General features: G+C 72.1%; 55 protein-coding genes (2 of these 55 running past the window's edge). 24 read left to right on the top strand and 31 right to left on the bottom strand.

Translation table 11 applies throughout. From position 1 onward, the window contains the following. The 8 genes from N4G63_RS20425 to N4G63_RS20390 form a co-directional block, all read left to right on the top strand. Positions 1-11: the 3' end of an HAD family hydrolase gene (locus N4G63_RS20425; protein ID WP_314600128.1), read on the top strand. Its footprint begins 610 nt before the window's first position; the window shows 11 of its 621 coding nt (coding positions 611-621); its start codon lies off the left edge, out of view; its stop codon occupies positions 9-11. Positions 12-179: 168 nt separating this feature from the next. Then, positions 180-983, top strand: coding sequence for an ABC transporter ATP-binding protein (locus tag N4G63_RS20420; RefSeq protein ID WP_260787043.1), 804 nt, complete (start codon positions 180-182; stop codon positions 981-983). Then, complete coding sequence (locus N4G63_RS20415; protein WP_260787044.1) at positions 976-1,866, top strand: ABC transporter permease; 891 nt, start codon at positions 976-978, stop codon at positions 1,864-1,866. The genes N4G63_RS20420 and N4G63_RS20415 overlap by 8 nt, the downstream gene beginning before the upstream one ends. Before the next feature lie 58 nt (positions 1,867-1,924). Then, positions 1,925-2,890 (top strand): ABC transporter permease, encoded by a 966-nt coding sequence (locus N4G63_RS20410; protein ID WP_260787045.1) that lies wholly within the window; start codon positions 1,925-1,927, stop codon positions 2,888-2,890. Positions 2,891-2,940: 50 nt separating this feature from the next. Then, positions 2,941-3,942, top strand: a complete 1,002-nt coding sequence (locus tag N4G63_RS20405) for an ABC transporter substrate-binding protein (protein WP_314600127.1) — start codon at positions 2,941-2,943, stop codon at positions 3,940-3,942. Next, positions 3,939-4,595 (top strand): TetR/AcrR family transcriptional regulator, encoded by a 657-nt coding sequence (locus tag N4G63_RS20400; protein ID WP_260787650.1) that lies wholly within the window; start codon positions 3,939-3,941, stop codon positions 4,593-4,595. The genes N4G63_RS20405 and N4G63_RS20400 overlap by 4 nt, the downstream gene beginning before the upstream one ends. A 119-nt stretch (positions 4,596-4,714) precedes the next feature. After that, the gene (locus tag N4G63_RS20395) at positions 4,715-5,593 is read left to right on the top strand and encodes a crotonase/enoyl-CoA hydratase family protein (RefSeq protein WP_260787046.1); all 879 of its coding nucleotides are present in this window, start codon (positions 4,715-4,717) and stop codon (positions 5,591-5,593) included. 112 nt (positions 5,594-5,705) lie between these two features. Further along, positions 5,706-6,521: an SDR family NAD(P)-dependent oxidoreductase gene (locus N4G63_RS20390; RefSeq protein ID WP_260787047.1), complete on the top strand. Its 816-nt coding sequence runs from the start codon at positions 5,706-5,708 to the stop codon at positions 6,519-6,521. A gap of 97 nt (positions 6,522-6,618) precedes the next feature. Here N4G63_RS20390 and N4G63_RS20385 read toward each other — a convergent pair whose 3' ends face one another. Both N4G63_RS20385 and N4G63_RS20380 read right to left on the bottom strand, forming a co-directional pair. Then, a complete protein-coding gene (locus N4G63_RS20385; RefSeq protein ID WP_260787048.1) occupies positions 6,619-7,164 on the bottom strand; it encodes a flavodoxin family protein in 546 nt (181 codons plus the stop codon). A gap of 133 nt (positions 7,165-7,297) precedes the next feature. Further along, on the bottom strand, positions 7,298-7,858 hold the full coding sequence (locus N4G63_RS20380) for a Spy/CpxP family protein refolding chaperone (RefSeq protein WP_260787049.1): 561 nt from the start codon (positions 7,856-7,858) through the stop codon (positions 7,298-7,300). A 267-nt stretch (positions 7,859-8,125) separates the two neighbouring features. Between N4G63_RS20380 and N4G63_RS20375 the strand changes: the two genes are divergently transcribed. Both N4G63_RS20375 and N4G63_RS20370 read left to right on the top strand, forming a co-directional pair. After that, positions 8,126-8,863, top strand: a complete 738-nt coding sequence (locus N4G63_RS20375) for a response regulator (RefSeq protein ID WP_260787050.1) — start codon at positions 8,126-8,128, stop codon at positions 8,861-8,863. Continuing rightward, positions 8,860-10,380, top strand: a complete 1,521-nt coding sequence (locus N4G63_RS20370; RefSeq protein ID WP_260787051.1) for an ATP-binding protein — start codon at positions 8,860-8,862, stop codon at positions 10,378-10,380. Before N4G63_RS20375 ends, N4G63_RS20370 begins: the two co-directional genes overlap by 4 nt. A 45-nt stretch (positions 10,381-10,425) precedes the next feature. Here N4G63_RS20370 and N4G63_RS20365 read toward each other — a convergent pair whose 3' ends face one another. The 8 genes from N4G63_RS20365 to N4G63_RS20330 all read right to left on the bottom strand — a co-directional run bounded on the left by N4G63_RS20365 (position 10,426) and on the right by N4G63_RS20330 (position 20,581). Then, entirely contained in the window at positions 10,426-11,709 is a 1,284-nt protein-coding gene (locus tag N4G63_RS20365) for a Zn-dependent hydrolase (protein WP_260787651.1), read from the bottom strand. 34 nt (positions 11,710-11,743) lie between these two features. Further along, positions 11,744-13,189: a dihydropyrimidinase gene (hydA, locus tag N4G63_RS20360; RefSeq protein ID WP_314600126.1), complete on the bottom strand. Its 1,446-nt coding sequence runs from the start codon at positions 13,187-13,189 to the stop codon at positions 11,744-11,746. Positions 13,190-13,235: 46 nt separating this feature from the next. After that, positions 13,236-14,168, bottom strand: coding sequence for an ABC transporter permease (locus N4G63_RS20355; RefSeq protein WP_260787053.1), 933 nt, complete (start codon positions 14,166-14,168; stop codon positions 13,236-13,238). A gap of 5 nt (positions 14,169-14,173) precedes the next feature. Beyond that, positions 14,174-15,247, bottom strand: coding sequence for an ABC transporter permease (locus N4G63_RS20350; protein ID WP_260787054.1), 1,074 nt, complete (start codon positions 15,245-15,247; stop codon positions 14,174-14,176). Next, the gene (locus tag N4G63_RS20345; protein WP_260787055.1) at positions 15,237-16,796 is read right to left on the bottom strand and encodes an ABC transporter ATP-binding protein; all 1,560 of its coding nucleotides are present in this window, start codon (positions 16,794-16,796) and stop codon (positions 15,237-15,239) included. Before N4G63_RS20345 ends, N4G63_RS20350 begins: the two co-directional genes overlap by 11 nt. A gap of 9 nt (positions 16,797-16,805) precedes the next feature. After that, positions 16,806-17,804 (bottom strand): BMP family protein, encoded by a 999-nt coding sequence (locus tag N4G63_RS20340; RefSeq protein ID WP_260787056.1) that lies wholly within the window; start codon positions 17,802-17,804, stop codon positions 16,806-16,808. A 73-nt stretch (positions 17,805-17,877) separates the two neighbouring features. Next, positions 17,878-19,194 carry an NAD-dependent dihydropyrimidine dehydrogenase subunit PreA gene (gene preA / locus N4G63_RS20335; RefSeq protein WP_260787057.1) on the bottom strand — a complete coding sequence of 439 codons (1,317 nt, stop codon included), beginning with the start codon at positions 19,192-19,194 and terminating at the stop codon, positions 17,878-17,880. Between the two features lie 19 nt (positions 19,195-19,213). Next, positions 19,214-20,581 (bottom strand): NAD(P)-dependent oxidoreductase, encoded by a 1,368-nt coding sequence (locus tag N4G63_RS20330; RefSeq protein WP_443112073.1) that lies wholly within the window; start codon positions 20,579-20,581, stop codon positions 19,214-19,216. 302 nt (positions 20,582-20,883) lie between these two features. On the opposite strand from N4G63_RS20330, the gene N4G63_RS20325 reads away from it, so the two are divergent. After that, positions 20,884-21,237 (top strand): autorepressor SdpR family transcription factor, encoded by a 354-nt coding sequence (locus N4G63_RS20325; protein WP_260787058.1) that lies wholly within the window; start codon positions 20,884-20,886, stop codon positions 21,235-21,237. Continuing rightward, positions 21,230-21,901: an SdpI family protein gene (locus tag N4G63_RS20320; RefSeq protein ID WP_260787059.1), complete on the top strand. Its 672-nt coding sequence runs from the start codon at positions 21,230-21,232 to the stop codon at positions 21,899-21,901. The genes N4G63_RS20325 and N4G63_RS20320 overlap by 8 nt, the downstream gene beginning before the upstream one ends. Before the next feature lie 36 nt (positions 21,902-21,937). On the opposite strand, the gene N4G63_RS20315 is transcribed toward N4G63_RS20320, so the two are convergent. The 6 genes from N4G63_RS20315 to N4G63_RS20290 form a co-directional block, all read right to left on the bottom strand. Then, positions 21,938-22,993, bottom strand: a complete 1,056-nt coding sequence (locus N4G63_RS20315) for a GlxA family transcriptional regulator (protein ID WP_314600125.1) — start codon at positions 22,991-22,993, stop codon at positions 21,938-21,940. A 67-nt stretch (positions 22,994-23,060) separates the two neighbouring features. Further along, a complete protein-coding gene (locus N4G63_RS20310) occupies positions 23,061-23,711 on the bottom strand; it encodes a DJ-1/PfpI family protein (protein ID WP_260787063.1) in 651 nt (216 codons plus the stop codon). A 14-nt stretch (positions 23,712-23,725) separates the two neighbouring features. Further along, positions 23,726-24,283, bottom strand: a complete 558-nt coding sequence (locus N4G63_RS20305) for an isochorismatase family protein (protein WP_260787064.1) — start codon at positions 24,281-24,283, stop codon at positions 23,726-23,728. A gap of 153 nt (positions 24,284-24,436) precedes the next feature. Continuing rightward, on the bottom strand, positions 24,437-25,537 hold the full coding sequence (locus N4G63_RS20300; protein ID WP_260787065.1) for a M14 family metallopeptidase: 1,101 nt from the start codon (positions 25,535-25,537) through the stop codon (positions 24,437-24,439). A gap of 18 nt (positions 25,538-25,555) precedes the next feature. Further along, positions 25,556-26,749 carry a M20 aminoacylase family protein gene (locus N4G63_RS20295; protein ID WP_260787066.1) on the bottom strand — a complete coding sequence of 398 codons (1,194 nt, stop codon included), beginning with the start codon at positions 26,747-26,749 and terminating at the stop codon, positions 25,556-25,558. A gap of 115 nt (positions 26,750-26,864) precedes the next feature. Next, a complete protein-coding gene (locus N4G63_RS20290; RefSeq protein WP_260787067.1) occupies positions 26,865-28,043 on the bottom strand; it encodes an ABC transporter substrate-binding protein in 1,179 nt (392 codons plus the stop codon). Between the two features lie 118 nt (positions 28,044-28,161). Here N4G63_RS20290 and N4G63_RS20285 point away from each other — a divergent pair, with 118 nt between their 5' ends. From N4G63_RS20285 to N4G63_RS20275, 3 genes are read left to right on the top strand one after another with little or no spacing between them, the layout of a single operon-like run. After that, positions 28,162-30,363: a molybdopterin-containing oxidoreductase family protein gene (locus tag N4G63_RS20285; protein WP_260787068.1), complete on the top strand. Its 2,202-nt coding sequence runs from the start codon at positions 28,162-28,164 to the stop codon at positions 30,361-30,363. Further along, entirely contained in the window at positions 30,363-31,460 is a 1,098-nt protein-coding gene (locus tag N4G63_RS20280) for an aminopeptidase (protein ID WP_260787069.1), read from the top strand. Before N4G63_RS20285 ends, N4G63_RS20280 begins: the two co-directional genes overlap by 1 nt. Positions 31,461-31,490: 30 nt before the next feature. Continuing rightward, positions 31,491-31,814: a polyhydroxyalkanoic acid system family protein gene (locus tag N4G63_RS20275; RefSeq protein ID WP_314600124.1), complete on the top strand. Its 324-nt coding sequence runs from the start codon at positions 31,491-31,493 to the stop codon at positions 31,812-31,814. Between the two features lie 97 nt (positions 31,815-31,911). Here the strand turns inward: N4G63_RS20275 and N4G63_RS20270 are convergent, their stop codons facing one another. Further along, positions 31,912-32,166 carry an acyl-CoA-binding protein gene (locus N4G63_RS20270; protein WP_260787070.1) on the bottom strand — a complete coding sequence of 85 codons (255 nt, stop codon included), beginning with the start codon at positions 32,164-32,166 and terminating at the stop codon, positions 31,912-31,914. A gap of 147 nt (positions 32,167-32,313) precedes the next feature. Between N4G63_RS20270 and N4G63_RS20265 the strand changes: the two genes are divergently transcribed. After that, the gene (locus N4G63_RS20265) at positions 32,314-33,741 is read left to right on the top strand and encodes a wax ester/triacylglycerol synthase family O-acyltransferase (protein WP_260787071.1); all 1,428 of its coding nucleotides are present in this window, start codon (positions 32,314-32,316) and stop codon (positions 33,739-33,741) included. Between the two features lie 131 nt (positions 33,742-33,872). Here the strand turns inward: N4G63_RS20265 and N4G63_RS20260 are convergent, their stop codons facing one another. Then, positions 33,873-34,619, bottom strand: coding sequence for an RNA pyrophosphohydrolase (locus N4G63_RS20260; RefSeq protein WP_260787072.1), 747 nt, complete (start codon positions 34,617-34,619; stop codon positions 33,873-33,875). Positions 34,620-34,796: 177 nt separating this feature from the next. Between N4G63_RS20260 and N4G63_RS20255 the strand changes: the two genes are divergently transcribed. The 3 genes from N4G63_RS20255 (at position 34,797) to N4G63_RS20245 (ending at position 38,379) form a co-directional block, all read left to right on the top strand. Continuing rightward, complete coding sequence (locus N4G63_RS20255) at positions 34,797-36,542, top strand: proline--tRNA ligase (protein WP_314600123.1); 1,746 nt, start codon at positions 34,797-34,799, stop codon at positions 36,540-36,542. 62 nt (positions 36,543-36,604) lie between these two features. After that, entirely contained in the window at positions 36,605-37,705 is a 1,101-nt protein-coding gene (locus N4G63_RS20250; protein ID WP_260787074.1) for a DUF418 domain-containing protein, read from the top strand. An 83-nt stretch (positions 37,706-37,788) separates the two neighbouring features. Then, complete coding sequence (locus N4G63_RS20245) at positions 37,789-38,379, top strand: lytic transglycosylase domain-containing protein (RefSeq protein ID WP_260787653.1); 591 nt, start codon at positions 37,789-37,791, stop codon at positions 38,377-38,379. A gap of 80 nt (positions 38,380-38,459) precedes the next feature. Here N4G63_RS20245 and N4G63_RS20240 read toward each other — a convergent pair whose 3' ends face one another. From N4G63_RS20240 to N4G63_RS20200, 9 genes are all read right to left on the bottom strand, one after another. Beyond that, positions 38,460-39,026 carry a UbiX family flavin prenyltransferase gene (locus N4G63_RS20240; RefSeq protein ID WP_260787075.1) on the bottom strand — a complete coding sequence of 189 codons (567 nt, stop codon included), beginning with the start codon at positions 39,024-39,026 and terminating at the stop codon, positions 38,460-38,462. Between the two features lie 67 nt (positions 39,027-39,093). Next, entirely contained in the window at positions 39,094-39,402 is a 309-nt protein-coding gene (grxD, locus tag N4G63_RS20235) for a Grx4 family monothiol glutaredoxin (RefSeq protein ID WP_260787076.1), read from the bottom strand. A gap of 134 nt (positions 39,403-39,536) precedes the next feature. Then, positions 39,537-40,088 carry a hypothetical protein gene (locus N4G63_RS20230; protein ID WP_260787077.1) on the bottom strand — a complete coding sequence of 184 codons (552 nt, stop codon included), beginning with the start codon at positions 40,086-40,088 and terminating at the stop codon, positions 39,537-39,539. A 122-nt stretch (positions 40,089-40,210) separates the two neighbouring features. Continuing rightward, on the bottom strand, positions 40,211-41,083 hold the full coding sequence (gene prmC, locus N4G63_RS20225; protein ID WP_260787078.1) for a peptide chain release factor N(5)-glutamine methyltransferase: 873 nt from the start codon (positions 41,081-41,083) through the stop codon (positions 40,211-40,213). Beyond that, entirely contained in the window at positions 41,080-42,162 is a 1,083-nt protein-coding gene (prfA, locus tag N4G63_RS20220) for a peptide chain release factor 1 (protein WP_314600122.1), read from the bottom strand. The genes prmC and prfA overlap by 4 nt, the downstream gene beginning before the upstream one ends. Before the next feature lie 124 nt (positions 42,163-42,286). After that, positions 42,287-43,045, bottom strand: coding sequence for a sulfite exporter TauE/SafE family protein (locus N4G63_RS20215; RefSeq protein ID WP_260787079.1), 759 nt, complete (start codon positions 43,043-43,045; stop codon positions 42,287-42,289). 182 nt (positions 43,046-43,227) lie between these two features. Next, a complete protein-coding gene (locus N4G63_RS20210; protein ID WP_260787080.1) occupies positions 43,228-44,109 on the bottom strand; it encodes a sterol desaturase family protein in 882 nt (293 codons plus the stop codon). Between the two features lie 25 nt (positions 44,110-44,134). After that, positions 44,135-44,569 (bottom strand): hypothetical protein, encoded by a 435-nt coding sequence (locus N4G63_RS20205; protein ID WP_260787081.1) that lies wholly within the window; start codon positions 44,567-44,569, stop codon positions 44,135-44,137. A gap of 7 nt (positions 44,570-44,576) precedes the next feature. Then, positions 44,577-44,960, bottom strand: a complete 384-nt coding sequence (locus tag N4G63_RS20200; RefSeq protein WP_260787082.1) for a hypothetical protein — start codon at positions 44,958-44,960, stop codon at positions 44,577-44,579. Between the two features lie 265 nt (positions 44,961-45,225). On the opposite strand from N4G63_RS20200, the gene N4G63_RS20195 reads away from it, so the two are divergent. Together N4G63_RS20195 and N4G63_RS20190 are read left to right on the top strand one after the other, a co-directional pair. Further along, the gene (locus N4G63_RS20195) at positions 45,226-45,921 is read left to right on the top strand and encodes a response regulator transcription factor (protein ID WP_314600121.1); all 696 of its coding nucleotides are present in this window, start codon (positions 45,226-45,228) and stop codon (positions 45,919-45,921) included. A gap of 21 nt (positions 45,922-45,942) precedes the next feature. After that, positions 45,943-47,388 (top strand): sensor histidine kinase, encoded by a 1,446-nt coding sequence (locus N4G63_RS20190; RefSeq protein ID WP_260787083.1) that lies wholly within the window; start codon positions 45,943-45,945, stop codon positions 47,386-47,388. A 113-nt stretch (positions 47,389-47,501) separates the two neighbouring features. On the opposite strand, the gene hemA is transcribed toward N4G63_RS20190, so the two are convergent. Beyond that, positions 47,502-48,806 (bottom strand): glutamyl-tRNA reductase, encoded by a 1,305-nt coding sequence (gene hemA, locus N4G63_RS20185; protein WP_314600120.1) that lies wholly within the window; start codon positions 48,804-48,806, stop codon positions 47,502-47,504. A 143-nt stretch (positions 48,807-48,949) separates the two neighbouring features. On the opposite strand from hemA, the gene N4G63_RS20180 reads away from it, so the two are divergent. Then, complete coding sequence (locus N4G63_RS20180; protein WP_314600119.1) at positions 48,950-49,228, top strand: hypothetical protein; 279 nt, start codon at positions 48,950-48,952, stop codon at positions 49,226-49,228. Positions 49,229-49,284: 56 nt separating this feature from the next. Here N4G63_RS20180 and miaB read toward each other — a convergent pair whose 3' ends face one another. From miaB to N4G63_RS20165, 3 genes are all read right to left on the bottom strand, one after another. After that, positions 49,285-50,661, bottom strand: a complete 1,377-nt coding sequence (gene miaB / locus N4G63_RS20175) for a tRNA (N6-isopentenyl adenosine(37)-C2)-methylthiotransferase MiaB (protein ID WP_260787086.1) — start codon at positions 50,659-50,661, stop codon at positions 49,285-49,287. Beyond that, complete coding sequence (locus N4G63_RS20170; RefSeq protein ID WP_314600118.1) at positions 50,658-51,026, bottom strand: hypothetical protein; 369 nt, start codon at positions 51,024-51,026, stop codon at positions 50,658-50,660. Before N4G63_RS20170 ends, miaB begins: the two co-directional genes overlap by 4 nt. 204 nt (positions 51,027-51,230) lie before the next feature. After that, positions 51,231-52,190: an AraC family transcriptional regulator gene (locus N4G63_RS20165; protein ID WP_260787087.1), complete on the bottom strand. Its 960-nt coding sequence runs from the start codon at positions 52,188-52,190 to the stop codon at positions 51,231-51,233. Positions 52,191-52,370: 180 nt separating this feature from the next. On the opposite strand from N4G63_RS20165, the gene N4G63_RS20160 reads away from it, so the two are divergent. Both N4G63_RS20160 and N4G63_RS20155 read left to right on the top strand, forming a co-directional pair. Then, the gene (locus N4G63_RS20160) at positions 52,371-52,844 is read left to right on the top strand and encodes a (2Fe-2S)-binding protein (protein ID WP_260787088.1); all 474 of its coding nucleotides are present in this window, start codon (positions 52,371-52,373) and stop codon (positions 52,842-52,844) included. A gap of 14 nt (positions 52,845-52,858) precedes the next feature. Continuing rightward, positions 52,859-54,139 carry the 5' portion of a xanthine dehydrogenase family protein molybdopterin-binding subunit gene (locus N4G63_RS20155; protein WP_260787089.1) on the top strand. Its footprint extends 1,008 nt past the window's final position, so 1,281 of the gene's 2,289 nt are visible here — the first part of the coding sequence; it begins with the start codon at positions 52,859-52,861; its stop codon lies off the right edge, out of view.

The following is a 54,139-nucleotide window of genomic DNA, read 5'->3' as shown; positions in this document are numbered from 1 at the left end:
GGCTGGATTGAGCGCGGGCCGGGCTGCCGCCGGATGACCCAGGCCGGTGCGCCGGCGCGCACCACATCGGGTAGATCCCGAGCCGTTTGCCCCGGCGTTCGATGGCATGGAACTGGCTTCGTTGTCACAATAAGCTGACCGTTTGGTCAGGGTTTGCCAGAGTTTTTGTCAGGGCTGCGATGACTGTTTCCGACCCGCCGGCCGTCGAGGTGCGCCGTGCCAGCGTGACCTACCCTGCCGCCGATGCCCCGGTGCATGCGCTCAGCGAGGTGGATCTCAGCATCGCCCAGGGCGAGTTCGTGTCGCTGATCGGCCCCTCGGGCTGCGGCAAGACCACGCTGCTGCGCGTGATCGCCGATCTGGAGCCCATCACCTCGGGCCAGGTGCTGGTCAACGGCATGTCGCCGCGGCAGGCCCGCTTGGCCCGCGCCTACGGCTATGTGTTCCAGGCGCCGGCACTGTTTCCGTGGCGCACGGTGCTGGCCAACGTGATGCTGCCGCTGCAGATCCAGGGCCAGGCCAAGGCCGCGGCCGAGGCCGTGGCGCGCGAGCACCTGCTGCGCGTGGGCCTGGCCGGCTTTGAGGGCAAGTACCCCTGGCAGCTCTCGGGCGGCATGCAGCAGCGCGTGTCGATCGCCCGCGCGCTGGGCTTCGAGCCCAAGATCCTGATGATGGACGAGCCCTTTGGCGCGCTCGACGAGATCACGCGCGACCGGCTCAACGAGCAGTTGCAGCAGCTGTGGCAGCGCGAGCGGCGCACGGTGGTGTTCGTCACCCACTCGATCGCCGAGGCCGTGTACCTGTCGACCAAGATCGTGGTCATGAGCCCGCGGCCGGGGCGCATCCTGAAGGTCATCGATTCGCCGCTGCCGGCCGAGCGCACGCTGGACATGCGCGACACGCCCGAGTTCATGGCGCTGGCGCACGAGGTGCGCGAGGGCCTGGCGCATGGCCACGGGGCAGGGCACGCGGCCGATGACTAGGCGCACCGCCCCCACGCTGCGCGAGCAGGCGCTGCCGGTGGCGGTGGTGCTGGCCGCGGTGCTGCTGCTGTGGTACGGCGGCGCGGTGGGCCTCAACGCCCAGGGCGCCATCGAGCGCGTGCTCACGCCGCGCGGCACGGCCTATGGCTGGCAGGAGCTGGTGGCCACCACCTGGGCCATGGAGCGCCCGGTGCTGCCGGCGCCGCACCAGGTGCTGGCCGATCTGCGCGAAAGCCTGTTCGACTTTCCGCTCGACTCACCCCGCAACCTGCTCTATCACGCCGCCGTCACGGCGCAGTCCACGCTGCTGGGCTTTGTGCTGGGCACGCTGCTGGGCGTGGTGCTGGCCGCGGCCATCGTGCACAGCCGCACGCTCGACCGCGCGCTGCTGCCCTGGATCGTGGCCAGCCAGACCGTGCCGGTGCTGGCCATCGCGCCCATCGTGCTGGTGATCCTGGGCAGCCTGGGCTTCAGCGGACTGGCGCCCAAGGCGGCGATTGCCATGTACCTGTGCTTCTTTCCGGTCACCGTGGCCATGGTGCAGGGCCTGCGCGCGCCGCAGCGCATCGAGACCGAGCTGATGCACACCTATGCCGCCAGCCGCCTGCAGGCCTTCTGGCTGCTGCGCCTGCCCTCGGCGCTGCCCTACCTGTTTCCCAGCTTGCGCGTGGCCATTGCCGCCGGCGTGGTGGGCGCCATGGTGGCCGAGCTGCCCACCGGCGCGCAGGCTGGCCTGGGCGCCAGGCTGCTCACCGGCAGCTACTACGGCAACACCGTGGGCATCTGGAGCGCGCTGGTGATGAGCGCGCTGCTGGGCCTGGCGCTCACCGGCGCCGTGGCCGCGCTGGAGCGGCTGGTGCTGGCGCGAAGGAATCAGGCGTGAGCGCGCCGGGCCGTTCCCAAGCGCGAATCCCGCAGCGCACAGCGCGGAGGGCAGTCCCGTGAGCGGGCAGGCGACACGTGGTGCGCCCTGGTGGCTGGCGCTGGCCATCGCGCTGACCGCGGCCGCCGGCCTGTGCTTGCTGATGCCCGAGCCTGGCAGCTTCGACGATGGCACCGTGCCCTGGGCCTGGCGCCTGGCCCTGCTGGCGGTGCTGGGCCTGGCCGGCTGGAGCGTGCAGCGCGTGGCGGCGCTGGACGGCCGGCGCTGGCATGGCACGGCCACCGCGGCGCTGTTCGGCCTGTGGGTGCTGTACGTCTGGCAGGTGGGCGTCACGCTGTTCGATGTGCCGCGCGTGCTGCTGCCCGCGCCCAGCTGGATTGCCGGCATGCTGGTGGATCGCTGGGACACGCTGGCCGCTGACTTTGTGCAGACGGTGGGCAAGTCGGTGCTGATCGGCTGGGCCCTGGGCTCGGGCCTGGGCTTTGCGGTCGGCGTGGCGATCGATCGCGCGCCCTTCCTGCAGCGCGGCCTGCTGCCGCTGGCCAGCCTGACCAGCACCGTGCCGCTGGTGGCGGTGGCGCCCATCATGGTGATGTGGTTCGGCTTCGAGTGGCCCAGCAAGGCCGCCGTGGTGGTGCTGATGACCTTCTTTCCGATGCTCATCAGCACGCTGGCCGGGCTGCAGGCGGCCGGCAAGCTCGAGCTCGAGCTGATGCACAGCTATGCCGCCGGCTACGGCCGCACGCTGCGCGACCTGCGCCTGCCGATGGCCATGCCCTTCATCTTCAGCGCGCTGAAGGTCAATGCCACGCTGGCCCTCATCGGGGCCATCGTGGCCGAGTTCTTCGGCTCGCCCACGGTGGGCCTGGGCTTTCGCATCAGCACCGAGGCCGCGCGCATGAACGTGGGCCTGGTGTGGGCGGCCATCGTGGTGGCCGCCGTCACCGGCTCGCTGGCCTATGCCTTGCTGGTGCAGCTTGAGCGCAAGGTGGCGTTCTGGCATCCGTCGGTCAGATCGCGCTGAGTCCCCCGTTTTCCCCGTCCCACAGACAACCAACCCCAGGAGTGAGAGCGATGGCAGGTTCGATGATCAAGCAGGTGGCGCTGGCCGCCGCGCTGGCCGCAGCGGCTTTCGGTGCCCAGGCGCAAGAGAAGGTCACGGTGCAGCTGAAGTGGGTGCCGCAGGCGCAGTTTGCCGGCTACTACATGGCCGCCGCCAAGGGCTACTACAAGGCCGAGGGCCTGGACGTGACCATCAAGCCGGGCGGCCCCGACATCAGCCCGGTGCAGGTGATTGCCGGCAACCAGGCCGACGTGGTGGTGAACTGGATGCCCGACGCGCTGGCCGCGCGCGAGGCCGGCGTGCCGCTGGTCAACATCGCCCAGGTGTTCGACAAGTCGGGCCTGATGCTCACCTGCCGCAAGGACAGCGGCGTGGCCAGCGCCAAGGACTTCAAGGGCAAGACCCTGGGCGTCTGGTTCGGCGGCAACGAGTACCCGTTCCTGAACTGGATGGGCAAGCTGGGCCTCAAGCCCGACAGCGACGTCAAGGTGCTCAAGCAGGGCTTCAACGTCGACCCGCTGCTGCAGAAGCAGGCCGCCTGCATCAGCACCATGATCTACAACGAGTACTGGCAGGTGGTGGACGCCGGCATCAAGGAAAGCGACCTGATCACCTTCTTCTACGAGAAGGAAGGCGTGGCCTCGCTGGAAGACGGCCTGTACGTGCTGGAAAGCAAGCTCAAGGACAAGGCCTTCGTGGCCAAGATGGGCAAGTTTCTGAAGGCCACCTTCAAGGGCTGGAACGACGCGGTGAAGAACCCGGAAGAAGCCGCCAAGGTGGTGGTGGCCGCCGATCCGTCGGGCAGCGCCAAGCTGGCGGTGCAAAAGCGCCAGATGGAGAACGTGGCCAAGCTGATCAGCACCGCCGGCACGGCCAAGATCGGCTACCTCGAGCCCGCCGCCTACGAGCGCACGGTGAAGGTGCTGCTCACCGGCGGCAGCTCGCCGGTGATCAAGAAGGACCCGGGCAAGGCCGGCTACTCGCATGCGGTCTGGGAAGCCGCCAGCAAGTGATTCGCCCGCGCGCCACGCCGGCCATCGCGGAGGATGAGGCGGCCCGCAAGGGCGCCATCCGCCAGGCCAACGAGGCGTTGATCCTCGGTGCGGGCGAACGCGTGTTCGCCCGCACCGGCTTCAATGGCGCCACCATGGCCGCCATTGCCGACGAGGCCGGCCTGCCCAAGGCCAATCTGCACTACTACTTCGGCAGCAAGGCCGAGCTGTACCGCGCGGTGCTGGCGCGCACCCTGCACGACTGGCTGGTGCCGATGGACGGCCTGGTGGCCGAGGCCGACCCGCGCCAGGCGCTCGAGGCCTACATCCGCGCCAAGATGGCGATGGGCTTCGAGCGCCCCGATGCCAGCCGCGTGTTCGCCAACGAGCTTTTGCACGGCGCCGCCGAGCTGGGCGCGCTGCTGCGCACCGAGCTGCGCGCCATGGTGCTGGCCAAGGCCCGCGTGATCGAGGCCTGGGTGGCCGGCGGGCGCATGGCGCCGGTGGATGCCACGCACCTGTTCTTCACCATCTGGGCCGCCACCCAGACCTATGCCGATTTCGATCTGCAGGTGTGCGCCGTGCTGGGCCGCGACGCGCTCAGCGACCGCGACCGCAGCCGCGCCACCGAGCATGTGGTGGCGCTGATGCTGCGCGGCTGCGGCCTGGGCTGAGGGCCACCGCGGGCACCGCGCCGGCACCGTGCCGGCACCATGCCCGGGTCACGCAGGCGACGGCCACGGGGCGGCGCGCACGCCTATGCTGCGCCCACCCCGTCACCGCCGCAACCGCCATGGCCGCCTACTCCACGCTCGACTGGCAGATCACCGACCGTGTGCTCACGCTCACGCTGAACCGGCCCGAGCAGCTCAATGCCTTCACCACCGAGATGGCCGAGGAGCTGATCGCCGCCTACACCCGCGCCAGCGACGACGACGCCGTGGGCGCGGTGGTGGTCACCGGTGCCGGCCGGGCGTTTTGCGCCGGCATGGATTTGTCGGTGGGTGGCAATGTGTTCGGGCTGGACGAAACGCTGGACCCCGGCCTGGCCGAGCTCGAGGCGCGCTGGGACGATCCCGACATCCGGCAGCGTGTGCGCGACACCGGCGGCCGCGTCTCGCTGGCGGTGTTCGAGTGCAAGAAGCCGATCATCGCGGCCATCAACGGCGCGGCGGTGGGCATCGGCGCCACGATGACGCTGCCGATGGACATCCGCCTGGCCAGCGACAAGGCCCGCATCGGCTTCGTGTTCGGCCGCATCGGCATCGTGCCCGAGGCCTGCAGCAGCTGGTTTCTGCCACGCCTGGTGGGCCCGCAGCAGGCGCTGGAATGGGTGTACTCGGCCGACATCCTGACGCCCGAGCAGGCGCTGGCCGGCCGCCTGCTGAAGGCCGTGGTGCCGCACGAGCAGCTGCTGGACGAGGCCCACCGCCTGGCCCACCGCTTCATCGACGGGCGCAGCGCGGTGTCCATCGCCTTGATGCGCCAGATGATGCTGCGCAACGCCGCGCTGCCGCACCCGCGTGACGCGCACGCCATCGAGAGCCTGGCCATGCTGCACACCAGCCGCCATGACGGCCGGGAAGGCGTGGCCTCGTTCAACGAGAAGCGCGCACCGCAGTACCGCCAGCAGGCGTCCAGCGACATGCCCGGTTTCTATCCTTGGTGGTGAGCGCGCAGCCCCCCCGAAGCGCCCGCGGCGCCTGCCCCCAGGGGGCGCCGCCAGCGGCCCGGCGGCGCCGGACCCGCGGCGGCCGCTGGTTTGAATGCAAACGGAGACTTCGATGCCCGATCCGATGCCCGACTCGACGCCCGATTCGGTGGCGCAACGCAAGGTGTGTGTGGTGACCGGTTCGTCGTCGGGCATCGGCGCGGCCACCGCGCGCCTGTATGCCGAGCGCGGCTGGAACGTGGTGGTGAACTACGCGCACGATGCCGTGGCCGCCGAGGCCGTGGCCGAGGATTGCTGCGCGCTGGGCGCCGACGTGCTGGTGATGCAGGCCAACGTGGCCAACGATGCCGATTGCCGCGCGCTGGCCGCCGCGGTGCAGGCGCGCTGGGGCCGCTGCGACGTGCTGGTGAACAACGCCGGCACCACCAAGTTCATGCACGCGCGCAAGCTCGACGGGCTGGACGCCGAGGACTTCCAGCGCATCTACGCGGTCAACGTGGTGGGGGCGTTCCAGATGGTGCGCGCGCTCGAGCCGCTGCTGCGCGCCGCGGCACCGCATGCCGCGGTGGTGAACATGTCATCGATCGCCGGGCTCACCGGCATGGGCTCGAGCATCGCCTATGCGGCCAGCAAGGGCGCGCTGAACACGCTGACCATTGCGCTGGCGCGGGCGCTGGCGCCCGATGTGCGCGTCAACGCCATCGCGCCGGGTTTCGTCGAGACGCCCTGGCTGAAGCAGGGCCTGGGCGAAGGCCCCGAGGGCCGCTACGACGCCAGCGTCAAGGCCTACCAGGGCCGCGCCGCGCTGGCGGCAGTGATGAGCCCCGAGGACGTGGCACGCACCGCCTGGTACCTGGGCGTCGACGCGGTGAAGACCACCGGCGAGGTGATCAGCGTCGACGCGGGAGCCAAGCTGCTCCCTGTCTGAAGGGCAGAGGAAGGAACCCAGCGGCCGCCGCGGAACCGGCTCTGCCGGGCCGCTGGCGGCGCCCCCTAAGGGGGAGGCGGCGAAGCCGCTTCGGGGGTTAGCTGAGTTTCGCGATGCGCGCGCCGAAGGCCTTGGCGCTGGCGATGTCGCCCGACACCATCTCGGCGGTCGAGGCATCCGAGGGCGTGCTGGCCAGCAGGCCGCCCGAGCCGCCCAGGTTGTTGATGTCGGCGCGCGTGGCGGCCTTGCTGTTGGCCGGGGCCTGGCCCAGGCTGATCCACAGCATGCCGTGCTGGTTGGCCAGGGTCTGCAGATAGGCCAGGGTGCTGGCCTTGTCGCCGTTCAGCGAGGCCGAGTTGGTGAAGCCGGCGGCCTTCTTGTCCTGCCAGGCGCGGGTGAACCAGGCCTTGCTGGACGCATCGGCAAACTTCTTGAACTGCCAGCTCACCATGCCCATGTAGGTGGGCGAGCCGAAGACGATGGTCTTGGCGGCGTTCAGCGTGTCCCAGCCGCCCTCGGCCAGGTTGCCTTCGGCGTCGATGGCCACCAGCGTGGCGCCGGCGCCGGCGCCTTCGGCCAGCGCCTCGGCGATCTTCTGGGTGTGGCCGTAGCCGGAGTGGTAGACGATGGCGATGGTGGACATGGGGCGCTCCTTCAAGCGGTGGCGGGGGTCATCAATGGACTGGATTCTGGGCACGCCGGTGGCGGCGGTCGTCCAGCCTCTTCGATGCCCCCGTTCAAAGCGCTTGAATGGCGCGCCCCGTCCGCGGCCGCGCTCAGTTCGTGCCAGGGGCCTTGGGCGGCTGGCCGTCGCGCGGGCCGCGGGGGTCGTCGTGACGCCCGCCGTGGCCGCGCTCATGCCCGTCGCCGCGCCGGCCGTGGTGGCCGTGGTGGCCATGGCCGCGGCCGCCATCGCCGCGGCGCAGCTGGCGCTCGGCCACGGTCTTCTGCTCGGGCGTCAGCGCGGCCATCAGCGTGTCGCGGGCCTTGTCGCGGGCGCTGCGCTGGGCGTCGAACTGCTTGCGCAGGGCCTCGCGCTCGGTGGCATCGGGCGGCGTGCCGGCCTTGCGGCGCTCGGCCATCTCGGCGTGCTGCTTTTCGCGCGCCGCGGCCTGGCCGCGCACCATGTCCTCGTACTGCTTCCAGGCGCCTTCCTGGGCGGCGGTGATCTTCAGCGCGCCCTTGGCGCTGGCCAGGCGCTCGCTCACCTGGGCCGCGGTGGGCGGCGTCATGCGCCCGCGGCCGTCGCCGTCGCGGTGGGCAAAGGCCTGGCCGGCGCTGGCCAGGGCCAGGGTCAGGCAGGTCAGGGCGGCAAGGCGCATCGGGGTCTTCTTCATGGTCATGTCCTTCATCGGATCGTTCGGTGGCGGGTGGGCGGCCCGCGGGCTGTTGGCATGGCCGGCCGTTGCCGGCCGGCCGCCCGGGTCGGCCAACCGGGTGGCACAAGTCGCTGGGCCGACAGATGCCATTGAACGCCCGGCATGTGCGGGCTCTGTGTCGTGGCGGGCCGGCTTTTGTCGCGCCGCATGTCGGCGCGCCGGCTTGACATGCTGTGATACGTTTCTCTGCGCCGGGCCGGCTGGCGGCGCGGTGCAATCCATCCCATGCCCACCCCACCCGAACGCAGCGACCACATCCTGATCGTCGACGACGATGCCGAGATCCGCCTGCTGCTCGGCCGCTATCTCGAGAAGAACGGCCTGCGCAGCACCGCCGTGGCCGATGGCCGCGCGATGTGGCGTGCGCTCGACGAAGGCGCCTTCGACCTGCTGGTGCTCGACCTGATGCTGCCCGGCGACGACGGCCTCACGCTGTGCCGCAAGCTGCGCGCCAGCTCGGAGCTGCCGGTGTTGATGCTCACCGCCCTCGGCGACGAGACCGACCGCATCGTCGGCCTCGAGATGGGCGCCGACGACTACCTGGCCAAGCCCTTCAGCCCGCGCGAGCTGCTGGCGCGCATCAAGTCGATCCTGCGGCGCACGCGCAGCCTGCCGCCCAACATGCAGGCCGCGCCGGGCGAGCGCCTGTGTTTTGGCGGCTGGACGCTCGACACCGTGCAGCGCCAGCTGATCGCCCCCGACGGCCAGAGCACGCCGATCAGCGGCGTCGAATACAAGCTGCTGCACGTGTTGGCCACCCATCCGCAGCGCGTGCTGAGCCGTGACCAGCTGCTCGACCTGACCCAAGGCCGCGAGGCCGATCCGCTGGACCGCAGCATCGACGTGCAGGTCAGCCGCCTGCGCCAGCGCCTGAACGACGACCCGCGCAACCCGGCGCTGATCAAGACCGTGCGCGGCGAGGGCTATGTGCTCAGCGCCAGCGTCACGGCGGCCGCGCCATGATGGCCCCGGCCCCGCCGCCTGCAGCACCGCCTGCCGCGCCGCCGCCCGCAGCGCCGCCCGCCGCGGCGCGCCGCTGGCGCCTGTGGCCCGACTCGCTGTTCGGCCGCCTGCTGCTGGCGCTGACCGCCGGCCTGGTGCTGGCCCAGCTGCTGGGGGCGGCGATCAACGTGGCCGAGCGCGACCAACTGCTCAACCGCGGCTACGGCCTGGCCGCGGCACAGCGCATTGCCGATGTGGTGGACTTGCTCGACGGCCTGCCCGAGGCCGAGCGCGCGCGCGTGGTGCAGGTGTTTCGGCAGCCGCCGCTGGTGCTGTCGCTGCACGATGCGCCCTCGGTCGAGACCCCGGCGGTGCTCGACCGGCGCGGCCTGCAGTTCGTAGCCCGCCTGCACAGCGCGCTGGACGGCCAGCGGGCCCTGCGCGTGATGGCCCGCCCCGGCCCGGCCGCCGAGCGGCCCGACGGCCCGGGCGGCCGCGGCCCGCATGGCCGCCATGGCCGTGGCGGTGACGCCGGCGCCGAGGCCGAGGCCGAACACGACGAGCGCCGCGCCGCGCGCCGTGCGCCGGGCCTGGTGTGGCGCACCGAGGTGCAGTTGCGCGATGGCCGCTGGGCGCGCTTCGACGCCGCGCTGCCGGTGCCCAGCGAACGCCTGCCGTGGCGGCTGGCGGCCTCGCTGGGCGTGCTGCTGCTGGCCACGCTGGTGCTGGGCTGGGTGGCGGTGCGCTGGCTGGTGCGCCCGCTCAAGCAGTTGTCGGATGCCGCGCAGGGCCTGGGCGAAAGCCTCGACCGCCCGCCGCTGCCCGAGACCGGCCCGCGCGAGGTGCGCCAGGCCGCCCAGGCCTTCAACACCATGCAGCGGCGCCTGGCCGAGCATGTGCAGGAGCGCACCCGCCTGCTCACCGCGCTGTCGCACGATCTCAAGACCCCGCTGACCCGCATGCGCCTGCGCGCCGAGCTGCTCGACGACGACGAGGCGCGCAACCGCTTCGAGCACGATCTGCACGAGATGGAGGCCATGGTCGGCGAGACCCTGGCCTTTCTGCGCGGCCTGGGCGGCCACGAGCCGCGCGCGCCGGTGGATTTGCCGGCCCTGCTGGCCGCGCTGCAGCAAGACCAGCAGGCCATGGGCCGCGATGTCTCGGTGCAGCTGCCGGCGCAGGGGCGGCTGCCGCCGCTGCCGGCGGTGGCCTCGCTGCTGCGGCGCGCGCTGGGCAATCTGGTGGACAACGCCGTGCTCTACGGCGGCCGCGCCCGGCTGATGCTGGACGATGACGCCGGGCAGGTCGTGATCCGCGTGCTGGACGACGGCCCGGGCATTGCGCCGGCCGAGCTGGAGCGCGTGTTCGAGCCCTTCTACCGGCTCGAGGCCTCGCGCAGCCGCGCCACCGGCGGCACCGGCCTGGGCCTGGGCATCGCCCGCAACATCGCCCAGCTGCACGGCGGCACGCTGACGCTGCACAACCGGCCCGAGGGCGGGCTCGAGGCGCGCCTGACGCTGCCGCGGCGCGACGCCTGACGCCTGGCGCGCCGGGGCCGCACGCGAGTGGCGGCCCGGCGCCGCTCAGCCCTGGGCCACCCCGGCGCGCTCGAGCATGGCGTGCAGCAGCACGTTGCAGCCGGCCTCGATGTCGGACGGGGCGGCGTCCTCGATCTCGTTGTGGCTGATGCCGTCCTTGCAGGGGATGAAGATCATGCCGGCCGGGGCCAGGCGGGCCATGTACACCGCGTCGTGCCCGGCGCCGCTGACGGCCGGCATGTGGCTGTAGCCCAGCTTCTCGGCGGCGGCCTGCACGGCGCTCACGCACTCGGCGTGGAAGGGTTGCGCGGGGTACGACGACACCGGCGTGATCTCGATGGCCAGGCCCGAGTCGGCGCTGAGCTGGGCGGCCACGGCGCGGATGTCGGCATCCATCGCGTCGCACAGCGCGTCGCTGGAATTGCGCAGGTCGATGCTGAACTTCACCCGGCCGGGGATCACGTTGCGGCTGTTCGGGTGCACCTGCACCATGCCCACCGTGCCGCGGCCATGGTTGCTGCCATCGGCCTGCGGGTGGCGGTGGGCGCAGGCCACCACCTGCTGCATCAGCGTGGTGGCCACCTGCAGCGCATCCTTGCGCAGGGCCATCGGCGTGGGGCCGGCATGGGCTTCCATGCCGGTCACCACACAGTCGTACCAGCGGATGCCCAGCACGCCGGTGACCACGCCAATGGTCTTGGCGTTGTCCTCCAGCACCGGGCCCTGCTCGATGTGGGTCTCGAAGTAGCAGCCGATCGGGTGCTCGCCCGGCTCTTGCTCGCCGATGTAGCCGATGCGCGCCAGCTCGTCCTTCACGCTCTTGCCGTCCACGTCCTTCGCGGCATAGGCGGTCTCGAGCGTGAAGGCCTTGGCGAACACGCCCGAGCCCATCATCACCGGCACGAAGCGCGAGCCTTCCTCGTTGGTCCACCAGGCCACCTCGATCGGCGCCTCGGTCTCGATGCCGGCGTCGTTGAGGGTGCGCACCACCTCCAGGCCGGCCAGTACGCCGTAGTTGCCGTCGAACTTGCCGCCGGTGGGCTGGGTGTCGATGTGGCTGCCGGTCATCACCGGCGGCAGGGCGTTGTTGCGCCCCGGGCGGCGCAGAAAGCCGTTGCCGATCTTGTCGATGGTGATGGTCATGCCGGCCTCGGTGGCCCAGCGGCTGACCAGGTCGCGGCCCTGCTTGTCCAGGTCGGTCAGGGTGAGGCGGCAGACGCCGCCCTTCTCGGTGGCGCCGATCCGGGCCAGCTCCATCAGGCTGTCCCACAGGCGCGCGCCGTTCACGCGCAGGCCTTGCAGGGGGTCGGGCAGGGCTTGGGTCTTCATGTCCATGGCAGGCTCCAGGTGGATGTTGGCGGGCTCAGCGGGCCACCGGCACGGGTTGTTCGAGTGCGGCCTTGCGGGCCAGCGGCGCGAACTGCGGCGCAAAGGGCGCGCGCTTGAGGTACTGGCCGGCGCCGCGCACGGCGCGCAGGTCGCCGTCGGCCCAGGCGATGTGGCCGCGGCTGAGGGTGTGGGTGGGCCGGCCCTGCACGGCCATACCTTCGAAGATGTTGTAGTCGCCCAGCGAGTGCTGGGTCTTGATCGACAGGGTCTGCGTGGCGGCCGGGTCCCACAGCACCAGGTCGGCGTCGGCGCCCACGGCCACGCAGCCCTTGCGCGGGTAGAGGTTGAACAGCCGGGCGGCGTTGGCCGAGGTGATGGCCACAAACTCGCTGGGCGTGAGCTTGCCGCCGTTGACGCCCTCGTGCCACAGCACGGCCATGCGCTCTTCCACGCCGCCGGTGCCGTTGGGGATCTTGCTGAAGTCGTCCTTGCCGGCCGCCTTCTGCTCGGCGCAGAAGGTGCAATGGTCGGTGGCGGTGGTGTGCAGATGGCCGGCCTGCAGGCCGCGCCACAGCATCTGGCCATGGCCCTTGGCGCGAAACGGCGGGCTCATCACATGCGCCGCCGCCTTGGTGAAGTCGGGGTCGCGGTAAACGCTGTCGTCGATCACCAGGTGGCCGGCCAGCACCTCGCCGTACACGCGCTGGCCGCGGGCGCGGGCGCGGGCGATGGCCTCGGCGCTCTCGGCGCTGGACACGTGCACGATGTAGATCGGCACGTTCAGCACGTCGGCAATGGCGATGGCGCGTTGCGCGGCCTCGGCCTCCACGGCGGGCGGGCGGGAGAGCGGATGGCCCTCGGGGCCCAGGATGCCCTGGGCCTTCATCTCGGCCTGCAGCAGGAACACCAGCTCGCCGTTCTCGGCATGCACGGTGGGCATGGCGCCCAGCTCGAGGCTGCGGCGAAAGCTGTTCACCAGCGTCTCGTCGTCGCACATGATGGCGTTCTTGTAGGCCATGAAGTGCTTGAAGCTGTTCACGCCTTCTTCGTGCACCAGGGTGCCCATGTCGCGGTGCACGCTGTCGCCCCACCAGGTGATGGCCACGTGGAAGGCGTAGTCGCAGGCCGATTTTTCGGCCCAGCCGCGCCAGGTGCGGTAGGCGTCCATCAGCGGCTGCTGCGGATCGGGGATCACGAAGTCGATGATGCTGGTGGTGCCGCCGGCCAGGGCTGCTGCCGTGCCGCTGTAGAAGTCGTCGCGCGTCACCGTGCCCATGAAGGGCAGCTGCATGTGGGTGTGCGGGTCGATGCCGCCGGGCATCAGGTAGCGGCCGCTGCCGTCGAGCGTGTCAGCGCCGGCGGGCGCGTCGAGATCGGGGCCCACGGCGGCGATCTGGCCGTCCACGCACAGCACGTCGGCCTTGAACTCGCGGTCGGCATTGACCACGGTGGCGCCTTGGATCAGCAGGGGTTTGGTCATGCGTGTCTCTCCGTCGTGTGTGTGGGGTGGAGCGGGGCGAACCGGGTCAGCGCTCGCCGGGGATGTAGGGCTTCATCAAGGCCTGCGGCGCGCTGGCCTTGCGGCTGGCGATCACCAGCGCGGCAATCGCCAGCACATAGGGCAGCATCAGGTACAGCTGGTAGGGCAGGCCACCGGCGTCGGCCTGCTGCAGGCGCAGCTGCAGCGCGTCGAAAAAGCCGAACAGCAGCGCGCCCAGCAAGGCCTTGCCCGGCTGCCAGCCGGCAAACACCACCAGCGCCACGCACACCCAGCCGCGGCCGTTGACCATGTTGAAGAAAAACGCGTCAAAGGCCGACAGCGTGAGAAAGGCCCCGGCCACGCCCATCAGCGCCGAGCCGGCCACCACCGCCGCGGTGCGCACCCGCGCCACCGAGATGCCCTGCGCCTCCACCGCGGCCGGGCTTTCGCCGGCCATGCGCAGCGCCAGGCCGGCGGGCGTGCGGTACAGCGCCCAGCCCAGCAGCGGCACCAGGGCCAGGGCCAGCAGGGTGAGCGGCGTCTGCTGCTGCAGCACCGGCACCGGCAGCCAGTCCATGGCGGTGAAGGGCTGGATGGTGGGCGGCGTATTGACCTTCGGAAAGGCCACGCGGTAGGCAAAGTAGCTCAGCGCCGTGGCCAGCAGCGTGAGCCCCAGCCCGGCCACATGCTGCGACAAGGCCAGCAGCACCGTGAATCCGGCATGCAGCAGGCCGAAGGCCGCGCCCACCCCGGCCGCCACCGCCACGCCGCCCCACAGCGGCAGGCCCAGGTACACGGCCAGCCAGCCCGAGAAGGCGCCGGCCACCATCAGGCCCTCGATGCCCAGGTTCAGCACGCCGGCACGCTCGCACAGCAGCACGCCCAGCGTGCCCAGGATCAGTGGCGTGGCCACGCGCAGCACGGCCACCCAGAAGGGCAGGGTGCCCACCATGTCGAGGATGGTCGTGAGCGTGTCCATGGCGATCAGGCGGCGCTCGGCCGGTCGAGCCGGACGCGGTAGCGGGTCAGCATGCTGGCGGCCAGCACGGCCAGCAGCGTGGCGGCCACCACCACATCGGCCAGCACGCTGGGCACGCCCAGGGCCCGGCCCATGCTGTCGGCGCCCACGATGATGGCCGCCACGCCCACCGCGCTGGCCACCACGGCCAGCGGGTGCAGGCCGGCCAGCATGGCGATCACCACGCCCGAGTAGCCATAGCCGGGCGACATGTCGAGCGTGACGTAGCTGGTGCGCCCGGCCACCTCCACCGCGCCGGCCAGCCCGGCCAGGCCGCCCGACAGCAGGGCCACCAGCACCACGGTGCGCGTGACCGGCACACCCACAAAGGCCGCCGCGCGCGCATTGGCGCCCAGCGCACGCACCTGGAAGCCGGCGGTGGAAAAGCGCAGCAGCGCCCACAGCGCCAGCGCGCAGGCCAGCGCGATCAGCAGGCCGCTGTGCACGCGGGTCTGCGGCAGCAGCTTGCCCAGCTCGAGCTCGCCGGCCAGGGCCACGCTTTGCGGCCAGCCCATCGCGCCGGGGTCTTTCATCGGGCCGTCCAGCAAGGCGCCCACGCCCAGCAGCACGATGAAGTTCAGCAGCAGCGTGCACACCACCTCGTCCACGCCCCACCACTGGCGGGCCAGCGCCGGGCCCAGCAGCAGCAGGGCGCCGGCCAAGGCGGCGGCGGTGAACATGAGGGTCTGGCCGAGCAGCGGCGTGCCGGTGAACAGCTCGCCCCACACGCCGCCCACGGCCACCGCGGCCATCGCGCCGGCATACAGCTGGCCCTCGGCGCCGATGTTGAACAGCCGCGCGCGAAAGGCCGCGGTGGCGGCCAGGCCGGTGAGCATCAGCGGCACGGCGCGGGTGAAGGTTTCGCTCAGCGCAAACACCGAGCCGAAGGCGCCGCCCAGCAGCAGGGCCAGGCTGCGGCCCACCGGCGCGCCGGCCACGGCCAGCAGCGCGGCCACCAGCGCCAGCACGGCCAGCAGCGCGCCGGCCGCGGCGGCCAGCGCATGCCGCGGCTGCACGCTGGCGCGGGCCTCAAGCCGCATGGGGCAGCGCCTGATCGGGGTGGGGGCCGGCGGATGTGCCCGCCATCGCCAGGCCCAGCGCCTCACGCGTCCAGTCAGCGGCCGGCCGGGCCCGCGTGAGCCGGCCGTGGCAGATCACCGCGATGCGGTCGGCCAGCAGCTCGATCTCGTCGAGGTCGTCGCTGATCAGCAGCACGGCCGCACCCGCTTCGCAGGCCGCGCGCAGCTGGCGGTGCACGAAGGCCACCGCGCCGATGTCCAGGCCCCAGGTGGGCTGGTGGGCCACGATGAGCTGCGGCGCCTGGCCATCGGCGCGCTGCAGCACGCGTGCCAGGATCAGCTTTTGCATGTTGCCGCCCGACAGCGCACCGGTGCGCCGCTGCGGCGTGGCGCCGCGCACATCAAAGGCCTGCAGGCTGCGCTGTGCATAGGCCAGTGCGGCGGCGCGGCGAATCCAGCCCCAGCGGCTGAACACCGGCGTGGGCAGGGCCTCGGCGGCCAGGTTCTCCCACACCGGCAAATCGCCCACCACGCCCACGGCCTGGCGGTCTTCGGGCACGCGGGCCACGCGCTGGGCGACCACGCCGCGCGCATCGCGCGCCAGCGCTTGGCCATCGAGCGTGATGTGGCCGGCCATGGGCACCACCACGCCGCCCAGCACCCGCGCCAGCAGGCCCTGGCCGTTGCCCGACACGCCGGCAATGCCCAGCACCTCGCCGGCGCCGATGTCGAGGTTCACATCGGCCAGCGCCACGCGGTCGTGGGCATGGCGGGCGCGCAGGCCCTGCACCCGCAGCCGCGGGGCCTGGGCGGCATCGCGCGGGCGCGGCGGCTGGCGTTCCAGCCCCTGCACCGAGGTGCCCACCATGTGCCGCGCCAGCTCGGCGGCGCTGCTGCCGGCCACCGCCAGCTCGGCCACCTTGCGCCCGCCGCGCAGCACCACGGCGCGCCGGGCCACGGCCATCACCTCGTCGAGCTTGTGGCTGATGAAGATGACCGCCAGGCCGCCGGCCACCAGCTGGCGCAGCGTGGCAAACAGCGCCTGCGCCTCCTGCGGCGTGAGCACGGCCGTGGGCTCGTCGAGCACCAGCACGCGTGCGCCGCGCACCAGGGCCTTCAGGATCTCCACCCGCTGGCGCTCGCCCACCGACAGCGTGGCCACCCGCGCCTCGGGCTCGACCGCCAGGCCGCAGCGCTGCGCGGTGGCCAGCAGCTGCGCGCGGGCCGCGGCGCGCCGGGTGCGCAGCGCCGTGAGCGGCTCGGTGCCCAGCATCACGTTGTCGAGCACGCTCAGGTTCTCGGCCAGCGTGAAGTGCTGGTGCACCATGCCGATGCCGGCGGCCAGCGCGGCGCGCGTGTCGCCGGGCGGCAGCGGCCGGCCATCGAGCGTGATGTGTCCGGCATCGGCCACGTAATGGCCGAACAGGATGGACATCAGCGTCGACTTGCCGGCGCCGTTCTCGCCCAGCAGGGCCAGCACCTCGCCGGCCGCCAGTTCGAGCGACACGTTGTCGTTGGCCACCAGCGTGCCAAAGCGCTTGGTGATGCCCTCGAGCCGGAGCAAGGCCATCTCGGCGATTTACTTGAAGGCCGCCTTGGGCTGGCTGTCGTCGACCTTGACCGTGAAGCTGCCCGCCAGGATGGCCTTCTCCTTGGCCTGCACCTTGGCCACCACCTCGGCCGGCACCTTCTTCTCGAAGCTGCCCAGCGGCGCCAGCGACGAGCCCTTGTGCTTCATCATCGAGTAGGGGCCGTAGTCCTCGGCCGCGAACTTGCCGTCCTTCACCAGCTGGATGGCGCGGTTGATCGAGGGCTCCATGTGCCACAGCGCGCTGGCGGCCACGGTGTCGGGGTACTTGTCTTGCGTGTTGATCACGTTGCCGATGGCCAGCACCTTGCGCTCCTTGGCGGCATCGCTGACGCCAAAGCGCTCGGCATACATCACGTCGGCGCCCTTGTCGATCATCGCGAAGGCGGCTTCCTTGGCCTTGGGCGGATCGAACCAGCTGTTGATGAAGCTCACCGAGAACTCGACCTTGGGGTTCACCTCCTTGGCGCCGGCCATGAAGGCGTGCATCAGGCGGTTGACCTCGGGGATCGGAAAGCCGCCCACCATGCCGATCTTGTTGCTCTTGGTCAGGCCGCCGGCCACCATGCCGCTGAGGTAGGCGGGCTCCTGGATGTAGTTGTCGAAGACCGAGAAGTTGGGCGCCTGCGGCTTGCCCGAGCTGCCCATCAGGAAGCTGGTCTTGGGAAAGTCCTTGGCCACCTTGCGCGCGGCGGCTTCCACCGCGAAGGCCTCGCCGACGATCAGCTGGGCGCCGCCGGTGGCGTATTCGCGCATCACGCGCTCGTAGTCGGCGTTGGCGATGTTCTCGCTGGCCTTGTACTCGATCTCGCCACGGGCCTCGGCGGCCTTCAGTGCGATGTGGATGCGGCTGACCCACTGCTGCTCGAAGGGCACGGTGTACACCGCGGCCACCTTGGGCTTGGCCTGGGCGAAAGCGCCCGGGGCGAACGAGGCCAGGGCGGCCGCGGCGGCCACGGTGGAGAGCAGGAGGCTGCGGCGCAGGGTCATGGTGCGGTCCTTCGGTTGCGATGAGGGTGGGCAGGCGTCAGCAAGGCGGATGCCAGCGCCTGGCCGGCCAGTATCAGGCGGGCTCGGCGCTCTGGCACATGGGGTTGTTCGGGTGTGCCGTCCAGTTGCGCGCCTCGGCCGGCACTGGCGCGCCGGTGCGCTGGTCGAGCTCGCCGGGCACCAGGGTGCGCAGCGTGATGCATTCGGGCACCGGGCACACGGTGACGCACAGGTTGCAGCCCACGCACTCGTCTTCTTTCACCTCGAAATGGCGCACGCCGTCCTTCAGCGCGGTGATGGCCTGGTGCGAGGTGTCTTCGCAGGCGATGTGGCAGCGGCCGCACTCGATGCACTTGCTCTGGTCGATCACCGCCTTGCTGGTGGCGTTGAGGTTCAGGTACTGCCAGTCGGTCACGGTGGGCAGGGCGCGGCCGCGGAAATCCTCCGTGGTCTGGAAGCCCATCTCGTCCATGTAGTTGGCCAGGCCGTCGATCATCTCCTGCACGATCTTGAAGCCGTAGATCATGGCCGCGGTGCACACCTGCACATTGCCGGCGCCCAGCGCGATGTAGTCGAGCGCGTCGCGCCAGGTGCCCACGCCGCCGATGCCACTGATGGGCAGGCCGGCGGTCTCGGGGTTGCGGCCGATCTCGGCCACCATGTTCAGCGCGATGGGTTTCACGGCCGGGCCGCAGTAGCCGCCATGGCTGCCCATGCCGGCCGTGGCCGGGCTCATCTGCAGCGTGCGCGGATCGACGCCCATGATCGAGTTGATGGTGTTGATCAGGCTCACCGCATCGGCGCCGCCCCGCCTGGCGGCCAGCGCCGGCTTGCGGATGTCGGCGATGTTGGGCGTGAGCTTGACGATCACCGGCAGCCGGCTGTACTGCTTGCACCAGGCGGTGACCATCTGGATGTACTCGGGCACCTGGCCCACCGCGGCACCCATGCCGCGCTCGCTCATGCCGTGCGGGCAGCCGAAGTTCAGCTCGATGCCGTCGCAGCCGGTGTCTTCCACCATCGGCAAAATGGCCTTCCAGGCGCTCTCGGTGCAGGGCACCATGATGCTGGCCACCAGCGCGCGGTCGGGCCACAGGCGCTTGACCTCGCGGATCTCGGCCAGGTTCACGGCCAGCGGCCGGTCGGTGATCAGCTCGATGTTGTTGAAGCCCAGCATGCGGCGGTCGGGCGTGAGCAGCGCGCCGTAGCGCGGGCCGCTCACGTTCACCACTGGCGGGCCTTCCTCGCCCAGCGTCTTCCAGACCACGCCGCCCCAGCCGGCCTCGAAGGCGCGGTGCACGTTGTAGGCCTTGTCGGTGGGCGGCGCGCTGGCCAGCCAGAAGGGGTTGGGGCTCTTGATGCCGGCAAACAGGTTGGTCAGATCGGCCATGGTGTGCTCCCTCTGGCGTTCAGGCTTGGGTGAGTTGCGCATGGATGGCGGCGGCGGCGCGCTTGCCGTCCTGCACCGCCTCAACGGTGAGGTCGCGGCCGCCGGCGCGGCAGTCGCCGCCGGCATACAGGCCCGGCACGCCGGTGCGGCCATCGTCGTCGGCGGCAATGCGGCCGTGCTGGAGGGTCAGGCCGCAGGCCTGCCACAGCGCCACATCGAGTTTCTGGCCGATGGCCTTGAGCACCATGTCGGCCTCGAAGCTGCGGTACTCGCCGGTGGGCCGGAGATGGCCGCCCGCCAGCTGCTGCTGCGCAAAGCGCACGCCGCGCACATGGCCGGCTTCGCCCAGCAGGCTGTCGGGCGCCAGCCAGTGGTGGATGGCCACGCCATGCGTCTGCGCCCACTGCTGCTCGGCCTGCGAGGCGCCCATCTGCTCGGGCCCGCGCCGGTAGACCATGTGCACGCTCTCGGCGCCCAGCAGCTTGCTCTGCACCGCGGCGTCCACGGCCGTCATGCCGCCGCCGATCACCACCACGCGGCGGCCGATCGGCAGCGCGGCCTTGTCGGCGGCCTGGCGCAGCTCGGCGATGAAGTCGACCGCGTCGCGCACGCCGGCCAGGCCGTCGCCACCCAGGCCCAGCGCCTGGGTGTGGGCCAGGCCCACGCCCAGGAACACCGCCGCGTAGTTGCGCTGCAAGGCCTGCAGCTGGGCGGCTGTCTCGAGGCGCCAGCCGGGCTGCACCGTGATGCCGCCGATGCCCAGCAGCCACTGCAGCTCGCGCTGGGCAAAGTCGTCGGCCACCTTGTAGGCGGCCAGGCCGTATTCGTTCAGGCCGCCGGCCTTGGGGCGCGCGTCGTGGATCACCACCGCATGGCCGCGGCGTGCCAGCTCCACCGCGCAGGCCAGGCCGGCCGGGCCTGCGCCCACCACGGCCACCGTCTGGCCGGTGGCCGCGGCGCGCGGAAACAGCGCGTTGTAGGGCCGGGCCATCGCTGCGTCGGTGGCATAACGCTGCAGCTGGCCGATCAAGACCGGCTTGCCCTGCTGCACGGTGCGCACGCAGACCTGCTCGCACAGCTCTTCGGTGGGGCACACGCGGGCGCAGGTGCCGCCCAGCGGGTTGGCCGAGAGGATGGCGCGGGCGGCGCCACGCAGGTTGTCCTCGGCGATGCGGCGGATGAAGCTGGGCACGTCGATGCCGGTGGGGCAGGCCGTGGCGCAGGGCGCGTCATGGCAGTACAGGCAGCGCTCGGCCTCCACCAGCGCCTGGGTGCGGGTGAGCAGCGGCGCCGCGTCGGCAAAGTGCTGGGTGATCTGGTCGTGACCGAGCCGGTGCGGCCGGATGTCGGCGTCGGCCGAGGTGATCGAGGCGTGGGCGGATGACACGGCTGGGGGCTCCTCGCGCACCGGGCAGATGGGGTGGCCCGGCTTCACCTTGAAGCTGACCGTTTGGTCAAGAATTCGCAGAATCCTACGCAACCCGCGTGCCAGGTGGCGAGCCCGGACAAACCCCTGGCGTGCGCGGCCGTTGGGCGCGGCGGGCGCCCCGAGACGGGGCGGGCGCACGCTCGGGGTGCGACCCCGCCCGCCCAGGCCGGTGCCCAGGTCGGTGCCAAGGTCGGTGCCCGAGCGGGTGCCCGGATGGCGATGCGCTTGACAAGTGTTCGGTAATTGCCAAAATACCGAATATGGACAAGGTCTTCAAGGCACTGGGTGACCCGACGCGGCGGCAGATCCTGCAGCTGCTGCAGCAGCGCGAGATGACAGCCGGCGAGATCGCCGAGCACTTTGCGCTGGCCAAGCCCACGCTGTCGGGCCACTTCAACGTGCTGCGCGAGGCCGACCTGGTGATGTCGGACAAGCAGGGCACCACCATCACCTACCGGCTGAACCTCTCCACGCTGGAAGAGGCGCTGCTCGGGTTTGCCGATGCCTTCGGCCTGGGCAGCGGCACCAGCGGCACCAGCGGCACCACCAGCGCCACCACCAGCGCCACCACCGGCCGCTCCCTGGCCACCACCAAAGGCAAACGCCATGTCTGAACACCGCCTTGAACGCCTGCAGTGGGGGCTGATCGTGGCCATGGCGGCCGCGGCCGCCTATGCCCTGGTGCAGCTGCCGCCCGGGGCCCGCGTGGCCACGCACTTCAACGCCCAGATGCAGGCCGATGGCTGGTCGGATGCCGCCACTGCCCTGTGGCTGCTGCCGGGTCTGGCACTGGCGCTGCGCGGGCTGCAGGCGCTGCTGCCGCGCATCGACCCGCGCGCCGACAACCTGCGCCGCTCGGCCCGGGCCGTGGGCACGGTGTTCGCCGCGGGGGCGCAGGTGCTGGCGGCCTTTCAGGCGCTGATCGTCGGGGTGGCCCTTGGGTGGTGGTTGCCGCGGCCGGGCTTCGGCCTGGTGGTGCTGGGCCTGATGCTGGCGTTCGTCGGCAATGTGATGGGCAAGCTGCGGCCCAATGCCACGGTGGGCATCCGCACGCCCTGGACGCTGGCCGACGACCGCGTGTGGGAGCGCACCCACCGCGTGGGCGGGCGTTGGATGGTGGCGGCCGGCCTGCTGCTGGCGCTGCTGCCGGCCACGCCGCTGCCCACCCATTGGTACGGGCCCGCCGTGCTGCTGCTGGCGCTGCTGCCCGCGCTGGCGGCCACAGGCTGTTCGTGGTGGCTGTGGCGGGCGCTGCCGCGTGCCGGCGGCCACGGCTAGCCACCTGGCTGGCAAACGACGGGGTCTTGCGCCGGATCAGGGCCGGTCGGGTGCCGGCACGGCGGTGCGCCCGCGCGCACGCCGCCACTGTCGGTCGGAGCTGAAGCCGGCCAGCGCCGCCGCCTGCGGCCCGCTGGCGCCACGTGCCACCGCCTGGCGCGCCAGCGCGGCGCGCACATGCTCCACGTAATCACGCGGGCTCAGGCCCGTGTGCTGGCGGAACAGCCGCGCCAGGTGGCGTGGCGTGACATGCGCCACCGCGGCCAGGGCCTCGGCGCTCCAGTCGTCGCCCGGGCGCTCGGCCACCTCCTCCTGCACCCGGTGCACGGCCGGGTGCAGGTGGTCGCGAAAGGCCAACAAGGGCGAGAGCTGCGGCGCGGCCGCACCACGCCGCGTGGCGGCCACCATCACCTGGGCCACGCTGGCGGCCAGCGCCTCGCCGCACTCGCGCGCAATGCAGTGCAGCGCCAGGTCGATGCCGGCGGTGATGCCGGCGCTGGTGAACAGGGCGCCGTCTTCCACCCACACCTGATTGGCCAGCACGTGCGCCGTGGGCGCGATGCGCAGCAGGTCGTCCAGCAGCTCGTGATGGGTGGTGCAGCGCCGCCCGGCCAGCAGCCCGGCATCGGCGGCCAGCAGGGCGCCCACGCACACGGTCATCAGCCGGTGCGGCGCGGGGCCCGCCGGGGCGGGGGCCTGGGTGCTTGCCCGGGTGTTTGCCGCGGCGGTGGCCGAGGCGGTGGCCGGGGCGGTGGCCGGGGCGGCCAGCACCGCCGGCATCTGCCGCACCAGCCATTGCCGCGCGGCCAGCCAGGCGCGCTGGCGCTGCAGCACGCGCGGCGCCTCGCCGGGGCGGCCCAGCAGCACGGTCCAGGTGGGGCGCACAAAGGCTTCGGGCAGTGGCTCCAATTCGGCCAGCATCAGGCCCACCGACGAGCGCGCCATCGGCGCCGGCCCGGCATAGCGCAGATGGAACGCGGCCGGCTGACCGCGCCGCGCCAGCGCCTGGTTGGCCAGCCGAAAGGCCTCGGCCGGCCCGGCCAGATCGAGCAGCAGGGTGTCCGGCAGCACGATGAAGAGCACGTCGATCATGGCGCGATGATGCCGCGGCGGCGGCGGCGCTTCGGCCTTCAGCACGGCGGCCATCAACGCGCGGCCTTCAGCGCAGCGGCCGGCCCTGCCAGAGGTCGCGGGTCCACACCACGTCCATCTGCCGCGCCGTGCGTTCGGCCAGCGCCGGGCCGGCCAGGCGGGCCACCAGGTGCAGGGCCATGTCGATGCCGGCGCTGATGCCGGCCGCGGTGACGAGGCGGCCGTTGTCCAGGTAGCGGCGCGTGGCGTCCACCGCCAGCCTGGGGTGGGCGCGGGCCAGGTCGGCGGCATCTTCCCAGTGCGTGGTCACCGGCGTGCCCGGCGGCAACAGACCGGCCGCGGCCAGCAGGAAGGCGCCGGTGCACACCGAGGCGGTGATCTCGGCACCGGCCGCCAGCCGCGCGATCTGGGCCAGCAGTTCGGCATCGGCCAGCGCGGCATCCACCACGCCGCCCGGCACCAGCCAAACATCAGGCGGCGCGGCCTGGGCCAGCGCCTGGTCGGCCAGCATCCGCAGGCCGGCGCGGGCGCGCACCGGGCCGGCGGCCAATGCCAGCGTGTGCACGCTGAAGGGCGGCGGCGCTTCGGGTGACGCACGTTGCGCCATGCGGCTGGCGCAGGTGAACACCTCGAAGGGGCCGGCAGCATCCAGCACCTCCACATCGGGGTAGAGCAGGATGCCGACGCGGCGGGTGCGGGCTTCGGTGGCCGATGACATCGCTTGCTCCGGTGTCAGGCGGCGCGCGCCAGGGCCTCGTCCACGCTGCACAGCGTGGCAAAGCGGCCGGCCAGCACGGTGGCGGTGCGCTCGCGGATCTGTGCCGCCGTGAGCGTGCCGCCCGCGGGCGTGGCCATGTCGAAAGTCAGTGTGGCCGCGGTGACGAAGTCGACCGTCCAGCCTTCATCGCTGGCATGGCGGGTGGTGGTTTCGCAGCACTGCTCGGTGCGGATGCCGGCCACGATCAGCCGGGTGATGCCCTGCTGGTGCAGCCACACCGCCAGGCCGGTGCCCACCAGCGCGCTGTGGCGGTGCTTTTCGAGGCTGAGCGCGGCGTCGAAGGGCGCCAGGCCATCCAGCGGGCGAACCAGGCCGCTCTCGGGCGCAAAGGCGTTGGCGGCGGTGCGTGGGCCGTCGGTGTGAAAGATGCGCACGATGGGCACGCCGCGCGCTATGCAGCCGGCGATCAGCGCGTTGCTGGCGGCCAGAAAACCGGGCAGGTCGCTGTCAGACCAGTACGGCCGCTGGGTGAAGGATTGCTGAACGTCGATCAGCAGCAGGGCGGTGGGCATCGCTGGCTCCGGGTGGGGTGAGGAGCCTGCATCGTTGCCCGCGGGCGCCCTGGGCGCAGCACCGCCAGGCGACCGATGGCGGACAGTTCAGGACATGCGCCGCCGCAGCGGCCAGCGCCCGTCAGGCGCCGCCCCGGGTGGGGCCAGCACCGGTCAGGCGCTGGCGAGTCCCTGCACCGCCTGGTGCGCGCAGGCCAGGCCCTGCGCCAGGATCTGCTGCTTCCAGCCGTCGGTGTCGGTGTAGAAGGCATCGCGCAGCTGGCGCTTGATGGCGCTGCGCTTGGCCGGATCGAGCGTGTCGGCCTCGGGGTGGTTCTCGAGCCACTGGTCGGCGCGCAGCGCGTCGAGCATCGGGCCGATCGGCACGGTGCCGAACTCCAGCGCAATGCCGGTGTACTCGGCCTGCGGGCATTCCTGGTAGGCGGCGTGCCACATCAGGCCGCTGAGCAGGGCCGAGGTCGACGAGCCGTCGTAGATCGACGTGATGTTCGGCCCCCACCAGGCGCGGGCGCGGGCCAGCGCCGCGGCGTCGTCGCGGCAGGCGAAGATGCGCTCACCCACGCCGCTGGGGCCCAGGCCGGTGTGCAGGTCGATCCAGCCCAGGTGCGCGCAGCGCCGGCCCTGGTCGTGCAGCACATGGCGCAGGGCCATCTGGCTCCAGGTGGGTGCCTGGCCGCCGTAGAACAGACCTTCGGGGTCGGCGTACTGGCCGGCCGACAGCGCGCTCTGCCAGGCGCGGGCGCCGTGGCGGGTGATGTAGTCGTCCACCGCCTGCTGCACCTCGGGCGTGGGCGGCCACTCGCGCGGCACGGCCAGGTGGGCCAGCGCGGCGTAGGCGCTGTTCACCGGGCGCGGCTGCTGAAAGTCGAGAAAGTTGCGGTTCAGGTCGACGTTCTCGTGCGTGGTGCGCCGCCACCACGAGAAGCCCCAGGGGTTCAGCGCATGCAGGTACAGCACGGCCACGCCGGCGGCGCGGGCAGCGGCGCGAAAGTCGGCATCGCCCAGCAGCGCGGTCTGCACGCCCGAGCCGCAAAAGCCCTCGACCCCATGGCAGGCCGAGCTGAGGATCAGCAGCGCGCGTGCATCGGCCGGGCCGTCGCGCACCACGTCCAGTGCCAGCGGCTCGCCGTCGCGGCCCAGCAGCGGGTGCGGCTGGGGCTGCACATCCAGGTTCGCGGCCTCGGCCGCGGCCAGGAACTTGCCACGCGCCTCGGCGTAGCTCTGTGAGAAGTACGTCGGGGCGTCGGCGCTCATGGGCAACTCAGTGGCGGCTCAGCGCGGTGTGTTCAACCACTGCTCGGCGATGCGCACCCAGGCGGTGGCGCCCAGCGGGATCAGGTCGTCGTTGAAGTCGTAGCTGGGGTTGTGCAGCATGCACGGCCCCAGGCCGTGGCCGCCCTCGCGGTGCGCGCCGTCGCCGTTGCCGATCATGAAGTAGCAGCCGGGAATCTGCTGCAGGTAGTAGCTGAAGTCTTCGGCGCCCATGGTGGGCTCGAACTCCTGCACGTTGTCTGGCCCCACCACGTCTTCGAGCACGCGGCGCGCAAAGGCGGTCTCGGCCTCGTGGTTGATGGTGGGCGGGTAGTTGCGCTTGAAGCGGAACTCGGCCGTGCAGCCATAGGCCAGCGCGGTGGCCTCGGCCATGGCCTGCATGCGCTGCTCGATCAGGTCGAGCACCGCCATCGTGAAGGTGCGCACCGTGCCCTGCACGCTGCAGGCCTCGGGGATCACGTTGGTGGCCTCGCCGGTGTGGATCATGGTCACCGAGATCACGCCGGTGTCGATCGGGCGCTTGTTGCGGCTGATGATGGTCTGGAAGCCCTGCACCATGGCGCAGGCGGCGGGCACCGGGTCGATGCCCAGATGCGGCATCGCGCCATGCGCGCCTTTGCCGCGGATGACGATCTCGAACTCGTTGCTCGAGGCATAGCAGGGCCCGGCCTTCAGCGCGAACTGGCCCACCTGCATGCCCGGCCAGTTGTGCGCGCCGAACATGGCCTCCATCGGGAACTTCTCGAACAGGCCGTCCTTGATCATCTCGCGCGCACCGCCGCCGCCTTCTTCGGCCGGCTGGAACACCAGGTACACGGTGCCGTCAAAGTTGCGGTGCTGGCTCAGGTGCTTGGCCGCGGCCAGCAGCATGGCGGTGTGGCCATCGTGGCCGCAGGCGTGCATCTTGCCGGCGTGCTGGCTGGCGTGGGCAAAGGTGTTGCCTTCCTGGATCGGCAGTGCGTCGATGTCGGCGCGCAGGCCCACGGCGCGCGGGCTGCTGCCGTTCTTGACGATGCCCACCACGCCGGTGGTGCCCAGCCCGCGGTGCACCGGGATGCCCCAGCTGGTGAGCGCCTGGGCGATCAGCTCGGCGGTGCGCTCTTCCTTGAAGCACAGCTCGGGGTGGGCGTGGATGTCGCGACGCAGCGTGGTGATGCTGGCGGCGTCGGCCAGGATGGATTCGATCAGGCGCATGTCGGGCGGCTCCTCGGGCTCTGTCTTGGCAAGAAGCGGGCCAGTGTATGCCGGTCGACCATGGCCCTGACCGCGTGTTGGCCCGGGTGGCCGCCGGGCGGCGGCGGGCGCGGGCTCAGCGCCTGACCTTGCCGTCCTCGGTCAGCATGGTCAGCTCCACGAAGTGCGAGCCCACATGCTGGCGCGGGGCAAAGCCGATGGTGTGGCCGCCAAAGTCGAGCCGCAGCGTTTCGAGCGAATCGATCAATGCCTCGCGGCTGGGCCGGCGGTTGCCGGCGGCGGCGCGGCGCAGGCCTTCCACCAGCACGCGCGCGGCGACAAAACCTTCCATGCCCGAGTAGTTGGGCTTGTGCTGGTCACCGGCCTTGGCAATGGCCTCGAGGTACTCGCGCGAGGCGCCGTTGGTGGTGGAGAAGGGCGAGGGCATCACCTGGCTGATCTGGACGCCGCGCGCGTCCTTGCCCAGCTCGTCGGCCAGCGCCTGGGTGCCGACGAAGGACACGTTGTAGAACAGGCCGCCATAACCGGCGGCGCGCGCCGCGCGGATGAAGGCGGCGCAGCTCTTGTAGGCGCTGATCTGCACCACGGCCTCGGGCATGGTCGAGACGATGGTCCGCACCGCGGCGGCCACGTCCACGCTGTTGCGCTCGACCGTGCCCACCGCCAGCGGGTTGCGGCCCAGCGCGGCCAGCGCGCGCTGCACGCCGTCCAGCCCGGCCTGGCCGTAGCTGTCGTTCTGGCGGAACACGGCAATCTTGTGCAGGCGCAGGCCGTTGAGGTGGCGCACGATCAGCGCCGTCTCGTCGAAGTACGAGGCGCGCACATGGAACACGTTGCGGTTGAAGGGCTCGCGCAGCGCCTGCGCCCCGGTGAAGGGCGCGATGAACGGGATCTGCGCCTGCGTCACCGCCGGCAACGCGGCCAGGGCGGTGGGCGTGCCCACATAGCCGAACAGCGCGAACACCTCGTCGCGGATGAACTTCTCGGTGTTGGCCTTGCAGCGATCGGGCTCGTAGCCGTCGTCCACCAGGCGCAGCTCGATCGGCCGGCCGCCGATGCCGCCGGCGGCGTTGACCGCATCGAACACCAGGCGTGCGCCCTGGTGCATCTGCAGCCCCAGCTGGGCCGCCGGGCCGGTGACGGCGGCCGACTGGCCGAGCACGATGGCGCGCTCGCCCTGGCCAAAGGCCGGCGTGGTGGCCAGCGCGCCCAGGCCGGCCAGGCCGTGCAGGGCCTGGCGTCGCGAGGCGGCACCAAGGCCGAAGCGGGGAGTGGGGTACTGCGGTGAGCTCATGGGCGGGCTGGATCTGGCGGCGTGAGAACGATCACACAAAAGCGGGCGAGCCTAACGTGAGAACAGCGACAGATTGACGGCCAGCAACCCGAACAAGGGGCTGTGACATCATGGCTGGATGAGCCCGCAAGCCCCTGCCGCCGCCGCCGCCAGCACCGCCACCGCCTCTGAAACGCCCGCCAATCCGGCCGCCGCCAACGCCGCCAACGCCGCCAACGCCGGCGAGCCCGGCGACCGGCTGGTGCGTGGCGCCTGCCCGCACGACTGCCCCGACACCTGCGCGCTGATCACCACCGTGCGCGCCGGCCGGGTGGTGCGGGTGGCCGGCGATCCGGCGCATCCGCCCACCCATGGCGCGCTGTGCACCAAGGTCTCGCGTTATGCCGAGCGCAGCTACCACCCCGAGCGCGTGCTCACGCCGCTGCGGCGCGTGGGGCCCAAGGGCGCCGGGCAGTTCGTGCCGGTGAGCTGGGGCGAGGCGCTGGACGACATCGCCGCGCGCCTGGGCGCCATTGCCGCCCGCGAGCCGCAGGCCATCGTGCCCTACAGCTATGCCGGCACCATGGGCATGGTGCAGGGCGAGAGCCTGGCCGCGCGCTTCTTCCACAAGCTCGGCGCGTCGCTGCTCGACCGCACCATCTGCGCCTCGGCCGGCAGCGAGGCGCTGGCTGCCACCTACGGCGGCAAGCTGGGCATGCACCTCGAGGACTACGCCCATGCGCAGCTGATCCTCATCTGGGGCAGCAACTCGATCGCCAGCAACCTGCACTTCTGGACCTTTGCGCAGCAGGCCAAGCGCAACGGCGCGCGCCTGATCGCCATCGACCCGCGCCGCACCGAGACGGCCGACAAGTGCCACCAGCACCTCGCGCTGCTGCCCGGCACCGACGGCGCGCTGGCGCTGGCGCTGATGCACGAGCTGATCACCCACGACTGGCTCGACCACGACTACATCGCCCGCCATGTCGACGGCTTCGAGGCGCTGCGCGACGAGGCGCTGGCCTGGCCGCCCGAGCGCGCGGCCGGGGTCTGCGGCCTCGATGCCGCGGTGATCCGCCAGCTGGCGCACGACTACGCCCGCACCCGCCCGGCCGCCATCCGCCTGAACTACGGCATGCAGCGCGTGCACGGCGGCGGCAATGCGGTGCGCCTGATCGCGCTGCTGCCCTGCCTGACCGGCGCCTGGCGCCAGCGCGGCGGCGGCCTGCTGCTGTCGGCCTCGGGCTGGGTGGCGCGGGTGCGCGACGACGCGGCGCTGCAGCGGCCCGATCTGCTGGCCGGCCGGAGCCCGCGCAGCATCAACATGAGCACCATCGGCGATGCCCTGCTGCACCCGGGGGATGGACCGCAGGGCGGCGACTTCGGCCCGAAGATCGAGGCCGTGGTGGTCTACAACAGCAACCCGGTGGCGGTGGCGCCCGAGTCGGCCAAGGTGGTGGCCGGCTTTGCCCGCGACGACCTGTTCACCGTGGTGCTGGAGCACTTTCTCACCGACACCGCCGACCATGCCGACTATGTGCTGCCGGCCACCACCCAGCTCGAGCACTGGGACATCCATGGCAGCTACGGCCACACCTACGCGCTGCTGAACCAGCCGGCGGTGCAGCCCGTCGGCGAGGCCCGGCCCAATACCGAGGTGTTCCGCCAGCTGGCCGCGCGCCTGGGCTTTGCCGAGCCGTGTTTTGCCGACAGCGACGAGCAGATCTGCCGCCAGGCCCTGCCCGGCCTGGACTTCGATGCGCTGCTGCGCGATGGCTGGGTGCGCCTGCCGGTGCCCGAGCTGCCCTTTGCCGACGGCGGCTTTGCCACGCCCAGCGGCAAGGTGCAGGTGCAGGTGCCGGGCCTGGGCCTGCCGCGCTACCTGCCGCCGCATGAAAGCCGCGCCAGCGCCCCCGCGCTGGCCGCGATCTACCCGCTGGCCATGATCTCGCCGCCGGCGCGCAACTTCCTCAACTCGAGCTTCGTCAACGTCACCAGCCTGCGCAGCATCGAGGGCCGGCCGTTGCTCGAGATCCATCCCGACGACGCCGCGCCGCGCGGCATTGCTGACGGCGCCGTGGTGCGCGTGTTCAACGCCCGTGGCAGCTACCGCTGCCATGCCGCGGTCAGCACGCGGGCGCGGCCGGGCGTGGTCAATGGCCTGGGCATCTGGTGGCGCAAGCTGGGGCTGGACGGGAACAACGTCAACCAGCTCACCAGCCAGCGGCTCACCGACATCGGCCGCGCCCCCACCTTCTACGACTGCCTGGTCGAGGTGGCGGCCGATGGCGCGCCGGCGGCCGATGGCCTTGACGCGGCTGCGGCCGCCAGCCCGGCCTGATGCCGGCCGCCCAGGCGCTGCGCCGCCGCCGGCGCGGCCTCACGCTGGCGCTGGGTGCGGCCGTGGCCGCCGTGCTGCTGCTGGGCAGCGGCTGCGCCACGGTGGGCTACTACGCGCAATCGGTCGGCGGCCACCTGGCCATGCTGCGCCAGGCCCGGCCGATCGGCGACTGGCTGGCCGACCCCGCCACGCCGGCCGCGCTGCGCGAGCGGCTGGCGCTGGCGCAGCAGATCCGCCGCTATGCCGTCAGCGCACTGGCGCTGCCCGACAACGCCAGCTACCGCCGCTACGCCGAGCTGGGCCGCGGCGCCGCGGTGTGGAACGTGGTGGCCGCGCCCGAGCTGTCGCTCACGCTCAAGACCTGGTGCTACCCGGTGATGGGCTGCGTGGGCTACCGCGGCTACTTCGATCGCGGCGCCGCCGAGGCCGAGGCCCAGGCGCTGCGCCGCGACGGCTGGGAGGCCTGGGTCTACGGCGTGCCGGCCTATTCAACACTGGGCTGGACCAACTGGCTGGGCGGCGACCCGCTGCTCAACACCTTTGTGCGCGGCAGCGAGAACGAGCTGGCCCGGCTGGTGTTTCACGAGCTGGCGCACCAGGTGGTGTTTGCGGCCGGCGACACCGAGTTCAATGAAAGTTATGCCACCGCGGTGGAGCGGCTGGGCCTGGCACGCTGGCAGGCCGACGCCGGCCGCCTGCCCGACGACCCGGCCGTGGCCCGCAGGCGGCACGACTTTCGCCAGATCACGCACCGCACCCGTGCCGCGCTGCAGGCGCTGTACGCCAGCGCCGCGCCCGAGGCCGAACGCCGTGCGCGCAAGGCCGAGATCCTGGCCGCCATGCGCGCCGAGCATGCCGCGCTCAAGGCCGGCGGCCATCCGGCCTGGGCCGGCTTTGACGGCTACGACCCCTGGTTTGCCAACGCCAACAACGCCACGCTGGCACTGCAGGCCAGCTACGACGGCCTGGTGCCGGCCTTCGAGCGCCTGTTTGCGCGCGAGGGCAGCGACTTCGGCCGCTTCCACGCCGCGGTGCAGCGCCTGGCCGACTTGCCCCGCGACCAGCGGCACGCGACACTGCGCGCCCTCGGCCCCTGAACCGCGCCACCCATCCACGGAGACTCCCCGATGTCCGACATCCGCATCCACCGCGACCATGCCCTCGGCCTGCCCAAGGCGCGCGAGGTCGCCTGGTCCTGGGCCGAGGAGGCGGAGCAGAAGTTCGACATGGAATGCACCGTGCTGGAAGGCGACACCAGCGACACGGTGGAGTTCACGCGCAGTGGCGTGAAGGGTCGGCTGATCGTGGCTGCCGACCACTTCGAGCTCGAGGCCAAGCTCGGCTTCCTGCTGGGTGCCTTTGCCAAGACCATCGAGTCGGAGATCGAGAAGAACCTCGATGCCCTGCTGGGCGCGGCGGCCAAGGCCGCCAAGCCGCGCAAGGCCAGGTAAGCCGCGCGCCGCGCCAGCCGACCGCCGCGCAAGCGGCCCTGCCGGGCCGCCGGCGCTGCGCCCTGGGGCCAGCGGCCCTGGCCGCTTCGGGAGCGGCTTACTTCAGGTCTTCGATCAGGTCGATGTACTGCTGCATCGCGGTGTCGGCGCTGGTGCCCTTGAGCGCATCCCAGGCGTCGAACTTGGCGCGGCCCACCATGTCGGTGAAGCCCGGGCGCTTGCCTTCCACATCGCCCGCGGTGGCCTGCTTGTACAGCGCGTAGATCTTGAGCAGGGTCATGTTGTCGGGCTTTTCCGGCAGGGTCTTGCTCTCGGCAACCGCCTTCTCGAACTGGGCCTGGATGGTGGACATGGGGCTTGTCTCCTACGGGTGAAAATCGGGCTTGACGCTGTGGATCTTACCCAGCAAGGTGAACGGCTCAGAGGCCGATTTCTAGACCGGCCCACCCAGCAGCAAGAACATCAGGAGACGCCTGTGCCAGACACCACCGCCCACCGCATGTCCCGGGTCGACACGGCCTGGCTGCGCATGGACAACGACGTCAACCAGATGATGATCGTGGGCGTGTGGCTGCTCGACCGGCCGCTCGCGCTGGAGACCGTGCGCGAGCGCATCGAGACCCGGCTCCTCAAGTACGCGCGCTTCGGCCAGCGGGTCGAGCACGATGCGCTGGGCGCCAACTGGGTGGCCGATCCGCACTTCGACATCACCCGCCACGTGGTGCCCGAGGTATTGCCGCGCCGCGCCGGGCAGAGCGAGCGCCAGGCCCTGCAGCAGCGCTGCGGCGAGCTGGCCATGACCCCGCTCGACCCCAATCGGCCGCTGTGGCAGTTTCACCTGATCGAGCAGTACGAAGGTGGCTGCGCGCTGATGATCCGCGTGCACCACTGCATTGCCGACGGCATCGCGCTGATCGCCGTCACCAACTCGATCACCGACGGCGGCGACGCCCCGCCCAGCCGCCGCAAGGGCCGTGCCGCACACGACGAGGCGCACGAGGCCGACTGGCTGTCCGATGCGGTGCTCAAGCCGCTGACCGAGCTGACCGTCAAGCTCATCGGCATGGGCGGCGCCGGCATGGCCAGGTCGATCGACCTGCTGGCCAATCCGCAGCAGCCCATTGCCAACACCGTCTCCGGCACGCTCGACATCGCCCGCGTGGGCGTGCAGCTGCTCAGCGACACCGCCGCGCTGGCGCTGATGGCCGACGACTCGGCCACCTCGCTCAAGGGCCACCCGGTGGGCCGCAAGGTGGTGGCCTGGAACGAGCCGATGCCGCTCGATGTGGTCAAGGCCATCGGCCACGGCCTGAACTGCTCGGTCAACGATGTGCTGCTGGCCTGCGTGTCGGGCGCCATCGGCGGCTACCTGCGCGCCAAGGGTGAAGACCCGGCCGGCCAGCAGATCCGCGCCATGGTGCCGGTGAACCTGCGCCCGCTCGAGCAGGCCTGGCAGCTGGGCAACCGTTTCGGCCTGGTGCCGCTGGTGTTGCCGATCGGCATCGAGAACCCGATCGAGCGCGTGTACGCGGTGCGCGCCCGCATGCGCGAGCTCAAGGGCAGCTACCAGCCCTTGCTGGCCTTTGGCGTGCTGGCGGCCAGCGGCCTGCTGGTGAAGGCCGCGCAGGACATGGTGCTGAACCTGTTTGCCAAGAAGGCCACCGCGGTGATGACCAACGTGCCCGGCCCGCGCGAGCACCTTCAGTTCTGCGGCGCCACGCTGCGCCAGACCCTGTTCTGGGTGCCGGCCTCGGGCAACATCGGCGTCGGCGTGTCCATCCTCAGCTACGGCGGCGGTGTGCAGTTTGGCCTGATCACCGACGAGCGCCTGTGCCCCGATCCGCAGGCCATCATCGACCGCTTCGAGCCCGAGTTTCAGAAGCTGCTGATGGTGACGCTGATGCTGCCCTGGAACGCCGCAGCATGATCGACCCTGCTGCGCGGGCGCATCCCGGGCCTGCGTTGCCCGCTGTACGGGTGCGCGGGTGCGCGGCAGCGCGACTCAACCCAGGCTGAGCCCGCCCGCGACGCGGCCATCCCGCGGCGACCGGCGAGCGCTCAGCGGTTGAAGCCGCCGCGCAGCGGCTGCGTGGGCGTCTCGTCCAGCGTGCCGGACGGCGAGGCGTCGAACTCCGACAGCCCGGTGATCACCGGCTCGTTGTTCGGCGGCATGCCCTGGGCGCCATGCGGCACATGCGCGCCGTGCTCGTCATGGCTGCCATCGCCGTCATGGCCATCGTGGCCATCGTGGCCGTCGTGGTGATGGTGGTATTCGCCGTCGTCGTGGTGGCGCGGGCGCATGCCGGCGCGCAGGTAGCGGTTGTGGTGGTTCACGCGCGGCAGAAAGCGCGCCAGCTCGCTGAGCGCCATCTGGTACACGTCGCGCTTGAACTCGATCACCAGATCCAGCGGCACCCAGTACTCGTTCCAGCGCCAGGCGTCGAACTCGGGGTGGTCGGTGGCACGCAGGTCCAGATCACTGTCGCGGCCCATCAGGCGCAGCAGGAACCAGATCTGTTTTTGGCCGCGGTAGTGGCCCCGAGCATCCTTGCGGATGAAGTGATCCGGCACCTCGTAGCGCAGCCAGTCGCGCGTACGGGCCAGGATGCGCACATGCTCGGGCCGCAAGCCCACTTCCTCGTGGAGCTCGCGGAACATGGCCTGCTCAGGCGTCTCGCCGTACTTGATGCCACCCTGCGGAAACTGCCACGAGTGGGTGCGAAGCCGCTTGCCCCAGAACACCTGGTTGCGAGCGTTGAGCAGGATGATGCCGACGTTGGGCCTGAAGCCTTCCCTGTCGAGCATAATCAACCCCGATATCTGAATTGATTTCATTATTGCACCGGCGTCACAGGGCCAGCGAACCCTCGCTAACCCGCATGGGTAGCCCGGCCGGTCGCATCCTCCAGGTGCCAGGCGGCAAGCTCGCCGCGACACGGCCCGCCACCACGGCCCGCCCAACGGGCCGCCAAGACCGCGCCCATGAAAGCCTCCCAGTTCTTCATTGCCACCCTGAAGGAAGCACCCGCCGACGCCGAGGTGGTGAGCCACCAGCTGATGATGCGCGCCGGCATGATCAAGCGCCTGGGCGCCGGCATCTACAACTACATGCCGATGGGCCTGCGCGTGATCCGCAAGGTCGAGGCCATCATCCGCGAGGAGATGGTGCGCGCCGGTGCGGTGGAGCTGCTGATGCCGGTGGTGCAGCCGGCCGAGCTGTGGCAGGAGACGGGCCGCTTCGACACCATGGGCCCCGAGCTGATGCGCGTGAAGGATCGCCATGAGCGCGACTTCATCATCCAGCCCACCAGCGAAGAGGTGGTGACCGACATCGCCCGGCAGGAGCTGCGCAGCTACAAGCAGCTGCCCAAGAACTTCTTCCACATCCAGACCAAGTTCCGCGACGAGCGCCGCCCCCGCTTCGGCATCATGCGCGGGCGCGAGTTCACGATGAAGGACGCGTACTCCTTCGACCGCGACGCGGCCAGCGCCGGCAAGAGCTACGAGGGCATGTTCGCGGCCTACAAGCGCATCTTCGACCGCTTCGGCCTGAGCTACCGCGCGGTAGCAGCCGACACCGGCGCCATCGGCGGCGACCGCAGCCACGAGTTCCAGGTGATCGCCAAGACCGGCGAAGACGCCATCATCTACTGCCCCAGCAGCGACTACGCCGCCAACATCGAGCTGGCCGAAGCCGTGGCACCGGCCACGCCGCGCGGCGCGGCCGCGCAGGCCCTGACCAAGACGCCCACGCCGGGCAAGAGCACCTGCGCCGATGTGGCCGCGCTGCTGGGCCTCGACCTGAAGCAGACGGTCAAGAGCCTGGTGCTGGCCACCGACACGCTCGACGAGCACGGCGTGCTCAAGCAGACCACCGTGTGGCTGCTGCTGCTGCGTGGCGATCACGACATGAACGAGGTCAAGGTGGGCAAGCTCGAGGGCCTGAAGGCCGGCTTCCGCTTTGCCACCGTGGCCGAGATCGAGGCGCACTTCGGCAGCAAGCCCGGCTACCTGGGGCCGATCGGCCTGAAGCAGCCGGTCAAGGTGATCGCCGACCGCAGCGTGGCGGCCATGAGCGACTGGGTCTGCGGCGCCAACGAGGCCGACTTCCACTACACCGGCGCCAACTGGGGCCGCGACCTGCCCGAGCCCGACCTGGTGGCCGACATCCGCAATGTGGTCGAGGGCGATCCGTCGCCCGACGGCCTGGGCGTGCTGGCCATCGAGCGCGGCATCGAGGTGGGCCATGTGTTCTACCTCGGCACCAAGTACAGCCAGGCCATGAACGCCACCTTCCTCGATGAGACCGGCAAGCCGGCGTTGTTCGAGATGGGCTGCTACGGCATCGGCGTCACGCGCATCCTGGGCGCCGCCATCGAGCAGAACCACGACGAGCGCGGCATCATCTGGCCGGCCAGCATCGCGCCGTTCCAGGCGGTGATCTGCCCGATCGGCATGGACCGCTCGGCCGAGGTCAAGGCCGCGGCCGAGGCGCTGTATGCCGAGCTGCAGGCGGCCGGCGTGGACGTGCTGCTTGATGACCGCGGCGAGCGCCCGGGCGCCATGTTTGCCGACTGGGAGCTGATCGGCGCGCCCCAGCGCGTGGTGATCTCCGACCGCGGCCTGAAGGCCGGCACGGTGGAAGTGCAGGGCCGCCGCGAGGCCGCTGCAACCGCCACGCCACTGGCCGAGGCCGCGGCGCTGGTGAAGGTGCGCCTCGCCGCCTGAGCGCGGCCGCCGCGCCGCGCGCCGTACCCGCCTTGCACGCGCTCGCCTCGCCACCGCGGCACATGCCGCGGGCCCGCATCGAAGCCATCGACGGCCTGCGCGCGCTGGCCCTGCTGCCGGTGGTGGTGGTGAACTTTGTCGGCTATCCCGGCATGCCCTCGGGCGCCCTGCTGCCTGCGCCGGCCGCCGACGAGGGCGTGCTGGCCTGGGCCACCGGCGTGGCCGTGCTGGCGCTGCTGCAGGGCAAGGGCCTGGCGCTGCTGATGCTGCTGTTCGGCCTGGGCCTCACGCTGGGTGGCGCCGCGCCGCAGCGGCTGAACCGCCTGCTGGGCCTGGGCCTGCTGCACGGCCTGCTCCTGTACATGGGCGACATCGTGTCGCAGTACGCCCTGCTGGGCCGCTGGCTGCGGCGCTGGCAGGCCTGGCGGCCGGCGCGCCTGTGGCGCCGCGTGCGGCTGTGGCTCGGCGTGGGCCTGCTGCTGCAGCTGACGGCCGCGCTGGTGGCCGCCTGGCTGGCCCAGCAAGCCGAGGCCCACGACGACCTGCCGCTGGCCGACTGGACCGGGCTGCCCGACTGGTGGCGCGACAACACCATCGGCTACCTGAGCTACCTGGTCGGCGTGCTGCTGCTGCTGTGGCCGTGGATGCTGGGCCTCACCGGCCTGGGTCTGCTGGTGGGGCGCCTGCGTGTGCTCACCCACCGCCGCTGGCTGCCACTGCGCCAGCGCCTGGCGCGCTGGGCGGCACCGATGCTGCTGCTGCAACTGCTGTGGTCGGCCGCGATGGCGCCGGTGCTGCTGGGCGGTGGCCATGCCGTGGCCGAGTGTGTGCAGGGTGTGCTGGGCACGCTGGCGGTGCTGGTGTGGGTGCCGTGGCTGCTGCAGGCACTGCCGCGCTGGCCCGCCTGGCTGGTGGCCGCCGGTCGCCAGACGCTGAGCCTGTACCTGCTGTGCTCGCTGGCCACGGTGCTGACCTGGTGCGCCTGGGCCGGCGGCTGGCGGCCCGGCCTGGTGCCGGCCTGCGCCGCGGCGGTGCTGCTGTGGGCCGGCCTGATGGCGCTGGGCGCCTGGGCCACACGCCGCGGCCTGCGCCTGCCGGCCGAGGCCTGGCTGGCCGCGCGCCGGCCGGCCCGCGCGCCCATGGCACCGCGGGGCTTGCCATGAGCGTGCGCCGGGCCCCCAGCGCGAATCCCGCAACGCACAGCGCGGAGGCTTGTCCAGTGAGCCGGCGACGCCTGCTGCAGCAGATGCTGGCCGGCCCGCTGGCCGCGACGCTGCCGCTGTGGCCCGGTGCCGCGCAGGCTGGGGCGCAGCGCGAGGAGCTGTTGGCCGACTCGGTGCGCACCGCGCTCAGCGCGGCCATCGCCGCGGCTTCGCCGCCGCGGCCCAGCTTCGAGCGCAGCGACGAGCGCCTGGCCCATCTGCGCTGGCTGGGCGCCAGCAGCGAGCTGCTCAAGCGCTTCAAGAGCGAAGGCCATGTGCGCGTGGAGTTCCTCGAAACCCTGTGGTACGAGGCCACCCGCGCCGGGCTGGAGCCGGCCCTGGTGCTGGGCCTGGTGCAGGTGGAAAGCGGCTTTCGCAAGTACGCCATCAGCTCGGCCGGCGCGCGTGGCTACATGCAGGTGATGCCGTTCTGGGCGCGGCTGATCGGTGATGGCGATCCGGCGCGGCTGTTCCACATGCAGACCAACCTGCGCTTTGGCTGCGTGATCCTGCGCCACTACCTCGACACCGAGCGCGGCGACCTGTTCCTGGCGCTGGGCCGCTACAACGGCAGCCGCGGCCAGGCGCCGTATCCGAACGCGGTGCTGGCCAACCGCGCACGCTGGCGCGTCTGACCCTACCGCGCAGCGCTGCCACGCCTAACCATCGCGCAGCGCTGGCACGCCTAACCGCCGCGCAGCGGCGCCTGCGGCAACTAGCCGCGCAGGCCTGGCCAGGCGCGCGGCGCGGCGCTGCCGGCACCGGTCAGCTGCAGCACCCGCTCGACCGTGTCGTCAACCATCTCGTCGATGTTGGCGGGCTTGTTGTAGAAGGCCGGCAGCGGTGGAAAGACGATGCCGCCCATCTCGGTCACGGCGGTCATGTTGCGCAGGTGGGCCAGGTTGAAGGGCGTTTCGCGCACCAGCAGGATCAGCCGGCGGCGCTCCTTCAGCGTGACATCGGCCGCGCGGGTGAGCAGGTTGTCGCCAAAGCCGTGGGCGATGGCGGCCAGCGTCTTCATCGAGCAGGGCGCCACCACCATGGCGGTGGTGTCGAAGCTGCCCGAGGCCACGCAGGCGCCCACATCGCCCGGGGCGTGGTGGTGGTCGGCCAGCGCCCCGAGCGCGGCACGGTCCAGGCCCAGCTCGTGGTGGGCGCTGAGCACGCCCGAAGGCGTGACGACCAGGTGGGTTTCGAGGCCGAGCGTGCGCGCGCGCTGCAGCAGGCGCACGCCGTACACCGCACCGCTGGCACCGGTGATGCCGACGACCAGGCGCGCCATGTCAGGCTGCAAACCGGTCAGCCGGCGCGCGCGAGGCGGCGCTGGCGCTGCGGGGCAGGCCCAAGGCTCAGGCCAGCAGCTGCTTCAGCTCGCCCGACTCGTACATCTCCATCATGATGTCCGAGCCGCCGACGAATTCGCCCTTGATGTAGAGCTGGGGAATGGTCGGCCAGTCGGCGTATTCCTTGATGCCCTGGCGGATGGCGTCGTTGTCGAGCACGTTGACGGTGACCAGGTCCTTCACGCCGCTGGCCTTCAGCAGCTCGATCGCGCGGCCCGAGAAGCCGCACATCGGGAACTGGGCCGTGCCCTTCATGAACAGCACCACGCGGTTGCCCTTCACCAGGCCGTCGATCTGTTGTTTCACGTCGCTCATGGGAGTGTGGCCCGGTGCCCCGGGCGCCAATGCATTGAAGATGCGGGTTTATAAGGCAAAGCGGCCCAGCCGCGCGGCGACTGCCGGCAAACCCGTGCGCAGCAGTCGCGCACCGGGCGCTGCCGCTGCCGGGTTCAGAACGCCATGTTCACGCCCAGCCGGATCATCGGCTGCAGGCGGATGTCGCGGCTGGCGGCGTCCAGCACCAGGCTGCCGGCGCCGCTGCGGTCGAGCCGGGCATGGCCGAAGCCCAGCGCGGTGACGCCCAGATCGGCGCTGACGCCCCAGCCGCCGTCGGCATGCGTGCTGGCGCTGGCATAGCCCACGCCGGCATAGCCGGCGCCTGACAGCGGCAGCGCAGCGCCGGCCTCGGCATGGCCGCCCAGCGTGCCCGGCTGGCGCAGGTTGAGCAGCACGCCGCCGGTGACGCGCAGGCCGCCGGTGTCGCCCAGGCGCAAGGTGCTGAACTGGTAGTCGCCCAGCAGGCGCAGCGTTTGCAGCGCGGGGCCGATGCTGGCCGACAGCGGCTGGGTCATGCGCAGGCGCAGCAGCGGCTGCTCAAGCTCGAAACGGGCCTGCAGCCGCGGGCCGGCCAGGGCATCGGCCGGCGCGGTGAGGCCGTGATCCTGGGCTGCCAGCGGGCTGCTCAGACCCAGGACGCAGATCAGGCTGAAGGCGGTGCGCATGCGGCTCTCCTGGCTGGCTGGCCGGGTGGCCGGCGGCCGCCCTGTCAGTGCATGCTACGCCTGCACCGGCCCGCGTGGGGGCGATTTGAAGCGGCGCTCAGGCCGTGGTTCGGGCCGCTATTTCACGCTTTGCCGGAGGGCGCCCGCCCGCCGGTGCAGCGCGGCCGGGCTTCGAGGTCGAGGCGGGTGCTGATCTCGGTCAGGCCGGCGGCCTGCAGCAGCGCGGCCACCGGCGCGGCCTGGTCGAAGCCATGCTCGAACAGCAGCCAGCCGCCCGGCGCCAGGTGCGCCGCGGCGCCCGCCACGATGGCGCGGTAGGCGTCGAGCCCGTCGCCGCCGGGGGTCAGCGCCAGCCGGGGCTCGTGGCGCAGCGCCGGCAGGTGGGGGTCGTCGCCGGCGATGTAGGGCGGGTTGCTGAGCACCAGGTCGAAGCACGCGCCGGCGGCCACGGCCTGCCACCAGGTGCCCTGGGCCCAGGCCACCGGCAGGCCCAGGCGCTGCGCATTGCCCTGCGCCACGGCCAGCGCGGCGGGGCTCAGATCGGTGGCCAGCACCTGCGCCGCCGGGTGGCGATGGGCCACGGCCAGCGCGATGGCGCCGCTGCCGGTGCCCAGATCGAGCACCCGGGGCGCGGCGCCCAGCGCCGGCAGCAGCGCGAGCGCCCAGTCGACCAGGGTTTCGGTGTCGGGCCGCGGCACCAGCACATCGGGCGTGACCTGCAGCGCCAGGCCATGGAACTCGCGCTCGCCCAGCAGATAGGCCACCGGCACGCCATCGGCGCGCTGGTGGCAGGCGGTGGCAAAGGCGCGGGCGGCCTCGGGCGGCAGCGGGTCGGCGTCGTGGGCGATCAGCCAGGCGCGCGGGCGCTGCAGCGCATGGCCCAGCAGCGCATGGGCGTCGATGCGGTCCAGGCCCAGCGCGGCGGCCTGGGCCAGGGCCTCGCGCACCGAGGGCGAGCCCGTGCCCGTGCGCGTGCCCGGCGCCGCGGGGCTCACGCCGCGCCCTCCAGCGCCGCCAGCTGGTCTTGTGCCTGGGCGGTCTGCAGCGCGCTGATCACGTCGGCCAGGTCGCCTTCCATGATCTGGCCCAGCTTGTACAGCGTGAGGTTGATGCGGTGGTCGGTGAGCCGGCCCTGCGGGAAGTTGTAGGTGCGGATGCGGTCGCTGCGGTCGCCGGTGCCCACCAGGCTGCGGCGGGTGGCGGCCTCCTTGGCCTCGCGCTCGGCGCGCTCGCGGTCGCGCAGACGGGCCTGCAGCACGGCCAGGGCCTTGGCCTTGTTGCGGTGCTGGCTGCGGTCGTCCTGGCATTCGGCCACCAGGCCGGTGGGCAGGTGGGTGACGCGGATCGCCGAGTCGGTCTTGTTGATGTGCTGGCCGCCGGCGCCGCTGGCGCGGAAGGTGTCGATGCGCAGATCAGCCGGGTTCAGCGTGATCTCGGTGGCCTCGTCGGGCTCGGGCATCACCGCCACGGTGCAGGCGCTGGTGTGGATGCGGCCCTGCGATTCGGTGGCCGGCACGCGCTGCACGCGGTGGCCGCCGCTCTCGAACTTGAGCTGGCCGTACACGGCGTCGCCCTCGATGCGCAGCACCAGCTCCTTGTAGCCGCCGAGGTCGGAGGCGTTCTCGCTCATCACCTCCACGCGCCAGCCGCGCGCGTCGCACCAGCGCGTGTACATGCGCGCCAGATCGCCGGCAAACAGCGCCGATTCGTCGCCGCCGGTGCCGGCGCGGATCTCCAGGAAGGCGTTGCGCGCGTCGTCGGGGTCCTTGGGCAGCAGCAGGGTCTTGACCTCGCCGTCCAGCCGGCTGATCGCGGCCTCGGCGCTGGCGATCTCGTCGCGCGCCATCTCGGCCATCTCGGGCTCGGCCAGCAGCTCGCGCGCGGTGGCCAGGTCGGCCTCGGCCTGCTGGTAGCCGCGCCAGCGCTGCACCAGCTCGGCCACCTCGGCCTGCTCGCGCGCCACGCTGCGGTAGCGGTTGATGTCCTGGCTCAGCGCCGGATCGGCCAGGTGGGCATCCAGCTCGTCCAGGCGCATGGCCAGCCGTTCGAGTTGCTGTCGCAGGGCGGGATTCATGTCAGCCCCTCGGTCGACGGGGGGCGTGGCCCATGCACCGGGGGGCTGCGGGCCGGCTGGGAAACGGCTCGGCGCTGGGTTCGCTTGCGTCTGCGAGATGTCGGTTCATGTCAGTCGTCAGGGATCAGGCCAGGAAGGCGTCGCGCGCGGTTTTCAGCACCAGGGCGCCCACCACCAGCACGAACACGCCGCGCACGAAGCCGGCGCCGTGCTTGAGCGCCAGCCGGCTGCCCAGCAGGCTGCCGGCCACGTTGGCCAGCGCCATCGGCAGGCCCAGGTGCCACCAGACATGGCCCTTGGCGGTGAACAGGGCCAGCGCGGCGGCATTGGTGGCCAGGTTGAGCAGTTTCGCAGCCGCCGAGGCATGCAGGAAGTCATAACCCAGCACCCGCACGAACGCAAAGATGAAGAAGCTGCCGGTGCCGGGGCCGAAGAAGCCGTCGTAGGCGCCCACCACCATGCCGATGAGGCTGGCCCACAGGCGCTCGCGTGCGGCGCTGGCCGGCGGTTGGTGCTGGCGGCCCAGGTGCTTGTTGGCCAGCGTGTACAGCAGCACCGCCACCAGCACCAGGGGCAGGGCCTTGCGCAGGAAACCGGGGTCGACCACGCTCACCGCCCAGGCCCCGGCCAGGCTGCCGAGCAGCGCTGCCACCATGGCCGGCACCCAGGTGGCCCAGCGCAGCTGCACGCGGCGCAGGTACTGGCGGGTGGCCATCAGCGTGCCCCACACCGAGGCCGACTTGTTGGTGCCCAGCAGCGTGGCCGGCGGCGCGGTGGGAAAGGTGGCAAACAGCGCCGGCACCAGGATCAGGCCACCGCCGCCGACGATGGCATCGATGGTGCCGGCCAGCAGCGAGGCCAGGCAGACGAGCAGCAGTTCCATGAGACAAGAGGCCGCGCGCCACAGGGGCCGCCACGGCAGGGCTGGCCGGCAGCGGGGCGCCGCAGGCAGCCGCGCAGTGTAAGGACATGCGCCGGCGCGCCTGCCCGGGACGGCGGCCGGCGGCGCTCGGCCCGCGAGGATCAACCCGGCGTGCTCAACCCGGCGTGGTCAACCCGGCGAGATCAACCCGCCGTATCGCGCGGCGGCCCGAACAGCGCGCGCAGCACGCCGCGCCAGCCGCGCGCCCGGCGCAGCGCCCGCGCCAGGCCCAGCCAGCCGATGGTGGCAATGCGCAGCGGGTTGTGGCTGAGCAGCGGCGTGCTGAGGCCGAAGCGGGGCGGCACATCGGGCCGCTCGGCCACGAAGCTGCCGAACAGCCGGTCGTAGACGATCAACACGCCGCCGTAGTTGCAATCCAGGTACTCGGGGTTGGCGGCGTGGTGGATGCGGTGGTGGGCGGGGGTGTTCAGCAGCCATTCCAGCGGCCCCAGCCGCGGCAGCCAGGGCGCGTGCAGCCAGAACTGGTACAGCAGATTGGCCGCCAGCGTGCCAAACACCGCCTGCGGCGAGGCACCCAGCCACAGCAGCGGCGCAAAGAACAGCAGGTGGCCGCTGAACTTGCCGGTCCAGCCCAGGCGCAGCGCGGCGGCCAGCGTGAGCTGGTTGGGCGTGTGGTGCACCGCATGCGTGGCCCAGAACCAGTGCACCCGGTGGGCGCAGCGGTGGTAGAGGTAGTAGGCCAGCTCGTGCGCCAGAAACAGCCCCAGCCACTGCCAGGGCGTGTGCAGCGGCCAGTCGGCGATGCGGTGGCTGTGGCACCACAGCAGCAGCGGCGCCAGCAGCGACAGGCCCAGCGCTTCAATGGCACGCCGGCCCACGGCATCGGCCAGCGAGGCGGCCAGCGCGCGCCAGTCGTAGGCCTGGCGCCGCACGAAGTGCAGCACCAGGCCCTCGATCAGCGCGGCGCCCACCACCAGCAGCAGCAAGGCCAGCAGCCAGGGCTGCGCCTCGGGGCTGAACATCGCGCGCAAGGGGGTGCCGGGGGCCGGTGGGGTGGGTGTCATGGCGGCAACCGGCGCGGGTGGGCGATCAGCGTGCCGGGGCGCAGCCGGCCAGCTCGCTGCGGTGGCGCTGCAGGCAGGCGCGGCGCTGCGCGCCGGCGGCCTCGCCGCACAGGCGCTGCAGGGTGTCGCGGCAGGCCGCCAGCGCGGGCAAGGCCTCGCGGCAGGCGGGTGCAAGCGCCGCCTGCTGCGCCTGCAGGCAGGCCAGCAGCTGGCCGTCGCCGGGCCGGGCGCCGGGGCAGCGCTGGCGGGCATCGGCGCGGCAGGCCTGCAGCGCCGCGGCCTGGGTGCCGCTGCCGGCGCTGCCTGCCGCGTTGTCACTCGCGCTGCCTCCCGCGCTGCCTTCCGCATGGCCTCCTGCGCTGGGGGCCCGGGCGTGCGCCCACGGCGCGGCGATCGGCAGCGTCAGCATGGCGGCCAGCGTGGCCGCCAGCCACCGCCGTGGATGCAGGCGCGCGGCCATGGCGGCCTCAGCGCGAACGCTGCACGGTCACCGTGCCGCTTTGGCCTTCTGGGCCGGTGACGGTGGTGCTGCTGCCACCGTCGGTGCGGGTGGTGCTGCGGCTGGCGGTCTGGCCGTTGGGGCCGGTCACCGTGGCCTCGGTGCCGTCGGCGCTGCGCTCCACCTGGCGCGACGCGGTCCGGCCGCGCGGGCCGGTGGTGGTGGACGACACATCGCCCTGCACGCGGCTGACGTCGCGGGTGGCGGTGCGGCCCTGGGCTCCGGTGACGCTGGTGTGGCGCTCGCGCGCCTGCACCGGGCCGCTCAGGGCGGCCAGCAGGGCCACGGCGGCCACGCCCAGCACGGTGACTTGGGCCAGGCGTTGCGATGCACGGGGGGAGGGGGCGGTCATGGTGTGAACTCCTTCGGGTGGCGCTTGGGGTAGCGGTTGGGGTTGCGGTGGATGACAAGAGATCCGCAGCCCCGTCACCGGGGAGGCGGCGGGCTGCAGCGGGTCTCCCCCATTGAACGTGCCCGCCGCCCGGCGCGTCGGCCATGGCCGGCGACGAAATGCGACAGCCCTGAAACCTTCGCAGGGCCCGCTGGGGTGGGCCCGTAGACTGCGGCCACGCCGGGGCCTGCCCCGCCCCGGATCACCCGCCTGCCCCGCCCGCGCCATGCAAGCCCTTCCCCTGGTACTGGTTGTCGACGACGATGCCGAGCTCTCGGCCATGGTCTGCGAGCTGCTGGCGCGCGAGGGCTGGGCGGTGCATGCGGTGCTCACCGGCGGCGATGGCGAGCGGGCGCTGGCGCGGCTGCAGCCCGAGGTGGTGCTGCTCGACGTGATGCTGCCCGACGCCAACGGCCTGGAGCTGTGCCGGCGCTGGCGTGCCAGCCATCCGGCGCTGGGCCTGCTGATGCTGACCGCGCGCGGCGATCCGCTCGACCGCGTGCTGGGCCTCGAGATTGGCGCCGACGACTACCTGGCCAAGCCCTTCGAGGCGCGCGAGCTGGTGGCCCGCGTGCGGGCGCTGCTGCGCCGGGCCGCGCCGGGCCGCGCCGAATCGCCGCTGCTGCGCTTTGCCGGCATGCACATCGACCTGGTGCGCCGCGAGGTGCAGGCCGGGGGCCAGGCGCTGGTGCTCACCAGCGTGGAGTTCAAGCTGCTGGTGGCGCTGGCGCGGGTGCCCGGCCAGGCGCTCACGCGCGACCAGCTCAGCGAGGCGGTGCAGGCCGGCACCTACCGGCCGCAGGACCGCACCGTGGATGTGCAGGTGGCGCGGCTGCGCCGCAAGCTGCGCGAGGCCGCGCCCGGCGCGGAGTGGATCGACACCGTGCGCGGCGAAGGCTATGTCTTCGTGCCGCGCGGCTGAGTGGCGGCACGCCCTTCACCGATGCGCTGGCGCCCGCGGCTGGACACGCTGTTTGCCCGGCTGCTGCTGATGCAGCTGCTCACCGTGCTGGCGGTGGTGCTGGTGCTGGGCGCGCTGTTCTACATGGAGCGCAACCAGGCCATCTCGCGCCTGGTGGCGATGCGCTGGGCGCCGGTGCTGCAGGCGGCGCTGGCCACGCTGCCGGGCAAGGCGCCGGGGGACTTGGCCGCACTGGCCGCAACCGCCACACCAGCCCCTGCAAGCAGCAGCGCGGCCGGCAGCGCCCCCGGCGCGGCGGCCGACACCGCCACCCCGCTGGGTGAGACCGGCCTGTGGCGGCGCGACAGCCCGCCGCCGCGGGCCCTGCGCGGCGCCACCTGGGTGCCGCGCCTGAAGGCCTTGCAGCAGACGCTGCGCGAGCGCGGCGTGCCGGTGCAGCAGCTGGTGGTCACGCGCTACCAGTCGCGGCCGGTGATCTGGGTGGCCGTGGCGCTGGCCGATGGCCGCCTGCAATGGCTGGGCTTTGCCGACGATGTGCTGGAGCCGCTGTTTCCGGCGCGCCTGGGCCTGGCGCTGCTGCTGGCCAGCCTGCTGGTGCTGGTGGCCAGTGCCTTGACGGCGCGGCGCCTGGCTGCCCCGCTGGCCCGGCTGCGCGAGCGCATGGCCGCCCACACCCCGGGCGCCGGCCCGCCGCCAGCGGCCCTGCCGGCGCGCGGGCCGGCGGCCACCGTGGAGCTGGCGCAGATCGAGCAGGCCTGGCAGCTGCTGGCCGAGCGCCTGGCGCTGCACGAAAGCGAACGCCAGCTGCTGCTGGCCGGCGTGTCGCACGACTTGCGCAGCCCGCTGGCCCGGGTGCGCATGGCCGCCGAGCTGCTGCCCGAGGCGCCGGGCGTGGCCGAGCGCCGCGCCGCCATCGTGCGCAATGTGGAGGTGGCCGATCGCCTGCTGCAGAGCTTTCTGGACCTGGTGCGCGCCGACACCGTGGCCCTCGACGAGACGGTCGACCTGGCCGCCCTGGCGCGCCAGGTGCTGGCCCTGCGCAGCGATGCCGGCCTGCAGCTCGAGGCGCCGGCCAGCCTGCGCCTCGAGCGCGCCAATGCGCTGGCGCTCGAGCGCGTGCTGCACAACCTGATCGACAACGCGCTGCACCACGGCGCCGCGCCGGTGGTGTTGCGCCTGGGGGGCGGCGCCGGCGCCCCGGCCGGCCTGGGCCACCCCGCGGGCCGCGGCGGCACCTGCTGGATCGAGGTGCAGGATGCCGGCCCCGGCATCCCCGAGGCTGAGCGCGCGCAGGTGCTGCGCGCCTTTGCCCGTGGCGACCGCAGCCGCGGCCGGCCCGGCACCGGCCTGGGCCTGGCGGTGGTGGTGGCCCTGGCGCGGCGCATGGGCGGCGGCGTGCAGATCCGCGGCGGGCCGGGCGATCTGCGGGTGCGCGTGACGCTGGACCGCACGGCTGCCCGCGCCTGAGCGGGCTGGGCGGGGCTGGGGCGGGCAGGGTTGGTTTCAGGCGGGCTCGGGGCGAACCGGGGCGCACCATGTGCCGCCTGCGCGGCGGCCGGGCGCGCGCGCCGCTCAGCGCGTCAGCGCGCGCTGCCGTCGTCGGCCGGGTTGCGCGCCGTGTTGCGCAGGAACAGGCGCGAGACGGTCTGCGCCACCTGCTGGCGCGCCTCGCCGTCGCTGCCGTGCAGCTCGGCCATGGCGCCGTGCAGCAGCTTCTGGGTGAGGCCGCGCGACAGGGCTTCGAGCACCGTGTCGATGTCGGCGCCCTTGGCCAGCAGCTTGCGCGCGCGGGCGATCTCGCCGGCGCGCCAGTCATCGGCCTGGGCCTGCAGGGCCTGGATCAGCGGTACCGTGGCGCGCTGCTCGAGCCAGTGGGTGAAGCTCTGCACGCCGGCGTCGATGATGGCCTCGGCCTGGGCCACCGCGGCCTGGCGGCGCTCGCCGGCCGACTGCACCAGGGCCGAGAGATCATCCACGGTGTACAGGTACACATCCGACAGCGTGGCCACCTCGGGCTCGATGTCGCGCGGCACGGCCAGGTCGACCATGAACATCGGCCGGTGGCGGCGTGCCTTCAGCGCGCTTTTCACCGCGCCCATGCCGATGATCGGCAGCGTGCTGGCGGTGCACGAGACGATCGCGTCGTACTCGTGCAGGCGCTGCGGCAGATCGGCCAGGCGCAGCGCCTCGGCGCCAAAACGCCCGGCCAGCTTCTCGCCGCGCTCGAGCGTGCGGTTGGCAATCGCCATGCCCTTGGGCGCGCGTGCGGCAAAGTGCGTGGCCACCAGCTCGATCATCTCGCCGGCGCCGACGAACAGCACGCGGATGTCGCGCAGGTCCTCGAACAGCTGCGCCGCCAGGCGCACCGAGGCGGCGGCCATGCTGATGCTGTGGCTGCCGATCTCGGTGCTGGTGCGAACGTCCTTGGCCACCGAGAAGCTGCGTTGGAACAGCTGGTGCAGCGTGGTGCCCAGGGTGCCGGCGGCGTCGGCCTCGCGCACGGCCTGCTTCATCTGGCCCAGGATCTGCGGCTCGCCCAGCACCATCGAATCCAGGCCCGCCGCCACGCGGAAGGCATGGCGGGCGGCGTCGCGGTGCTCGCGCACATAGGTGTGGTGGCGCAGCTGCTCGGGCGACACCTGGCCGTGGCCGGCCAGCCACTCGATGGTGGGCACCACCAGCTGCGGCACCTCGGCGGCGTCGGCAGCCACGTACAGCTCGGTGCGGTTGCAGGTGGACAGCAGCGCCACCTCGGGCGTCTGGCGCTGCAGGCGCTGGCGCAGCGCCTGCAGGGCCGGCGGCAGCTGGTCAGGCGCGAACGCAAACCGGCCGCGCAGATCCAGCGGCGCAGTGGTGTGGTTCAGACCGACCGTGAAAACGCTCATGGGGCGCGATTCTAGAATCCCGGGCTTCGCTGCGGCACCGCAAGGGCAGGGGTGCAGCGGGTCATCGCTTGACACACCTCAAGTCCCGCACCCGGATCGGCCGGGTTCATGCCTTCTTACCGGCCGCTGGCCCCCTTCACCCCATGGGACCGATCGACGCCTTCTGGCACCTGTTGAACCTCTTCGGCCCGGCCATCGGCATGGGCCTGATCGCGCCCACGCTGGCCAAGCTGCTGTGGCGCAGCGCGCTGCGCAGCGTGCCCTGGCGCGAGCTGGCGGGCTGGACCGCCGCGGTCTGCGCGGCGGTGCTGCTGGCCGGGCTGGTGGTTTTTGGCCGCGACGGCCGCATGACCACCTATGTGGCGCTGGTGCTGGCCACCGCCGCGGTGCTGGGCTGGCGGGGCTTCATCGCTCGGCGCTGAGCCGGCTGCGCGCCGCGCGGTGCGGGAGCCGCTGACCCAGCCCGGTGCGGGCCGGGTCAGGCCGGCGTCGGCTGCGCCGCCAGCGTGCTGGCGGCCTCGGGCAGGTGCACCTCGGCGCGCAGCGAGTGCGGCCGCGCCTCGGTGATGCTCACGTCGATCAGCTGGCCGACCAGGCGCGCGCTGTGCGGCCCGCCGTCGAAGTTGACGATGCGGTTGCACTCGGTGCGGCCCATCAGCTCGGCGGCGTCCTTGCGGCTGGGGCCTTCCACCAGGATGGTCTGCACCGTGCCCACGCGGCTGGCGCTGATGCGCTGCACATTGCCTTCCAGCAGCGCCTGCAGCTGCTGCAGGCGCGCCAGCTTGCGCTCGGCCGGCGTGTCGTCGTGCAGGTTGGCGGCCGGGGTGCCGGGGCGCGGGCTGAACACGAAGCTGAAGCTGGCGTCGTAGCCGATGTCCTCGATCAGCTTCAGGCTTCGGGCGTGGTCGTCCTCGGTCTCGCCGGGGTAGCCGACGATGAAGTCGGTGCTCAGGCTGATGTCGGGCCGCACCGCGCGCAGCTTGCGGATCGTGCTCTTGTACTCGAGCGTGGTGTAGCCGCGCTTCATGGCCATCAGGATGCGGTCGGAGCCGTGCTGCACCGGCAGGTGCAGGTGGTTCACCAGCTTGGGCAGGCGGCCATAGGCATCCACCAGGCGCTGCGTGAACTCGTTCGGGTGGCTGGTGGTGTAGCGGATGCGCTCGATGCCCGGGATCTCGTGCACGTACTCGAGCAGCAGCGCAAAGTCGGCGATCTCGGCCGTATCGCCCATGCGGCCGCGGTAGGCGTTGACGTTCTGGCCCAGCAGCGTCACTTCCTTCACGCCCTGGTCGGCCAGACCGGCCACCTCGACCAACACGTCGTCGAAGGGGCGGTGGATCTCCTCGCCGCGGGTGTAGGGCACCACGCAGTACGCGCAGTACTTGCTGCAGCCTTCCATGATCGACACGAAGGCCGAGGCGCCCTTCACCTGGGCCGGCGGCAGGTGGTCGAACTTCTCGATCTCGGGAAAGCTGATGTCCACCTGCGGCCGCGCGGCATCGCGCCGGCGCTGCAGCAGCTCGGGCAGGCGGTGCAGGGTTTGCGGGCCGAACACCACGTCCACATAAGGCGCGCGCTCGATGATGGCCGCACCCTCCTGGCTGGCCACGCAGCCGCCCACGCCGATCAGCACGCCCTTGCTCTTGAGGTGCTTGACGCGGCCGAGGTCGGAGAACACCTTCTCCTGCGCCTTCTCGCGGATCGAGCAGGTGTTGAACAGGATCAGGTCGGCCTGCTCGGGGTCACTCGTGGGCTCGTAGCCTTCGGCCGCGCGCATCACGTCGGCCATCTTGTCGGCGTCGTACTCGTTCATCTGGCAGCCGAAGCTGCGGATGTAGACCTTTTTCGTGCTCATGGTTTTGTCCAGGTCTGGGCGAGCGGATCGAATGTCCACTTGGCCGCTTCGTCGGCCGTGGTCGGCCAGGGCTTCTTTGCCAGCTCGTCGGCGCGCAGGATCCACACGTCCTTCACCAGGCCGGTGCCGGGTTCGAGCGTGTAGTGCACCGCGAGCTTCTCGCCCACCAGCTGGCCCGAGAGCTGTTGCATGTTCTGCAGGTCGCGGATGCGCCCGCCGGGCGCCAGGCGCACGGCCTGGCCGTTGAGCAGGGCCTCGGGCGGCTGGGTGATCTGCAGCGTGCCGCGCAAGGCGGTGGCCGGAAAGTTGCGCGCCATCTGCGCGCCGGCCGGCAGGCCCAGAAACAAGGCGGACAGCACCGCCACCGACGCGACGCGCCGGGAAACACAGCAATGCATGGTGTAGAGCCAGGGGCTGTGGAGGAAGGGCGCGATTCTAGCGGGGTGGCCCTGAGCGCGCCCTCGGGGGACGGGGCGCAGCGGCGTGGGGGCCGGTTCAGTCCCGCCGGGCCGCCCCAAGGGACTGAGCGCCCCCTCGGGGGGCAGGAGCGCAGCGACGTGGGGGCCCGTTCAAGCTGACGCGCGCAGCTCGGCGATGTCGCGCATCGGCGGGGCGCCGAACAGGCGGCTGTACTCGCGGCTGAACTGCGAGGGACTTTCGTAACCCACGCGGTACGCGGCGGTGGCGGCCTCCACCTTGTCGGCCAGCATCAGGCGGCGGGCCTCGGTCAGGCGCAGCTGCTTCTGGTACTGCAGCGGGCTCATCGCGGTGAGCGCCTTGAAGTGGTGGTGAAAGGTGGACACGCTCATGCGCGCCTCGCGCGCCAGGTCGTCGATGCGCAGCGGTTCGTGGAAGCGCTCGCGCAGCACCTGCACCGCGCGCGCCACCGGGTGCGTCTGCGCGCCGCTGTGCACCAGCTGGCGCAGGCGCCAGCCCTGCTCGCCGGTGAGCAGCAGGATGTGGATCTCGCGCCGCACCAGCGGCTCGAGCAGGGGCATGGCCTCGGGCCGCTGCGGCAGCTCGAGCAGGCGGCAGAAGGCGTCGAGCAGTGCCGCATCGGTGCGGCCTGTGGCCATGGCTCGGCCCTCCCGGCCCTCGCGGCCCGCCACCGGCGCGCCGGTGACGGGCGCGCCTTCCACCATCAGCGCCGCCATCTCGCGCAGATCCAGCCGCAGGGCCAGCGAGACATAGGGCCGCGCCGGCGTGGCCTCGAGGATGGCCGAGGTGGCCGGCAGATCCATGGTCGACAGCAGGTAGCGCGAGGCGTCGTACTCGAGCGTCTCGTCGCCCAGCATCACGCGCTTGCGGCCCTGCACGATGACGGCCACGCTGGGCTCGTAGATGCCGCACAGCAGGCCGCCGGGCTGCTCGGTGGTGAACAGCATCAGCCCGGCCAGCTGCGGGTGGGGCACCAGCCCCTGCGCAGGCGAGGCCTGCTGCAGCGCGTGCGCCAGACGCGCGCGCAGCGCGGCCAGCGCATCGGCGGCGGGGCCGGGCGGGTGGCCCGGGCCGGGGGCGGGGGGCGGCACGCGAAGTCATGGGCCGATGCTAGTACGGCTTGCCCGAAACCGTGGTGTGCCAGAGCATCAGGCAAGGAACACGCAGTTTTCGGCCAGCCGCACCGGCGCGGCGTGGCGACACTGCCCACCAGCCCCGCCGGCGCCCTGGCGCTGCGGGCCGATCGTTCGCCAGCTTGCCCGAAATCTGCCATGACCCCCTTGAACGTCAACGGCCGAGCCCACTCGGTCGACATCGACCCCGCCACGCCCATCCTGTGGGCCCTGCGTGACACGCTGGGCCTTGCGGGCACCAAGTTCGGCTGCGGCGCGGCGCAGTGCGGCGCCTGCACCGTGCACCTGGGCGGCCAGGCCATCCGCTCCTGCGTGACGCCGATCTCGGCCGCCGCCGGCCAGCCCATCACCACCATCGAGGCCATCACCGCCGGTGACGATCGCGTGGGCCAGGCCGTGCATGCCGCCTGGGTGAAACACGACGTGGCCCAGTGCGGTTACTGCCAGAGTGGCCAGATCATGAGCGCCACCGCGTTCTTGAAGTCGCTGCCCAAGGGCCGCCAGCCCAGCGCCGACGAGATCGACGCCGCGATGGCCGGCAACCTGTGCCGCTGCGGCACCTATGCACGCATCCGCGCCGCGGTGGCCGACGCCGCCCGCGCGCTGGCCTGAGAGGAGCCGCGACCATGATTCCCACCGCCCGATTCGAGCTTTTGCCCGAGGCCTTGCTGGCCGAGCTGCCGGCCGGCCTGCGCCGCCGCGCCCAGCCGGCCGAGGCCGCGGCACAGGCCGTGCTGCCGCCGCTGCCGCGCCGCAGCTTTCTGAAACTGGCCGGCGGCACCGGCCTGGCGCTGGGCGTGCTGCCGCTGCTGGCGCCGGCCGATGCGCAGGCCCAGGGCAGTGCCGCGCCGGCCGGGCTCAAGCCCGGTGAGCAGCCGTCGGCCTTTGTGCAGATCGATGCCGACGGCACGGTCACGGTCACCATCAACCGGCTCGATTTCGGCCAGGGCGTGCTCACCGCGCTGCCGATGGTGCTGGCCGAGGAGCTGGACGCCGACTGGGCCCGCGTGCGCGCCCGCCACGGCAGCAACCACCCGGCCTACGCCGACCCGCGCTTCGGCATGCACCTCACCGGCGGTTCCACCGCCATCAAGCACAGCTTCCAGCAGTACCGCGAGCTGGGCGCCCGGGCGCGCGCCATGCTGCTGGCCGCCGCGGCCCAGCGCTGGCAGGTCGAGGCCACCACGCTGCGCACCGAGGCCGGCGTGGTGATCGCACGCGACGGCCGCCGGGCCGGCTTTGGCGAGCTGGCCGCCGATGCCGCGCGCCAGCCGGTGCCGGCCAGCGTGGTGCTGAAAGACCCCCGGCAGTTCCGCCTGATCGGCCAGCCCACCACGCGCCTGGATGCACGCGCCAAGAGCAGCGGCCAGCAGGCCTTCGGCATCGACATGCGCCTGCCCGGCCAGCTCACCGCGGTGGTGGCGCGGCCGCCGGTGTTTGGCGCCAAGGTGGCCAGGCTCGACGACAGCGCCGCGCGCCAGATCAAGGGCGTGAAGGCGGTGCTGCGCGTGCCGCTGGACCGTGGCGCCGAGGGCGTGGCGGTGATCGCCGACGGCTACTGGCCGGCGCAGCAGGCGCGCGCCGCGCTGAAGATCGACTGGGCCACCGCCGGCCTGGAGAAGGTGGACAGCACCCGCCAGCTGGCCGACTACCGTGCGCTGGCCGCCAAGCCCGGCGCGGGGCTGCGCCACTTCGACGCCGACATGGGCCCGCTGGCCGGCGCCGCCCACACCATCGACGCCGAGTTCGTGTTTCCGTACCTGGCCCATGCGCCGATGGAGCCGCTGAACTGCACCGTGCAGCTGGGCGCCGAGGGCGCGCAGCTGTGGGTGGGCACGCAGATGCCGGGGCTGGATGGCCTGGCCGCGTCGAAGGCGCTGGGCCTCAAGCCCGAGCAGGTGCAGGTG

Origin of the sequence: Aquabacterium sp. OR-4 (genome assembly GCF_025290835.2) — a bacterium.
Lineage (GTDB): Bacteria > Pseudomonadota > Gammaproteobacteria > Burkholderiales > Burkholderiaceae_C > Pseudaquabacterium.
This window is presented reverse-complemented; position numbering and strand designations above follow the sequence as displayed.

What these genes read in the sequence shown, in the direction of transcription:
- N4G63_RS20270 (WP_260787070.1), bottom strand. Translation starts at nt 32,166, where the DNA reads ATGTCCACCATCCAGGCCCAGTTCGAGAAGGCGGTTGCCGAGAGCAAG.
- N4G63_RS20295 (WP_260787066.1), bottom strand. Translation starts at nt 26,749, where the DNA reads ATGCGCCTGATCGAATCCATCCTGGCCGACGCCGCCAGCATCACCACG.
- N4G63_RS20290 (WP_260787067.1), bottom strand. Translation starts at nt 28,043, where the DNA reads ATGAGCTCACCGCAGTACCCCACTCCCCGCTTCGGCCTTGGTGCCGCC.
- N4G63_RS20345 (WP_260787055.1), bottom strand. Translation starts at nt 16,796, where the DNA reads ATGGCCTTGCTCCGGCTCGAGGGCATCACCAAGCGCTTTGGCACGCTG.
- N4G63_RS20205 (WP_260787081.1), bottom strand. Translation starts at nt 44,569, where the DNA reads ATGGCCGCGCGCCTGCATCCACGGCGGTGGCTGGCGGCCACGCTGGCC.
- N4G63_RS20160 (WP_260787088.1), top strand. Translation starts at nt 52,371, where the DNA reads ATGACCCCCTTGAACGTCAACGGCCGAGCCCACTCGGTCGACATCGAC.
- N4G63_RS20190 (WP_260787083.1), top strand. Translation starts at nt 45,943, where the DNA reads ATGCGCTGGCGCCCGCGGCTGGACACGCTGTTTGCCCGGCTGCTGCTG.
- hemA (WP_314600120.1), bottom strand. Translation starts at nt 48,806, where the DNA reads ATGAGCGTTTTCACGGTCGGTCTGAACCACACCACTGCGCCGCTGGAT.
- N4G63_RS20260 (WP_260787072.1), bottom strand. Translation starts at nt 34,619, where the DNA reads ATGCTCGACAGGGAAGGCTTCAGGCCCAACGTCGGCATCATCCTGCTC.
- N4G63_RS20310 (WP_260787063.1), bottom strand. Translation starts at nt 23,711, where the DNA reads ATGTCATCGGCCACCGAAGCCCGCACCCGCCGCGTCGGCATCCTGCTC.
- N4G63_RS20390 (WP_260787047.1), top strand. Translation starts at nt 5,706, where the DNA reads ATGCCCGATCCGATGCCCGACTCGACGCCCGATTCGGTGGCGCAACGC.
- N4G63_RS20395 (WP_260787046.1), top strand. Translation starts at nt 4,715, where the DNA reads ATGGCCGCCTACTCCACGCTCGACTGGCAGATCACCGACCGTGTGCTC.
- N4G63_RS20245 (WP_260787653.1), top strand. Translation starts at nt 37,789, where the DNA reads ATGCTGGCCGGCCCGCTGGCCGCGACGCTGCCGCTGTGGCCCGGTGCC.
- N4G63_RS20240 (WP_260787075.1), bottom strand. Translation starts at nt 39,026, where the DNA reads ATGGCGCGCCTGGTCGTCGGCATCACCGGTGCCAGCGGTGCGGTGTAC.
- N4G63_RS20370 (WP_260787051.1), top strand. Translation starts at nt 8,860, where the DNA reads ATGATGGCCCCGGCCCCGCCGCCTGCAGCACCGCCTGCCGCGCCGCCG.
- N4G63_RS20305 (WP_260787064.1), bottom strand. Translation starts at nt 24,283, where the DNA reads ATGCCCACCGCCCTGCTGCTGATCGACGTTCAGCAATCCTTCACCCAG.
- N4G63_RS20265 (WP_260787071.1), top strand. Translation starts at nt 32,314, where the DNA reads ATGTCCCGGGTCGACACGGCCTGGCTGCGCATGGACAACGACGTCAAC.
- N4G63_RS20215 (WP_260787079.1), bottom strand. Translation starts at nt 43,045, where the DNA reads ATGGAACTGCTGCTCGTCTGCCTGGCCTCGCTGCTGGCCGGCACCATC.
- N4G63_RS20405 (WP_314600127.1), top strand. Translation starts at nt 2,941, where the DNA reads ATGGCAGGTTCGATGATCAAGCAGGTGGCGCTGGCCGCCGCGCTGGCC.
- grxD (WP_260787076.1), bottom strand. Translation starts at nt 39,402, where the DNA reads ATGAGCGACGTGAAACAACAGATCGACGGCCTGGTGAAGGGCAACCGC.
- hydA (WP_314600126.1), bottom strand. Translation starts at nt 13,189, where the DNA reads ATGACCAAACCCCTGCTGATCCAAGGCGCCACCGTGGTCAATGCCGAC.
- N4G63_RS20380 (WP_260787049.1), bottom strand. Translation starts at nt 7,858, where the DNA reads ATGAAGAAGACCCCGATGCGCCTTGCCGCCCTGACCTGCCTGACCCTG.
- N4G63_RS20275 (WP_314600124.1), top strand. Translation starts at nt 31,491, where the DNA reads ATGTCCGACATCCGCATCCACCGCGACCATGCCCTCGGCCTGCCCAAG.
- N4G63_RS20250 (WP_260787074.1), top strand. Translation starts at nt 36,605, where the DNA reads ATGCCGCGGGCCCGCATCGAAGCCATCGACGGCCTGCGCGCGCTGGCC.
- N4G63_RS20365 (WP_260787651.1), bottom strand. Translation starts at nt 11,709, where the DNA reads ATGAAGACCCAAGCCCTGCCCGACCCCCTGCAAGGCCTGCGCGTGAAC.
- N4G63_RS20200 (WP_260787082.1), bottom strand. Translation starts at nt 44,960, where the DNA reads ATGACCGCCCCCTCCCCCCGTGCATCGCAACGCCTGGCCCAAGTCACC.
- N4G63_RS20355 (WP_260787053.1), bottom strand. Translation starts at nt 14,168, where the DNA reads ATGGACACGCTCACGACCATCCTCGACATGGTGGGCACCCTGCCCTTC.
- N4G63_RS20415 (WP_260787044.1), top strand. Translation starts at nt 976, where the DNA reads ATGACTAGGCGCACCGCCCCCACGCTGCGCGAGCAGGCGCTGCCGGTG.
- N4G63_RS20340 (WP_260787056.1), bottom strand. Translation starts at nt 17,804, where the DNA reads ATGACCCTGCGCCGCAGCCTCCTGCTCTCCACCGTGGCCGCCGCGGCC.
- N4G63_RS20385 (WP_260787048.1), bottom strand. Translation starts at nt 7,164, where the DNA reads ATGTCCACCATCGCCATCGTCTACCACTCCGGCTACGGCCACACCCAG.
- preA (WP_260787057.1), bottom strand. Translation starts at nt 19,194, where the DNA reads ATGGCCGATCTGACCAACCTGTTTGCCGGCATCAAGAGCCCCAACCCC.
- N4G63_RS20210 (WP_260787080.1), bottom strand. Translation starts at nt 44,109, where the DNA reads ATGACACCCACCCCACCGGCCCCCGGCACCCCCTTGCGCGCGATGTTC.
- miaB (WP_260787086.1), bottom strand. Translation starts at nt 50,661, where the DNA reads ATGAGCACGAAAAAGGTCTACATCCGCAGCTTCGGCTGCCAGATGAAC.
- N4G63_RS20180 (WP_314600119.1), top strand. Translation starts at nt 48,950, where the DNA reads ATGGGACCGATCGACGCCTTCTGGCACCTGTTGAACCTCTTCGGCCCG.
- N4G63_RS20375 (WP_260787050.1), top strand. Translation starts at nt 8,126, where the DNA reads ATGCCCACCCCACCCGAACGCAGCGACCACATCCTGATCGTCGACGAC.
- N4G63_RS20320 (WP_260787059.1), top strand. Translation starts at nt 21,230, where the DNA reads ATGTCTGAACACCGCCTTGAACGCCTGCAGTGGGGGCTGATCGTGGCC.
- N4G63_RS20280 (WP_260787069.1), top strand. Translation starts at nt 30,363, where the DNA reads ATGCCGGCCGCCCAGGCGCTGCGCCGCCGCCGGCGCGGCCTCACGCTG.
- prfA (WP_314600122.1), bottom strand. Translation starts at nt 42,162, where the DNA reads ATGAATCCCGCCCTGCGACAGCAACTCGAACGGCTGGCCATGCGCCTG.
- N4G63_RS20230 (WP_260787077.1), bottom strand. Translation starts at nt 40,088, where the DNA reads ATGCGCACCGCCTTCAGCCTGATCTGCGTCCTGGGTCTGAGCAGCCCG.
- N4G63_RS20350 (WP_260787054.1), bottom strand. Translation starts at nt 15,247, where the DNA reads ATGCGGCTTGAGGCCCGCGCCAGCGTGCAGCCGCGGCATGCGCTGGCC.
- N4G63_RS20195 (WP_314600121.1), top strand. Translation starts at nt 45,226, where the DNA reads ATGCAAGCCCTTCCCCTGGTACTGGTTGTCGACGACGATGCCGAGCTC.
- N4G63_RS20315 (WP_314600125.1), bottom strand. Translation starts at nt 22,993, where the DNA reads ATGATCGACGTGCTCTTCATCGTGCTGCCGGACACCCTGCTGCTCGAT.
- N4G63_RS20255 (WP_314600123.1), top strand. Translation starts at nt 34,797, where the DNA reads ATGAAAGCCTCCCAGTTCTTCATTGCCACCCTGAAGGAAGCACCCGCC.
- N4G63_RS20300 (WP_260787065.1), bottom strand. Translation starts at nt 25,537, where the DNA reads ATGAGCGCCGACGCCCCGACGTACTTCTCACAGAGCTACGCCGAGGCG.
- N4G63_RS20420 (WP_260787043.1), top strand. Translation starts at nt 180, where the DNA reads ATGACTGTTTCCGACCCGCCGGCCGTCGAGGTGCGCCGTGCCAGCGTG.
- N4G63_RS20285 (WP_260787068.1), top strand. Translation starts at nt 28,162, where the DNA reads ATGAGCCCGCAAGCCCCTGCCGCCGCCGCCGCCAGCACCGCCACCGCC.
- N4G63_RS20325 (WP_260787058.1), top strand. Translation starts at nt 20,884, where the DNA reads ATGGACAAGGTCTTCAAGGCACTGGGTGACCCGACGCGGCGGCAGATC.